The following is a 50,143-nucleotide window of genomic DNA, read 5'->3' on the forward strand; positions in this document are numbered from 1 at the left end:
GCCCGGTTACATTCCGAACCCGGAAGCTAAGCCTCATAGCGCCGATGGTACTGCAGGGGGGACCCTGTGGGAGAGTAGGACGCCGCCGAACAATCTTTGTGAAGAACCCCCGTCCGGGATCCGGATGGGGGTTCTTTGCGTTTCCGGCTATTTCCGCAATTTCGAAGCCGGCCCGCCTCTGTTCCTGTCGGTGGTCAGCGGCATGATGAGCGCCGTGACCAACAGTGCAGACCTGAACCCCGGTCAGATCCCTGGATACGAAGGCGGTCCTCTCGCCCACCTCCCCGAGCTTCTCGATGAGCCTCTGTTCTGGCTGGGCCACCTCTACTCATGCGTACAGAGCGAGGAGGCCGAGGAGCTCCTGTTCGGTGCGGACTACGAGGCCGCAGGGGGCTTTCACCGTCGGCTTCGCGGGCGCACGGAGTGGCCCGCCTTCTCCGTCCCGGTCGCGGCAGGCCGCCTGTACATCGTCTGCCGCAACCTCGAGGAAGACTCGGGCACCGACTTCCTCCTGCACCACCCTGACTGGGACAGGGCCGAACTGCTCGCCCAGGACGACGGCCACTTCATGGGTCCCGGCCTGTCATGGCCAGAGTTGATCTCAGCTGCCGACAACGGCCTGGCCGGCGGCTCCACCACCGACCCTGACAGTCGTCTGCTGCTTCTCCTGCCAGCCTTCGGAGACTCGACCGTTCCCACCTCGGCGGCCGCGCGCCTGGCGACAGCCCTACGCACCCGAACCCAGGTCGAGAACCCGGAAGAACTGGCGACAGCCCTGCTGGAGGGCCAGGGTCCCTGCGGCCCGACGCGGTGGACGGTGACGAGCACCGGCCAACGGATCAACGATGGCGGCCACTCGTTCCGCAATCCCGCCAACACCTTCGCCCTCTCGGCGGGCCGCCTGTCCAGGGTGTCGGCGGCATTGGCCCCCTGAGCCAAGGTGGACGGGGCAGGTGCGGACAGGCCTCAGTTGTCGCTGCCGGCCTGCCCCTGCGGCTGTGCCGCGGCCTGTGCGGGAGCAGCAGTCGGGCTCGGGCTCGCGCTCGGGGAAGCGTCGTCGGTGGGGGCGGCGGACGGCGAGGCCTGGGTGACGGCCTGGACGGCGACCGGGGCGGTGCCCCAGGCGGGGCGGCTGAGCCACTTCTCGCCGATGTTGGTGAGCCGGGCGACCGCTGTGCCGTCGGGGTGCATGGTGTAGAGGTCGGCGCCGGCGCCGGTGGGGGCCTGGACGAAGACGACGGACTTGCCGTCCGGCGCGAACGCGGCCGTCCCGTAGTAGGTGTCGGACGGTGCCGGGGTGAGCGCGATGATGGCGGTGCCGTCGGGGTGGACGCTGTAGATGCCGCCGCCCGGGGCGTAGTCGACGTCGGTCGGGTAGGTGGTGAAGAGGATCTGGCCGCCGTCGGGGGACCAGCTGGTCCGCTCGCCGGCGCGCAGGCCCCACGGGGTGAGCTGGCGCAGGTTGGTGCCGTTGGCGTCGACGACGTAGATCGCGCGGCTGTTGGCGGGCTGGCCGCTGGCGCTGGTGTGGTACTCGAAGGCGAGGTGCTTGCCGTCGGGGGACCAGCTGGGGTTGCTGACGGTGCCGGAGTACGGCTTGTCGTTGGTGAGGAAGGTGAGCCGCTGGACGTCGGTGCCGTCGGGGCGCATCAGGTACAGGTCCGAGTACTGGATCTGGTTGTTGGCGGCCGGGTCGAGGGCGCCCCAGGAGCGGCTGAACGCGAGCTGCTTGCCGTCCGGCGAGTAGGAGGGGGAGCGCTCGTCCTCGTTGGCGCAGTCGGCGGTGCCGCCGTCGCAGAGTCGGCCGATCTCGTGGGCGGTCTCGCCGGTGGAGGCGACGGTCCACAGGCGCGCGGCGCCGGTCTGAGAGTCGGTGCGGTCGAAGGCGATGGTGGTGCCGTCCGGGGACCAGTCCGGGCGGTCGTCGAGGAAGTGCTCGGGCGGCTGGGTGACCTGGCGCTCGCCGCTGCCGTCCGGGGCGAGGGCGACGATGGCGCTGGAGGTGCGGGCGGCGTCCACGAAGGCGCGGCTGACGATCTGCCCGTTGTGCGCGGTGACGGCCGGGGCCGCGGTGGCGGCGCTGACCGGGTCCGTCAGGGAGATGCCGGGCATGCCGGGGAAGGTCGGGGTGGCGGTGGGGGACTCCGGCCGGATCTCGGAGAGGGGGATGTCGCCGGGCTCGGCGCCGCAGCCGGTGAGGAGGGCGGCCACGAGCAGCAGGCCCGCACCGGCGCTCGCGCGGGTACGGGCCTTGCTGGTGGGGGGAGGCCCCGGGCGGTTGTTCCGCGTCATCTCCGTCTCCGACCTTTCCCGACCGATCCGACGTGTGCTCCGGTGCCGGCGGCGGTTCAGGACGGAACGGCCGGGCGCCTGGAAGGAGCTGTCACTGTGTCAGACGGGAGGGCGCGGGAGCCGGGCGACACGCGACGGAACGATTCCGCTCGGTCACTCGGAGTAGAGGGTGGCTCAGCCCCGGGCGGCGCGGCGCTCGGCCTTGGCGAGGGCCTCCGCCTCGTCCTCGGCCTCGGCGACCTCCAGGGTCGGTGCGGTGCCGCCGAGCTGGGCGGGCAGCCACCAGGTGTCGTCCGCGCCGGAGGGCTTGGCCGGGTACTCGCGCTGGGCCCGGTCGAGCATCTCGCTCATCGCGGCGCGGAGTCTGCGGGTGACCATGACGGGCTTGTCGTCCGGGCCGAGGCGAATCGGTTCGCCGATCATGATCGTCACCGGGACGTGCCGCTTGGTCAGGGTCTTCGGGCGGCCCTTGGTCCACAGTTGCTGGGTGCCCCACAGGACGACGGGCAGCAGCGGGGCGCCGGAGTCGGCGGCCATCCGGGCGGCGCCGGTCTTGAACTTCTTGAGCATGAACGAGCGGCTGATGGTCGCCTCGGGGAACACCCCGACGACCTCGCCGGCCTTGAGGGCGCGCACGGCGGCCTCGTACGCGGGCTGGCCGTCGGTGCGGTCGACCGGGATGTGCTTCATGCCGCGCATCAGCGGGCCCGAGATCCCGTGCTTGAAGACGTCGTCCTTGGCCATGAACCGGGTCTTGCGCTTGCCGCCCCGGTAGGCGCCGAGGCCGGCGAAGAGGAAGTCGAGGTAGCTGATGTGGTTGCTGACCAGGACCGCCCCGCCGGTGGCGGGGATGTGCTCGGCGCCCACGATCTTGACCCGCACGTCGAGCGCGCGGAAGGCGGTGAGGGCGGCGCCGATCACCGGCGGGTAGACGAACTCTGCCACGGTCAGTCCTGACTTCCACGGGTCGGGGCCCGGTACGGCGGGATGCCCGCGTCCTGGCGCGGGGGCCGACCGGAGCACGGCACGCCGCGGCGGTCACGGGTGATACACGGAGATGATCCCCCGAACGAGTGCCCGCTGTCACCTGAGCCGTGCGGTCAAGCGGATTTTCGCGGTGTGATGTCCGTGATGGGCGCCCGCGGGAACTTCTGCCGGACGGCCCCACGCGGGAGGCCCCGCTCGGGCCCGCTCAGACCCCGGGAGTGAGGCGGCCCCGGGCGCGGCGCACGACCGGGTAGAGCTCGCAGCCGAGGCAGTAGCCGAAGGCGGCGTTGAGGAAGGCGGCGGCCAGCGCGCAGGAGGTGGCGAGCAGGCCGAGCCACTCGACCCGCGTGAGGAAGCCGAGGGCGCCGATGGAGGCGAAGACCAGGCCGATGCCCTGGGCGAAGCGCAGCGGCCGCTCGTCCTCGGTGGTGGAGGGCGGGCCCAGGCGCGGCAGGACGAGGGCGCGGAACACCAGGCCGTACGGGGAGAGCCGGGGCCCGCCGCAGGCGGCGAGGGCGAACACGGCGGCCTGGGCGGCGAGCAGGAGGCTGCTGCCCGTGACCAGGGCGAGGACCAGGACGGCGCAGGTGAGGACGGCGGCGAAGCGGGGGCCGCGGGGGTCGGTCTGCACGGGGGCCTCCGGAGGGTCGCGGCGGGCGGAGGGTCCGTTCGGCGACGGCGGGGAGCGCCGCCGCTCGTACGGAGTCCGTCCGCGGATCGTACGGGGGCGCGGCCCGGCGGGTCGACCGGTCTTTCGCGGGCGGGGTCCCGTGCCTCAGACTGGAGGGATGCCCGGATGGATGGTGTGCGTCGTCGTGCTGACGGCGGCGACGGCCTTCGGGCTGGTTCGGGCCGGTCGCGACGGGAGGATGAGGGTGCCCACCACGGACGGGGCGGTACGGCTGTCGGAGGCGGAGCTGGGCGGGGCGCTCGGCGAGCGGGCGACGCTGGTGCAGTTCTCCACGGCCTTCTGCCAGCCCTGCCGGGCCACCCGGCGGGTGCTCGCCGAGGTCGCGGGGATGGTGGACGGGGTCGCGCACCTGGAGGTGGACGCCGAGGACCGCCTGGAGCTGGTCCGGCGGCTGGACGTGCGGCGTACCCCGACCGTGCTGGTGCTCGACGGGGAGGGCCTCGTGGTGCGTCGCGCGGCCGGGATGCCGCGCAAGGCGGACGTGATCGCGGCCCTCGGCCGGGCGCTCTGAGCCGACCCCCGGGGCGGGGCGGCCGTCCGCTGGGGCAGGATGGGCCCGGGGCGGGTGGTGCGGGCCGTGACGAAGGCCTCGCCGCGTAAGCTACTGGCGAGTAGTGACCGTCGGGATACCGGCGAGTATGCTGCTGGACAAGTTCCGGACCGGCACGGGAACCGCGCTGCCCCGGAGCGGGCGCGTGTGGAGTTCGCCCGCTCGCCCAGCCGCAGCCGCCGGACGAGACCAGTACAGGAGACAGGCCGTGAGCTTGAGGATCGTTGTCTGCGTGAAGTACGTGCCGGACGCGACGGGTGACCGTCGTTTCTCGGACGACCACACCACCGACCGGGAGGGCGTGGACGGCCTGCTGTCGGAGCTGGACGAGTACGGCGTGGAGCAGGCGCTGCGGATCGCGGAGGCGAACGAGGGCGCGGAGGTGACGGTGCTGACGGTCGGTCCGGACGATGCGAAGGACGCGTTGCGCAAGGCGCTGTCGATGGGTGCGGACAAGGCGGTGCACGTCAATGACGAGGACGTCCACGGCTCGGATGTGATCGGGACGTCGGCGATCCTGGCGAAGGCGCTGGAGAGCACGGGGTTCGATCTGGTGATCGGTGGGATGGCGTCGACGGACGGCACGATGGGGGTGCTGCCGGCGCTGCTGGCGGAGCGTCTGGGTGTGCCGCAGCTGACGCTGCTGTCGGAGGTGTCGGTGGAGGGCGGCGTGGTGCGGGGCCGTCGTGACGGTGACGCGGCGACCGAGCAGGTCGAGGCGTCCCTGCCGGCGGTGGTGTCGGTGACGGACCAGTCGGGCGAGGCCCGCTACCCCTCCTTCAAGGGGATCATGGCGGCGAAGAAGAAGCCGGTGCGGTCGCTGGATCTGGACGACCTGGGCATCGAGGCCGGCGAGGTCGGCCTCGCGGGCTCCTGGACGGCGGTCGAGTCCGTGGCGGCCCGCCCGGCGCGCACCGCGGGCACGGTCGTCAAGGACGAGGGTGAGGGCGGGAAGCAGCTCGCGGCCTACCTCGCCGACCAGAAGTTCATCTAGTCCCACCCCGTTCGCGCATCCAACGATCGATCAGGAGCAATGAATCATGGCTGAAATCCTGGTTCTGGTGGACCACGCCGACGGTGTGGTCCGCAAGCCGGCCCTGGAGCTGCTGACCCTGGCCCGCCGTCTCGGCGAGCCGTCCGCCGTGGTCCTCGGCGCGGGTGCCGCGGCCGCCGGCATCGCGGCGAAGGCCGGCGAGTACGGCGCGGCGAAGGTGTACGTGGCCGACGGCGCCGAGTTCACCGACCAACTGGTCGTCCCGAAGGTGGACGCGCTGGCCCAGATCGCCGGGGCCGCCGCCCCGGCCGCCGTGCTGGTGACCTCCTCCGGCGAGGGCAAGGAGGTCGCCGCCCGCGTCGCCCTGCGGATCGGCTCGGGCATCATCACCGACGCCATCGACCTGGAGGCCGGCGACGGCGGTCCGGTCGCCACCCAGTCGGTGTTCGCCGCCTCCTTCCAGGTGAAGTCCAAGGTCACCAAGGGCGCGCCCGTCATCACCGTGAAGCCGAACGCCGTCGCTCCGGAGGCCGCCCCGGCCGCCGGCGCCGTCGAGAACGTGTCGGTGGAGTTCACGGGCAACGCCGCCAAGGTCACCTCGCGCACCCCGCGCGTCTCCTCCGGCCGCCCCGAGCTGACCGAGGCCGCGATCGTGGTCTCCGGCGGCCGCGGCGTCGGCGAGGCCGCCGGCTTCGGCGTCGTCGAGGAGCTCGCGGACGCGCTCGGCGCGGCCGTCGGCGCCTCCCGCGCCGCCGTGGACGCGGGCTGGTACCCGCACAGCAGCCAGGTCGGCCAGACCGGCAAGCAGGTCTCCCCGCAGCTCTACATCGCGGCGGGCATCTCCGGCGCGATCCAGCACCGGGCCGGCATGCAGACCTCGAAGACCATCGTGGCCGTCAACAAGGACCCCGAGGCCCCGATCTTCGAGCTGGTGGACTACGGCGTGGTCGGCGACCTGTTCGCCGTGCTGCCGCAGCTGACCGCCGAGGTGAAGGCCCGCAAGGGCTGATCCGGCACGGCGCATGAGCGGAGGGCGTGGCACCCGGGTGACCGGGGCCACGCCCTCCGCCGTTCCCGTGGCGGCGGGCGCGCGCCGTAGAGTCGGGCGCGACGATTCGGGCGAGGGCGAGGACGGGCGCATGGCACTGCTGACGGCACTTCAGGGCGACCACGGCGACGCGGCGGACGCGCTGCGGATCGACGGGCGGGCGCTCTCCCGGGAGGCGCTGCTGGGCGCGGCCGCCGCCGTGGCCGGCCGGGTGGCCGGGGCGCCCGCGCTGGCCGTGCTCGCCCGGCCGACCGTGGAGACCGTCGTCGCCGTGGTCGGCGGCCTGCTGGCGGGCGTGCCCGTGGTGCCGCTGCCGCCGGACTCCGGCCCCAAGGAGCGCGCCCACATCCTGCGCGACTCGGGCGCGGCGCTGCTCGCGCACGCCGCGGGCGAGGAGGCGCCCGAGGGCGCGGAGCCGCTGCCCGTGGACGCGGCCGAGCGCTCCGCCGCGACGTACGCCGAGCCGCCCGCCGACGCGACCGGCTTCGTGCTCTACACCTCCGGCACCACCGGCGCGCCCAAGGGCGCGGTGATCCGGCGCGAGGCGATCGCGGCCGACCTCGACGCCCTGGCCGCCGCCTGGCGGTGGACGGCCGAGGACACGCTCGTCCACGGGCTGCCGCTGTTCCACGTCCACGGGCTGCTGCTCGGCGTGCTCGGCGCCCTGCGCACCGGCAGCCGGCTGGTGCACACCGGGCGGCCCACCCCGGCCGCGTACGCGCAGGCGGGCGGCAGCCTGTACTTCGGCGTGCCCACCGTCTGGTCGCGCCTGGCCGCCGACGCCGAGGCGGCCGGGCGCCTGGCCTCGGCCCGGCTGCTGGTCTCGGGCAGCGCGCCGCTGCCCGTCCCGGTGTTCGAGAGGCTGGCGGCGCTCACCGGGCACGCGCCCATCGAGCGCTACGGGATGACGGAGTCCCTGATCACGGTCAGCACCCGGGCGGACGGCGAGCGCCGGCCCGGCAGCGTCGGCCTTCCGGTGGAGGGCGTGCGCACCCGGCTGGTCGGCGAGGACGGCGCGCCGGTGCCGTACGACGGGGAGAGCGTGGGCGAGCTGCAGGTCGCGGGGCCGACGCTGTTCAGCGGGTACCTCAACCGGCCGGACGCGAACGCCGAGGCGTGGACGGCGGACGGCTGGTTCCGTACGGGGGACGTGGCGGTGATCGGGGAGGACGGCTTCCACCGGATCGTCGGCCGGGCCTCCGTGGACCTGATCAAGAGCGGCGGCTACCGGATCGGCGCCGGCGAGGTGGAGGCCGCGCTGCGCGACCACCCGGCCGTCGCCGACGCGGCGGTGATCGGCGCGCCGGACGAGGACCTCGGACAGGCCGTCGTCGCGTACGTCGTTCCGGACGGGTCCGTGACGGGGGACCAGCTGACGGCCTTCGTGGCGGAGCGGCTCTCGGTGCACAAGCGGCCCCGGCGGGTGGTGCTGGTGCCCGAACTCCCCAGGAACGCCCTGGGGAAGGTGCTCAAGAAGGAGCTGCTCGCCCAGGACGGCGGGCGCTGATCCCGGGCGTGTCGGGCGCCGCCGGATGACGGGCCCTCACCCTGATGCGCCGTCGGCGGCCGCCACCCGAGAACCCTTCCTTTGGCTCACTCCACTGCGCACGGTGAGCGGACGCGTGCCTACCGTGACACGCAGGCAGAGCCCCGCCGGGGCGACCGCCTGAGTCCGCAGTCGTTCCCGCAGCCGCTGACACGGCGGCAGATCGCAGCAGTGAGGAAGCCAGCACCATGACCACCGTCACCAACGGCGCGCCGGATGCCGCCGACGAGTCGACCGGGCGGCACACCGCCGGGACCACCCACCGATCCGCCCGCGGGCCCCGGACGTCGAGGGTCCGGCGGGCGATAGCCCTGGCGGCCGTGATCGTGGCGGGTACGGGCGTGATCGGCCTCGGCACGAGCGTGAGCCCCGCCGCCGCCGAGTCGGCCCCGGCGCACGCCGGGTGGGACGGCTCGCGGTACTGGTTCAAGAACAGCCAGGGCCAGTGGCGCTGGACCACCCACTACAACGTGTACGTCGCGCGCACCGGCGGGAAGTCCTCCTCGGCCGTTCGCTCCGGTGGCGGCATCACCCAGGGGTGGGACGGCTCGCGCTACTGGTTCAGGAACAGCCGCGGCGAGTGGCGCTGGACCTCGCACTACGACGTGTACCTCGCCCGGACCGGGGGCGGCTCGTCCTCCTCGGGCTCCTCCGGCTCCTCGGGGTCCTCGGGCGAGGTGGCCGAGGACCGGGACGTCGAGACGGCCGTGGAGTACGCGCTCGCCCAGCTCGGCAAGCCGTTCCGGACGGCGGGCAACGGGCCGGACGGGTACGACTGCTCGGGCCTGGTGCAGCAGTCCTTCCGGCGCGGCGGCATCGACCTGCCGCGCGTGGCCAACGACCAGTACGAGGCGACCACGCCGATCAGTGCCGGCCAGCTGCGGCGCGGTGACCTGCTGTTCTGGTCGCCCAACGGCACCAGGCGCGGGATCCAGCACGTGGCGATCTATCTCGGCGGCAACCAGTACGTCGAGGCCGCGCGGCCCGGGACGAACATCCGGATCTCGCGGATCAGCAGCGGCTACTACCCGGACTACATGGGCCGGCCGTAGCCGCGCCGCCCGTGGTCGTCCTCGCCCCGGCCCGTCTCAGACGTCCCCGGGCCGGGGCAGGGCGCCGCGGGCTCCGAGGGCCGTGACGGCGAAGGCGCCGGCGGCCACGGCCCCGGCCGCCGCCTCGGGCAGGACCTCGCCCCGGGCGAGGCCGGCGGCGAGGGCCCCGCAGAAGACGTCCCCGGCGCCGGTGGTGTCGACCACCCGGACGGCGGGGGCGGGCAGTTCCATCGGCGCGCCCCCGGCGGCGACCAGTGCGCCCTCCCCGCCGAGGGTGACCACCACCCCCTCTGCGCGCTCGGCCAGGGCCAGGGCCGCCGTCGTCGCGTCCCCGGCACCGGTGAGCTGCCGGGCCTCCACCGCGTTCACCACCAGCAGCGGGCGGCGTCCGTCCGGCCCCGGCTCGGGCAGGGCGCCCGCGGGGGCGGCGTTGTGCACCCAGCGGGTGGCGCGGCCCGCGGAGTCGGCGGGCGGCAGGGCGGCGGCGACGGCGCGCACGCACTCCTCGGGCACCTCGTTGCTCGTCAGGACCACGTCGACGGGCAGCAGGTGAAGGCGCGCCAGGGCGTCCCCGACGTCCTCGGGGGTGAGGTGGGCGTTGGCGCCGGGGAGGACGACGATGCTGTTCTCGCCCGCCGGGTCGACCAGGACGATCGCCTGGCCGGTGGGGGCGTCCGGATGCACGAGCACGGCGCCCGTCTCGACCTGTGCGCCGTGCAGGTCGGCGAGCGCCGCCCGGCCCTCCGCGTCGCGCCCGATTCTGGCGACCAGGTGCGTCGCCGCGCCGAGGCGGGCCGCCGCCACCGCCTGGTTGGCGCCCTTGCCGCCGAAGCCGTGGGCCGCGTCGGTCGCGAGCACGGTCTCGCCGGGGGCGGGGAGCACGGGGCAGCGCAGGATGCGGTCGGCGTTGACCGAGCCGACGACGATCACACGTCCGGCGGGAAGCAGCATCATCGTTCCTTCGTAGGCGCCGGGGTGCGGTCGGCGCAAGGCGGGGGCGCGGGCGGACGGGAGCGCGCCGGGGCGCGTGTGCGCGAGCGGTGGGGGCGGGGTGGAGCTTTGACGACGACCGGCCCCCATGTTCCCGCGCGGGCGTCTGGCCTGGGCACATGCCCCTGTCAAAGGGCGCGTCGCCGCCCTGCGGCGGGTGCGTCGGCGAGGCATGGGGAGCGGCGTGGCGCGGGTACCACCACGGGTGGCGCCGGTCGGTGGACCGCGCGCCGCCCGGTGCGAACGGCACCGGGGTGAACCGAGGGCAGGGGGCCTTGTGATCGTCTGGGTCAATGGCACATTCGGGGCGGGCAAGACGAGTGCCTGCCGCGAGCTGGTGGAACTGCTGCCCGGGAGCGTGCTCTTCGATCCCGAGCTGGTGGGCTTCGGCCTGCGTCGGATGCTCCCGGCCGACCGGCTGGCGACGGTGTCCGACTTCCAGGACCTCCCGGCCTGGCGCCGGCTGGTCCCCGAGACGGCCGCGGCGCTGCTGGGCGAGGTCGGCGGGCCGCTGATCGTCCCGATGACGCTGCTCAGGGAGGACTACCGCGACGAGATCTTCGGCGACCTCGCCCAGCACGGTGTGGCGGTGCACCACTTCGTACTGGACCCAGAAGAAACGATCCTGCGTGAACGCATTGCCCGAAGGGAGGAGTGTCCGGGCGATCCGGAGGCCGACGAACGGATCCGACGGTGGTGCCTGGACCACCTGCCCCGCTACCGCGCCGCCCGCCGCTGGCTCGTCCAGGACGCGCGGATGATCGACAGCGGGGCCCTCACCCCGCGCGAGACCGCGCACCGGATCGCCGAGCTCTACCGGGTCGGCGCCGCGCGCTGCCCGATCGTCCAGTCCCCGGAGTCGACCGGGGACACCGTGGCCTCCGCCGTGCTGTTCTTCGACGAGCAGGAGCGGGTGCTGCTCGTCGACCCGGTCTACAAGCCCGACTGGGACTTCCCCGGCGGCGTCGTCGAACGCGGCGAGGCCCCGACGGACGCCGCGCTGCGCGAGACCGCCGAGGAGCTCGGACTGCGCCTGGACCCCTCGCTGCTGCGGCTGCTCGCCGTCGACTGGGAGCCGCGCACCGGACCGCGCCGGGGCGGGCTGCGGCTGATGTACGACGGCGGGCTGCTGGACGAGGAGGGGCGGGAGAACCTGCTGCTCCAGCAGGAGGAGCTGCGCGGCTGGCGGTTCGTCACGCTGGACGAGGCGGCGGACCTGCTGCCGCCGAGCCGCTACCGGCGGCTGGCGGCCGCGCTGGACGCGCGGCGGTGCGGGGAGCTGCGCTACCTGGAGGCGGGGGCGCGGGTCGCGCTGGGGCTGGCGACGCGGACGGCGGACGCGGCGTGAGGGCGGGCGCGGGCTGACGGCGGGCGGCGCTCGTCGGGGCGGTGCGCCGTCGTGGTGGCGCGCCGTCGGCGGAGGCCGGGTCGGGGGCGGTCGGGTCGAGGGCGGTGCGCCGTCGTGCGCGGCGGGCGGCAGGATGGGAGGCATGCCGTTCACGCTGAGCCACCCCGCCGCCGTCCTGCCCCTGCTGCGCGCCGCCGGGGAGCGCGGGCCGCTGGTGGCCTCGGCGCTGGTGGCCGGGTCGATGGCGCCTGACGTGCCGTTCTTCGCCGAATCCCTGCTGCCCGGGGTCTACGGCCACGGCGGCCTCACCCACCGCTGGTGGGCGGTGCCCACGCTGGACGTGGCGATCGCCGGCGCGCTGGTGGCCGGCTGGCACGGGCTGCTGCGGGCGCCGCTGGTCGGACTGCTGCCCGAGGGGTGGGCCGGTGGCGCAGAGGCGCTGACGGTACGAACGGGGCGGCCGGGGCGGGCGGGCAGTGTCGGCTGGTTCGCGGCCTCGGCGGCGATCGGCGCCGCCACCCACGTGGGCTGGGACGCCTTCACCCACGGCGGCCGCCTCGGCACGCGGCTGCTGCCCGTGCTGGAGCGCCGGGTCGCCGGGGTGCCGCTCTACGAGGCGGCGCAGTACGGGAGTTCGGCGCTCGCGCTGGCGGCCATGGGCGGCTGGGCGGCGCGGGCCGTCCGGGCCGCGCCGCCCGTGACTCCTGCCCTGAGGCCCGGGCCCGGGGTGCGGCGGGCCGCCGTCGCGGCGCTGGGCGCGGCGACGGCGGCTGGGGTGGTGCACCGTCTCAGCCCGCTGCGCCGCAACCTCGTGCCCGAGGTCTGCTTCGGCGCCGGGGCCGGGCTCGCGGTCGGCGCCGTCGGGTACGCGGCGCTGGCCGTGGCCGCCCGCCGGTGGCGCGGCGGGCGGGCGCGGGGACGCAACCTGCCTCAGGCGGAGCGCAGTTCGGCGTAGCGGCGCAGGAACAGGGCCTCGGTGAGGGCCATCCGCTCCAGCTCCAGCGGGTCGACGCTCTCGTTGACGGCGTGGATCTGGGTGGTCGGCTCCTCGACGCCGATCAGCACGATCTCGGCGCTCGGGTAGAGCGTGCGCAGCGTGTTGCAGAGCGGGATCGAGCCGCCCTCGCCGGAGGCGACCATCGGGGTGCCGAAGGCCGTCTCCATGGCCTCGCCCATCGCCTCGTACGCCGGGCCGGTGGTGTCGGCGAGGAAGGGGGCGCCGTTGCCCTGGCGCTCGACGGTGAGGCGGGCGCCCAGAGGGGTGCGGGCCTCCAGGTGGGCGACCAGGGCCTCCTGGGCGGCGGCCGGGTCGGTGCCCGGCGGCACGCGCAGGCTGACCAGGGCCTTGGCGGCGGCCTGGACGGAGGAGGTGGCGCCGATCACCGGCGGGGCGTCGATGCCGAGGACGGTGATCGCGGGCCGGGCCCAGAGGCGGTCGGCCACGGTGCCGGTGCCGGTCAGGGCGACGCCGTCGAGGACCTTGGCGTCGGCGCGGAACTGCTCCTCCGGGTACTGCACGCCCTCCCAGGACCGGTCGGCGGCCAGGCCCTCCACGGCGACGTCGCCGTTGTCGTCGTGCAGCGAGGCGAGGATGCGCACCAGGGACTGCAGCGCGTCCGGGGCGGCGCCGCCGAAGGCGCCGGAGTGCAGGTTGCCGGCCAGGGTGGTGAGGCCGACCTCGATCGCCGTCATGCCGCGCAGGGAGGCGGTGACGGTGGGCAGGCCGGGGGCGAAGTTACCGGTGTCGCCGATGACGATGGCGTCGGCGGCGAGCAGTTCGGGGTGGGCCTCGGCGTAGCGCTCCAGGCCGCCGGTGCCCTGCTCCTCCGAGCCCTCGACGATGATCTTCAGGCTGACGGGGTAGGCGTCGCCGTACACCTGGCGCAGCGCCCGAAGGGCCGTCAGGTGCATCAGGATGTTGCCCTTGCAGTCGGCGGCTCCGCGCCCGTACCAGCGGCCGTCGCGCTCGGTCAGCCGGAAGGCGGGGCTGAGCCAGGCGGCCTCGTCGAGCGGGGGCTGCACGTCGTAGTGCGAGTAGAGCAGGACGGTCGGGGCGCCCTCGGGGCCGGGCAGTTCCGCGTAGACGGACTGGGTGCCGTCCGGGGTGTCGAGGATGCGGACGCCGGTGAGGCCCTCGGCGGCGAAGGCGTCGGCCACCCAGCGGGCGGCCTTCTCGCACTCCTCGACGGGGAACTGGCGCGGGTCGGCGACCGAGGGGAAGGCGACCAGTTCGGCGAGGTCGGTGCGGGCACGGTCCATCAGGGACCGGACGGCATCGGCCAGGGGCTGTGACATCGGTGCTCCGTGGGGGCGGGGCCGCCCGGAGGGGTGCGGGCGGGGCGATCGGTCGGGTACCCGCCGATCATAGGCGGAGGCGATCGGGCGGGTCAGGGTGCGGTGGGCTCCGCCGGGTCGGGCGGACGCATAGGATTGCTGGCCGTGACTGACTCCGGAAGCCCCGATTCCCTGAGCCCGCTCGACGACCGGGCCGGTACGCCCGGCGAGGCCGTTGCCGAGGCGGCCGTCGACGTGGCGGTCGAGCCCACTGCCGAGGACGCCGCCGAGTCCGAACGGCTGGGCGGGGTCTGGGACGTGGTGGTGGTCGGCGCGGGCCCGGCCGGGGCCTCGGCCGCGCACGCCGCCGCCGTCCAGGGCCGCCGGGTGCTGCTGCTCGACAAGGCCGAGCACCCCCGCTACAAGACCTGCGGCGGCGGCATCATCGGCCTCTCCCGGGACAGCCTGCCGCCGGACTTCAAGCTGCCGCTGCAGGACCGGATCTTCGCCGTCACCTTCGCCTACAAGGGCCGCTACACCCGCACCCGCCGCAACGAGCGGATGCTGTTCGGGCTCGTCAACCGGGACGAGTTCGACCTGCGCCTGGTGCAGGCGGCCGAGCAGGCGGGCGCGGTGCTCGCCACCGGAGTGACCGTCACGGGCGTGGAGCAGCGCGGCGGCGGCCACCGGACGGCGCTGGTGACGGCGGCGGACGGGCGCAGCTTCGAGGCGCGCGCGGTGGTCGGCGCGGACGGCAGTGCCAGCCGGATCGGCCGGCACGTCGGCGTCACCTTCGACCAGATCGATCTGGGCCTGGAGGCGGAGATCCCCGTGCCGCCGCAGGTCGCGGCCGACTGGGCGGGCCGCATCCACCTCGACTGGGGCCCGCTGCCCGGCAGTTACGGCTGGGTGTTCCCCAAGACGGAGAGCGGCAGCCTGACGGTGGGCGTCATCTCGGCGCGCGGCGACGGCGAGCGGACGAAGCAGTACCTGGCCGACTACATCCGGCGCCTGGGCCTGTCGGGCTTCACCCCGGCCGTCGAGTCCGGGCACCTGACGCGCTGCCGGGCCGAGGACTCGCCGCTGTCGCGCGGGCGGGTGCTGGTCGCGGGGGACGCGGCCGGGCTGCTGGAGCCGTGGACGCGCGAGGGCATCTCGTACGCGCTGCGCTCGGGCCGACTGGCCGGCGAGTGGGCGGTGAAGGTCGCGGAGGCGGGGGACGCGGAGTCGGTGCGGCGCGAGGCGCTGAACTACTCGTTCGCCGTCAAGGCCGGGCTGGGCGTGGAGATGCGGGCCGGCAAGCAGCTGCTCGGGGCCTTCGAGCGGCGGCCGTACCTGTTCCACGCGGCGGTGTGCCTGGTGCCGGCGGCCTGGCGGGCCTTCGCGCGGGCGACGCAGGGGCACACCACGTTCGCGCAGGTGCTGCGGCAGAACCGGGCGGCGCGGAAGCTGGCGGCGACGGCGGCGGCGCGCTGAGGCCGTCCGTACGCGTGGCGGTGCTGCCCCCGCCCGTCGGGTGACGGGCGGGGGCAACCGTCCTTCTGCCGGTGCTGCGTGTCGGTGCTGCGTGTCGGCGCTACGTGTCGGTGCTACGTGTCGGTGCTACTTGAGACCGGTGTCGATGGCGGACATCAGGCTGCCGGACGGGGTGTCGCCGGACATCTCCCAGATCATGCCGCCCAGCAGGCCCTTGGACCTGAGGTAGGCGGTCTTCCGGGCGATGGACCAGGCGTCGTCGAAGGTCCACCACTGGCCGCCGGCGCCCGTGTAGCCGTACGTGGACACGGACGTGGGGTCGTGGTAGACGGTCAGGTTGGGGACGCTGGTGAGCAGGTTGTTGTACCCGCGCGTCCCGGCCTCCTCGGCGAACTGGCCCGGGGCGGCGCCGTTCGCCGACTGCCAGGCGCCGTTCGCCCCGGCGCCTCCGGCCGCCACGCCCTGCCAGCCCCGGCCGTAGAACGGGAAGCCGATGGTGAGCTTGCGGGGGTTGACCCCGGCGGACAGGTAGGTCTGGACGGCGGAGTCCACGCTGAAGTGGAACGGGTAGGGGTCGTTCGGGTCCTGGTAGAGGTTGCTGGCCTGGCCGGTGCGGTTGGGCTCCCAGGAGTTGTCGCTGCCGGAGCCGTGGAAGTCGTAGCCCTGGATGTTGGCGACGTCCAGGCCGGTGAAGATCTTGGAGAGGTCCCAGCCGGCGGCGACCTTGGCCGGGTCGGCCGGGGTGAAGGCGGTGAGCAGCTTGTGCGAGCCGCCCAACGCGTCGAGCTGCTTGCGGAATTCGGCGATCAGGGCCGTCAGGTTGGCCTTGTCGTTGGGGCTCCAGTGGTTGCCCGCGTGGCCGTCTCCGGAGCCGGGCCACTCCCAGTCGAGGTCGATGCCGTCGAAGATCCCGGCGGCCGTGCCGTCGCCGCCGGCGCCGTTGTAGGCCGGCAGGTTGCCCTTGATCCAGGTGTCCACGCAGGACTTGACGAACTTCTGGCGGGAGGCGTCGGTGGCGGCCACGTCCGAGAAGAACTTGGAGTACGTCCAGCCGCCGAGGGAGACGACCACCTTGAGATTGGGGTACTTGGCCTTGAGCTTCTTCAACTGGTTGAAGTTGCCCCGGAGTTTGCCCCAGCCGTCGTCGGCCACGCCGTCCACCGACTGGTCGGCGCTCATGGGGCGGGCGTAGTCGGCGTCGGCGTCACCGGCGCCGGTGCCCTGGTCGGGGTCCTGGGGGTTGGAGGTGGTGCCCTTGGTGACGCCCGCGAGGCAGGTCAGGTTGGTCGGATCGATGTTCTCGAAGGCGTAGTTGATGATGTCGAGCTTGGCGGCGCTGCCCGAGGTGTCGAGGTTCTTGACGAAGTACTGGCGGCCGTAGATGCCCCACTGGACGAAGTAGCCCACGCGGGCGTACTTCCCGGCGCCCACGATGTCCCCGGTGGTGACGCTGAGCGGGGCGGAGGCGGGGGAGGTGTTGTCGGCGGGGTCGCGGGCCTGCACGGTGAACGTGTAGGCGGTGGACGGGGAGAGGCTGCCGATCTTCGCCGTCAGGGTGCTCCCGCCGACGGTCGCGACGAGGGCGCTGCCCTGGTACACGTCGTACGCGGCGACCCGGACGTTGTCCGTGGAGGCGTCCCAGGCGAGCGTGACGTCGGACGAACCGACCGCCGTGGCACGGAGGTTGGTCGGCGCGGTCGGCGGGACCTTGTCCGTGGACGGGTCGAAGGTGGAGGCCGTCACGGGCGCGCTCGGGGCGCTGGTGTTGCCGCGGGTGTCCTTGGCCCGGACGGTCAGGGTGTACGAGGTCGCCGGGGTGAGGCCGGTGACCACGGCGGAGGCGGTGGTGCTGGAGGCCACCACGGCGGAGCCGTTCAGGACGTCGTAGGAGGCGACCGGGAAGTCCCCGGCCTTGGCGGCGGGCCAGCTCAGGGAGAGCGTGTGCGCCGTCGACTCGGTGACGGTGGGGGCGCCCGGAGCGCCCGGCGGGACGTCCGGGGTGCCGTCGCACTTGTCGCCGTTGATGCGGCAGTTGAGCGGTGCGGAGACCGGGCCGTTGCCCACGAACCAGAAGCTGTACGGCTCGGTGGTGCTGTGGGCGTTGACGGTCGCGTTGTAGAAGGCGGCGACGGCGGTGACGTGGCTGCCGTTGACCGTCGCGGTGCCGTTGTAGGTGTTGCCGATGGTGACGCCGGTGGGTAGGTCGAACTCCAGCGTCCAGCCGCTCACGGCAGCGGCGTTGTCGTTGTGGACCACGTAAGTCCCCTGCCACCAGGAGCCGTTGTCGGCGGTGGCGAAGGTGGCGGTGAGCTTTCCGGCGGCGTCGGCGTTCGCGGGGGCGGCCAGCGCGGTCAGGACGGCGAGTGGGAGGAGCAGGACGGACAGCAGTGCGAGCAGTCTGCTGCGCAGGGGCGGTCGTCCCGCCCGGGATCGAGCGGACATGGTTCTCCCTGTGGCTGTGGGGGTTGAACAGGGGTGCGTAGAACCGGAGTTGTGGTGCGTGTGCGATCGTTGCCCGCGCCGTGGGGAGACGGGGGCATGGGCACTGTAGGAGGACTGGACCAATGCGTCAACAGGTCTGTACCACTGGGGAGTTGTCGCACGGAGAAGGTCCGGGCTCCCTGTCGGGAGTCCGGGCCTTCGCGCGGGTGCGTTCTCCGGCGCGTTCTCGGGTGCGTTTGCGGGTGTGCCTGCGGGTGGGCGCTCTACTGCTGCGCGACGATCGCCAGCGCCTCGATCTCGATCAGCACCTCCGGCCGGAACAGCGCCGCGACCTGCATCGCCGAACTCGCCGGGCGCCGGGAGGTGTCCACGTGCGCGTCCCGCGCCTCGCGCACGGCCTGGAGGTAGGCGATGTCCGTGACGAAGATCGTGAACTTCACGACGTCGTCGAACGTCGCCCCGGCCGCCTCCAGGCAGCGCCGCAGGTTCTCGAACACCTGCCGCGCCTGCGCGTGCGGATCGCCCGCACCGACGAGCGCGCCGGTCTCGTCGAAGGCGACCTGGCCGGAGATCTGCACCAACCGGCCGGAGCCGGTGACGACATGGGTGTACCCCGTACCGGGGGCGACTCCGGGCGGCTCGGCGATGTGGGTGAGATGAGAGGTGGTCATGCCGGTGATCGTGGGGCAGGAGGGACGGGAGCGCAACCGGTTTCGGCGTCAGTCCACGACCTCGGGGAGCTCGCGCAGGAACGGCCGGTCGGCGGGGCGGAGCCGGGAGGCCGGACCGGCGGAGCGCAGCACCACGTCCAGCGCGCCCTCGGGATCGGCGGCGTAACCACCGCTGGCCCAAGCCGCGTTGGCCTCGACAACGGCCCAGTGGCCCTCGTCCGTCAGGCCGACGTCCACCACCGCGGCGCTCGGCAGCGGGGCGCACTCCGCCGAGGCGGCCAGCACCTCGCGCGTGAACGCGAGTACCTCGCGGCTCTCGCGCTTCCCGCCGCCGAGCGGCGCGACGCGGAGGTCGCCGTTCACCGAGTAGAGCGAGGAGGCTTCCACCCTCCCGTCCAGGACGAACAGCCGGAACTCCTCGCCGAACCGCACGACCTCGCTCACCAGCACCGGCGTGTCCCCGGGCAGTACATCGGGCCCGGGCAGCGCGCTGCCGTGCGGATGGACGCGGGCGGGGAACAGCTTGTCCGCCGGAGGCTTGACGAAGGCGGGGCGCTTCAGCCGCCGCCGGGCCCTCGCCAACGTGGTGAAGGACACCTGCCGCCTGGTCAGTGCCAGCGGAAGCCGGGTCAGCCAGTCCGCCGCCGGCTCCAGCAGGCCGAGGCCGAGCTCCCGTCCGACGGCGTCGGCGAACAACGGGCCGCCGTACAGGTGCACCGGCTCGCCGACCAGCTCCCGGGGCGCCCGCCAGGACGTGGCCGTGCGCGCCCGCAGACCGCGCCGGCCGGCGGCCGTGCGCAGCTGGTGGCCCGTCTCGGTGACGCGCGGGGCGAGCAGGAGCACGCCCGGGGAGGTGGTGGTCATGCGGTCGATGCTGCCGTGGGGGCGGCGACGGGCGCCAGCGGGTTTCGGGCGGGCGGGGCGGGGGTGGTCTTGGTCGCGGGGCGGGCGGGGGAGGGTGGCTCTGGTCGTGGGGCCGGTGGGCGTGCCAGAGTCGTGCGGGCGCCGTGCGGGCACGCCGGGCGGCGCCAGCGGTCCGACCCACCCTCAGCCGGAAAGCAGGCCCACGCCGATGACTAGCGCAGCGCCCCTCGTCCACGTCAGCACCGCCGACGCCGTCACCACCCTCACCCTGGACTCGCCGCACAACCGCAACGCGCTCTCCAGCCGCCTGATGTCGGAGCTGCACGCCGGGCTGGCCGTCGCGGCCGCGAACCGGGACGTGCGGGCGGTCGTGCTCACCCACACCGGCAAGGTGTTCTGCGCGGGGGCGGACCTCTCCGAGGCGACCGGGGCGGACCCGACGGTCGGGCCGCGCGGGCTGGTGGAGCTGCAGAAGGCCGTCGTGGACTGCTCGAAGCCGGTGATCGCCGTCGTCGACGGGCACGCGCGGGCCGGCGGCCTCGGGCTGATCGGCGCGGCGGACCTCGCGATCGCCGGGCCGGCGGCCACCTTCGCCTTCACCGAGGTCCGGCTCGGCCTCGCGCCCGCCGTCATCTCGCTGCCGCTGCGGCCCAAGCTCGACCCGCGCGCGGCCTCGCGCTACTACCTGACCGGCGAGGTGTTCGACGCGGCGGAGGCCGCGCGGATCGGGCTGATCACGCGGGCCGTGGAGTCGGTGGCCGACGGGGAGGCCGGCGGGGAGGCCGGCGCGGCGGGGGTGCTGAAGGAGCTGCTGGACGCGCTGCGCCTGGGCTCGCCGCAGGGGCTCGCGGAGTCGAAGCGGCTGGCGAACGCCGAGGTGGTGCGCTCCTTCGCGCGGGACGCGGACGAGTTGGTGCAGCTGTCGGCGCGGCTGTTCGGGTCGGAGGAGGCGCAGGAGGGGATGCGGGCGTTCCTGGAGAAGCGGCCGGCGCGCTGGGTGCGCTGACCGCTCCGTCCGCCTGGTCCCCGTGCTTTCCGTGCCCCCGTGCTCTCGGTGTCGGTGAGGCCTCAGCCGATGGCGGCCTTGGCGCGCCAGAGGTCGAGGAGGGTGGTGTCGCCGTCGAGGTCGACGCGCGCGGGCGCGTCGGCGGGCAGGCGGTTCCACAGGAGCAGGTAGAGGTCGTGGGCCGGGCCGGTGAGGGTGAGGTCGGCGGGGCCGTCGGCGGTTTCGTCGGCGGTGGTGACGGCGACTGGGGCGGGGCTGATGGTCACGTGCCAGGGGCCGCCGTCGCCGGCGCCGTCGGTGGGCCGGATCAGGAGGGTGCGGGGCTGCTCGCTGTGCAGCCGGGAGCGGTGGCGGCGCAGGAAGCCGTGGAGCAGCTCGTCGATGCCGTCGAGGGCGAGGCCGGCCGGCACCTCGGGACCGAGCCGGCCTGCCGCCGCGTCGGCGTCGATGCGGTGGACGGTGGTCTCGTGCGCCTGGCGCCGCGTCCAGAAGGCGAGCGGGCTGGGCGCGGGCATGAACGTCCAGCACTCGATGTCGGCCGGGGCCTTCGCGAGGGTGTCCACCAGGGCGGCGTGGCCCTCGCGGTACCAGTCGAGCATCGCGGCGTCGGACGGCCTCGGGCCGAAGACCTCCTGCTCGCCCGCGTCGTCCAGCCGCTCCTGGAGGCCCCGGTCGAGGTAGGAGGCGGCCCAGCGGTGGATCTGGCCGGTGTGGAGCAGCAGGTCGGCCAGGCGCCAGTCGGGGCAGGTCGGGACGGGGGCGTCCAGCTCGGTGGCGGCGGCCGCGTCGGCCAGCAGGGCGCCCTCGCGGCGCAGGGCGTCGAGGTGTTCGGTGATCTTCACGGGGGGAGTCTGCCAGGGGAGGGGGTCGCGGGTCGCGGTTTTCGGACGGACGGGGGCGGGACCTGGGGCGGGACGGGGACTGAACGGGGGCGGCGCTCGGGCCGGTGTGATCTTCGCCGCCCGGCGGCGGGGCGAAGGCTACGGGCCGGTAGCGTGAGCGCATGCCGATAACCCGCTCCCTCCTCTCCGCCGTCCGGGCCGGTGGTCGCCGGGCCGCCGGGCGCCTCGTCCACCGGGGCTGGCGCTGGGTGCAGCGGACCGGCGCGGTGACCAACCGGAACCCCGGCCCGTACCGGTTCGGCGAGCTGGGGGACGGCACGACGCTCGCCTTCCCGCTCGGGGCGGTGTTCAACGAACGGTGGATCACCATCGGGCCGTTCTCGATCATCGGCGAGCGGGTCACGATCAGCGCGGGCTTCCTGCCCGGGCTCGACCTCGGGCCCGAGCCGATCGTGCGGATCGGCGGCGGCTGTGTGATCGGCCGGGACAGCCACATCGTCGGCCACCAGTCGATCGTGCTCGGCGACGACGTGTGGACCGGGCCGGGCGTCTACATCTCCGACCAGGCGCACGAGTACCGCGCCACCGACCTGCCGATCGGCAAGCAGTGGCCGCGCAACGAGCCGGTGGAGATCGGCGCGGGCAGCTGGATCGGCACCGGCGCGGTGATCCTTCCGGGGGCGCGGATCGGGCGCAACGTGGTCGTCGCGGCGGGGGCCGTGGTGCGCGGCGAGGTGCCCGACCACAGCGTGGTCGCCGGGGCGCCGGCCAAGGTCGTGCGGCAGTGGACGCAGGAGGAGGGCTGGCAGCCGCCGTTCCGTCACGAGCCTCCGCAGCCGGTGCCGGACGGGGTGACGGCGGAGCAGTTGCGCGCCCTGGTGGGGTGGGACCTGAGGCTGCCGGGGGAGCAGGGCTGAGTCCGGTTCCCTTGCGGGGCCCGGGAGTTCAGCGGGACGGCCGGAAGGTGACGACCGCGACCGTGCCGTCGGGCCGGAGGTCGAGGGCGTACGGGCCGGGCGCGGTGAGCAACGCGGCGTCGTAGCGGGCGAGTTCGACCTCGCCGAGGCGGGCGGTGCCCGCGAGGCAGACGAGCAACGCGCTGCCGTCCGTGGGGACTTGGACGTCGGCGGGCGCGGTGGCGATGTCGACGGACGCCTCGACCCGGCCGCGCCGCGTCATCACGTTGAAGTCGACCACCGGGCCGCCCAGTAGGCGGCAGTCCGTCGAGGCGTCGCCCGGGAAGGCGAAGGGACGGTACGGGGCGTCGACCCGCTGCTCGGCGCCGCCGACGGTGAGGACCATTCCGGCGCCCTCGACGAGGGTGATCACCCGGTCGATGCCGGGGAACACGGAGAACGGCCCGGCGGAGGCCACGTCCGCGAGGCTGACCCGCCAGTCGAAGGCGTCCAGCCCGGCCCCGGCCGGGAACCCGGCGACCTCCCTGGTCACCCCGCCGCCGTTGAGCCACGCGCTGGCCGGGCGCTCGCTCGCCCGCAGTACCTCGATGCGTCCGCTGGTCGTCATGGGGCCGCATCCTGCCACAGGGCGGGGCGGCGGATCACCGGTGGCGGGGGCGGAGGGCCGGAGGAGGGCAGGGGGCGAACAGATGTCAGCGAACAGATAACAGACGACAGATTTCAGCGAACAACTTTCAGCGAACGGATAACAGCTGACGAAAGATGCCAGCTGTTATCCGTTCGCTGAAATCTGTCATCTGTTACCTGTCATCTGTTCGCTGCTCGCCACCGTCGTTCCGCCCCCACCCCCGCTCACATGTCGCCTGGTCGACAGCGGCACCAGCGCGGCGGCCGAGGCCGCGACCGCGACGGTGGTCAGGGCCAGCGGCAGCCCGACGGCGTCGGCGAGGAACCCGATCACCACCGGCCCGATCAGCATCCCGCCGTACCCGAGGGTCGAGGCGAGCGCGACCCCCTGCGGGCCGCCCGCCACCCCGGCCTGGGCGATGGCGAGCGGGAAGAGGTTCGCCAGCCCGAGGCCCACCAGCACGAACCCGCCGATCGCCAGCGGCACCGCCGGCGCGAGCGCGGCGATCACCATCCCCGCCGCCGCGAGCACCCCGCCGAACAGCATCACCCGGTTCTGGCCGAGCCGGATGGACAGCCAGGTGCCGCCGACCCGCCCGGTTGTCATCGCGAAGGCGTACGCCGCGTACCCGACCGCCGCCGTCCCGGCGCTCGCGTGGACGTCGTCGGTGAGGTGCAGGGTGGTCCAGTCCGCGATCGCGCCCTCGCCGTACGCGGTGCACAGCGCCGTCAGCCCGAAGAGCAGCACCAGCAGCCGCACCCGCCCCGAAGAGGCCGAGCCCTGCTCCTTCGACCCGGCCCGCTCCGGCGCGATCATCGGGGCCGCCGGGCTGCGCAGCAGCGCGACGCCCGCGACCGCCGTCACCGCCAGCCCCAGCAGTCCGCTGCACGCCAGCGCCCAGGCGGCGCTGAGGTGCCCGGCGAGCAGCCCGCCCAGCCCCGCGCCGAGCAGCCCGCCGAGGCTGTAGCCCGCGTGGAAGCTCGGCATGACGGGCCGGCGCAGTTGCGCCACGAGGTCGACGGCGGCGCTGTTCATCGCGACGTTGGCGCCGCCGTACCCGACGCCGAAGAGCAGCAGCACCGCGCCGAGCGCCGCCACCGAGTGGGCGTGCGCGGGCAGCGGGACGGCGAGGCTGAGCAGGGTGAGCGAGCCGACCGTCACCGGGCGCGAGCCGTATCGTAGGCAGAGCCGTCCGATGAGGGGCATGGTCAGGACGGCGCCGATGGACAGGCAGAGCAGGGCGAGCCCGAGGGCGCTGTGCGAGGCGCTGACCTGGCTGCGGACGTCGGGGATGCGGACGACCCAGGCGGCGAAGAGGAACCCGTCGACGGCGAAGATCGCGGTGAGCGCGAGACGTGCCGTGCTCCAGGGGCTGTCCGTGGCGGGGGTCGGACTGAGAGACTGGTGGGAGGGCCTGGTGGGTCGGGGAAACGATCGAATTTTGTTTCGAAGCGGCACAAAGTCACAATAGGGTCGTGCAGCTCTCACCTTCAAGCCCCCGGCCCGGCACCGCGACCGGCCCCGACGCCCAGCGCGACGCCCACCGCCGTGCGGCCCCGGACCGCGGTCGGACGCTGCTCGGCCCCGCGCTCTCCCTCATCCACACCGGCCAGACGCCGACCCGCTCGGCGCTCACCCGCGCCCTGGACGTCACCCGGGCCACCGCCGGCGCCGTCACCGCAGAGCTGGAGGCGCTGGGCCTGATCACCGTCGACTCCCGCCCGGCCGGCGGGGGCCGGGGTCGCCCCTCGCACCGGCTGGCGATCGACCCCGAGGGCCCGGTCGTCGTCGCCGGGCAGATCCACGCGGACGGGCTGAGCGCCACCCTCGCCGGCCTCGGCGGGCTGCTCGACCCGCCCGTCCACCTGCCGCTGCCCGCCGCCACGGACCCCGTGCGGATGCTGCGCGCCGTCGCCGAGGCGGGCGCCGAACTCGCCCGCGCCACCAACCGCCGCTGCCTCGGCGCGGCCCTCGCCCTGGCCAACCCCGTCACCGAGCCGGACGGCACGGCGCTCGCCGCCCTGCACTTCGCCTGGCCCAGCGGCACGCCGGTCGCGGACCTGTACGACGTCGAGGTCCGCCGCGCCGACCACGGCCCGAACGCGCTGAACCCGCTGCCCACCGCCCTCGCCAACGACGCCAACCTGGCCGCGCTCGCCGAGTACCGCCACGGCGCGGGTCGCGGCGCCCGGCACCTGCTGCTCGTCACCTCCGGGCACCGCGGCGTCGGCGGCGCGCTGGTGATCGACGGGCGGCTGCACACCGGCAGTGCGGGCCTGGCGCTCGAGGTCGGCCACCTCACCGTGGACCCGCAGGGCCGCCCCTGCATGTGCGGCAACCGGGGCTGCCTCAACTCCGAGACCGACCCGGACGCGCTGTTCGCCGCCGCCGGGCTCACCCCCGAACCGGGCCGCCCGCTGCTCGACCAGGCCCGCGAGCTCTGCCGGGCCGCCGCCACCGACGACCGGGCGCGTGCGGCCGTCGAGCACGTCATCGACCGGCTGGGCCTCGGCCTGGCCGGCGTCGCCAACATCCTCAACCCCGACCGCGTCGTCCTCAGCGGCCTCCACCTCGACCTGCTGGAGGCCGCGCCCGAGCGGCTGCGCGCGGTCGTCGCCGAGCGCTGCCTGTGGGGGCGCAGCGGCCGGGTGCCGATCGTCGGCGCGGAACTGGCCCACGGCGCCCTGGCCGGCGCGGCCGAACTGGGCTGGCGCCCGTACCTGGCGGACCCGCAGTCGGTGCAGGTCTAAGGCTCCTCCGGGTTTGCCCCAGAGGCGATAAGCGGAAGCTGGATCACCGAAAACGGTCACTTATCGTGACTCTCGTACACTCGTAGTGAGCAGTGGGGGGAGTCGACGAGGGAGAGTGACCATGAGCACGCAGCCGGGTGGCCAGCACGGGACGGACGGCGCCGCGGTCGGCCTGGAGCCGACCATCGACGTCGACCGTTCCGACCCGCAGTACCGGGCCTGGCTCAAGGAGGCCGTGCGCAAGGTCCACGCGGACGCCAACCGCTCCGCCGACACCCACCTGCTGCGCTTCCCGCTGCCGCCCGAGTGGGGCATCGACCTCTACCTGAAGGACGAGTCCACCCACCCGACCGGCTCGCTCAAGCACCGCCTCGCCCGCTCGCTCTTCCTCTACGGGCTCTGCAACGGCTGGATCCGGCCGGGCAAGCCGGTGATCGAGGCCTCCAGCGGGTCGACCGCCGTCTCCGAGGCGTACTTCGCGCAGCTCATCGGGGTGCCGTTCATCGCCGTCATGGCCAAGAGCACCAGCCAGGCCAAGATCGACCTCATCGAGTTCCACGGCGGCGAGTGCCACCTGGTGGAGCGCTCCTGCGAGGTCTACGAGGCGTCCGCGCGGCTCGCCGAGGAGACCGGCGGGCACTACATGGACCAGTTCACGTACGCCGAGCGGGCCACCGACTGGCGGGGCAACAACAACATCGCCGAGTCCGTCTTCGCCCAGCTGCGCCTGGAGCCGCACCCCGAGCCGGCCTGGATCGTGGCCACCGCCGGGACGGGCGGCACCTCGGCGACCATCGCCCGGTACGTGCACTACATGCAGTACGACACCCGGATCTGCGTGGCGGACCCGGAGAACTCCTGTTTCTTCGAGGGCTGGGTGCACCACGACCCGGAGGCGGTCTGCGAGAGCGGCTCGCGGATCGAGGGCATCGGCCGGCCACGGATGGAGCCGAGCTTCGTGCCCGGGGCCGTCGACCGGATGATGAAGGTCCCCGACGCGGCCTCGATCGCGGCGGTGCGGGTGCTGGAGCGGGCGCTCGGAAAGAAGGCGGGCGCCTCGACGGGCACGGGCCTGTGGGGCGCGCTGCGGATCGTCGCCGAGATGCGGGCGCAGGGGCGTACGGGCAGCGTGGTCAGCCTGATCTGCGACCCGGGGGACCGCTACCTCGACAAGTACTACTCGGACGACTGGCTGGCCGGCGAGCGGATCGACATCGCTCCGTACCGGGCGGCGCTGGAGTCCTTCCTGGCGGGCGGGGCCTGGTCGGGCTGACGGCGAAGAGCTGACTAGTCACAACGAACGACGAACAAGTAACAGCGAACAACTGACAGCGAACAGATCACAGCTGGCAGATGATGAAATCTGTCATCCGTTCGCTGTCAGCTGTTCCCTGTCGGCTGTCACTCGTTCGCTCGCCCGGCCCTCGCCGCCCGCCGGATCACGACGCGCCCCGCCTCGAGGTCGACGCCCGTCCGCTTCGGCGCCCCGTCGTGCTCGTCGTCCCGCAGCACCAGCTCGATGCGGCGCTGCTCCAACTGCACGCGCTTGCCCGGGTAGAGCAGCGCGTGCATCTCCTCCGTCGCCGTCGCGCCCGCCCCACGCCGGCCGCCCGCCTCGGGGCGGGCGCGCAGGCGGCGCGCCACGCCGGCGAGGAAGAACACCACCACCAGCCCGGCCGGCAGCAGCAGTCCGCCCGCGGCCCCCGTCAGAAGCATGCCCATGCCCGCTCCAACGCGCCTGCGGTACAACCGGGTTCCCGCCGCCCGGCCCGCAGCGTGCTCAGGGCAGCGGGACGACCGGCAGGTCCTCCGGCACGAGCAGCTGCAGCTCCTCCGTGGACGGGTCGGCCAGGTGCGCGATCCGGACGGCGTGCCGCTCGACCATCGTCTCGAACACCTGCCGCGCCGTACGCCCGTTGCCGAAGTTGGGGCCCCGCTCCAGCCGCCCGAAGTGGCCGAGCAGCGCCAGCTCCGCCTCCTCCGTGAGCGCGTACTCGTGCTCGGCGCACTGCGCCCTGGCGATCTCCAGCAGCTCGTCCGCCGTGTAGTCGGGGAAGCTGATGGTCCGTGAGAAACGCGACGAGACACCGGGGTTGGCGGAGAGGAAGCGCTCCATCTCGGCGGTGTACCCGGCCACGATGACGACCACCTCGTCCCGGTGGTCCTCCATCAGCTTGACCAGGGTGTCGATCGCCTCCCGCCCGAAGTCCCGGGCGCCGTCCTCGGGCGCGAGCGCGTACGCCTCGTCGATGAAGAGGACCCCGCCGCGCGCCCGGTCGAAGGCGGCGGCGGTGCGGATCGCGGTGGAGCCGATGTGCTCGCCGACGAGGTCGACCCGGGCGACCTCGACCAGGTGCCCGCGCTGGAGTACCCCGAGCGAGGCGAGGATCTCCCCGTACAGCCGGGCGACGGTGGTCTTGCCCGTGCCGGGGGCGCCGGTGAAGACCAGGTGCCGACGCAGCGAGGGCGCCTTGAGCCCGGCCTGCCGGCGCCGCCGCCCGACGGAGATCAGGTCGATCAGGGTGCGCACCTCCTGCTTGACCGTGGCGAGCCCGACGAGGGTGTCCAGTTCGGCGAGCGCCTCCTCGGCCGGTCGGCAGTCGGGGATCGGCGCGATCGCCGCAGTGGCCGACACCGAAGGCGCGGAGGCGGCCAACGGCGGCGCGGCGGCCGTGAGTTGGGCCGTGCGCGGCGTCGGCAGGTCGGCGGATCCCGCCGCCGCGACATCGTCCGAGGTGCACCCCTGCGCGATCGGCCCCGGCTCGGAGAACTCGAACCCGGCCCGCTCGTTCTGCTCGGCCCGGCACCGGGTGAGCTGCGTGCGGCACCCGTCGATGATGTGGAACCCGAACCCCTTGCCGTGCGAGACCCGGCACTCCTCGAAGGTGCCCCGCCCCTGCGCCGAGACGTACACCCCGGCGTCGGTGCTGGCCCGCACCGTGCAGTCGCGCAGCACCGGGTCGGCGCCCTTGGTGACGATCACGCCGGTGGCCACGTCGGAGATCTCGCAGTCGGTGAGCAGCCCGCCGCTGCCGTGGTCGCGGAACCAGAGCCCGGTGCCCGCCTCCTGCACCCGACAGCCGGTGAGGTTGACGCTGGCGCCGCCGCTGACGGAGACGGCCGAGCTGCGGATGCGGCTGAACGAGCAGCCGTCGGCGCTGGCGGCGGAGTCCCGGTCGAGGACGAACAGCGCGTCGGGCAGGTCGTGCAGCGAGCAGTCGGTGAGGGTGAGCCGCGCGCCGTCGCTGACCCACAGCGCCGGGTACTCGCCGGTGGAGCCGTGGATCTGGCAGGACTCGGCGACGGCCTCGGTGCCCTGGTCCCAGACGGACAGCGCCCCGCGCCCGAAGTCCCGCACGGTGCTGTTGGCGAGCGTGAGCCGGGCACGTCCGCGCAGGTCGGCGGCGTTCTCGGGCACGTCGTGCACCCGGCAGCCGGTGAGGGAGAGCACGGCCTCGCCGTCCAGGGTCAGCCCGTTGCCGGTGACGCGGTGGATCTCGCAGTCGATCAGCCGCCCGCCCGCCTGCGCCTCGGCCTGCACGCCGCTGCCGCGGATCTCGTAGATCTCGCAGCCGGTCAGTTCGGCGGCGCTGCCCGGGTCGGAGAGCAGCACGCCGGCGCCCGAGGCGTGGTGGAGGCGGCAGCGGTCGAGGACGGCGGTGGCCCCGCCGAGGACGGCGAGCCCGGCCTGTCCGGCGGCGGCGACCTCGCAGTCCTCGAAGGCGGCGGCGGTGCCCTCGCCGCGCAGTCGCAGGCCCAGGCCGGTCGGGTTGGCGACGACGCAGCCGCGCAGGGTCGGCCGGGCGCCGCCGGTGATCTCGACGCCGGTGGCGGAGCGGGTCTCGATCCGGCAGCCGCTGAGCGAGGGCGTGGCCTCGGCCCCGGTGACGAGGACGGCCGGGGCGGAGCTGTCGCCGGCCTCGATGACGAGGTCGCGGACGGTCGCGGCGGCGGTGACGGTCAGCGCGACCCCGCCGGCCGGCTCGATCCGTACGGTGCCCGGGCCCTGCGCGGGCAGGACCGTCACCGCCTTGTCGAGCACCACGTTCTCCCGGAAGGTGCCCGGCCGGACGGTCACGGTGTCGCCCGGCTCGGCGGCCGCCAGCGCCTCCGCGAGGGTGTCGTACTCGCCCGCGCGGCGACGCCAGCGGGATGCGCTGTCCTGGGTGACCCTGACCCTGTGCTCAGCCATGACGGTCTGTCGTCCCCACCTTCGTCGTGCCGGCGATCAACGGGCCGTACGCGCGGGCCGTCCGCCCACCGTAGCGCGCCCGCGTGAGTGCTCCGCCCGCCCGCCGTCGCGCGCACACGCCCCGCACGCTCGGCGGCCACAGGTCCTGACCGGTTGTTCCAACGAGCGCGCACGCCCCCGGTTCCGTACGGGCGGCGGCACCTGGGGCACGGCGGGGCCTCAGCGCCCGTCGGCGGGCCAGTGCGCCCCGTCCTCCAGCACCTCGACGTCGTCGCCCAGGCGCAGGGTGCCGAGCACGTCGCCCTCGACGCCGGCGGGCCGCTCGGGGATCAGGTTCTGCCCGAACGCCGCCTTGCGCATCAGCCGGTGGTGCTTGGCCAGGGTGCGCAGCGGCTCCTTGCCTCCGCGCTCGCCGGTCTCGGGGTCGGTGGTGGTGATGACGCAGCGGCCGCAGGGCTTGGCGACCTTGAAGGTCAGCTCGCCGATCCGCACGCGCCGCCAGCCGTCCTCGGCCCACGGCTCGGTGCCGGAGACGACGACGCTGGGGCGGAAGCGGGTCATCGGCAGCGGCTGGTACTCGTCCGGGTGCTCGGCGGCGATCAGCTCGTTGAGCCGCTCCAGCGAGGCGGTGGTGGTGAGCAGCAGCGGGTAGCCGTCCGCCATGGAGACGGTCTCGCCGGGCTCGCTGTACTCGGGCTCGATCGCCCGGGCGCGCGGGTTCTCCAGGTACATCAGCCGGTAGTCGCCGAGGTGCTCGGCGATCCAGATCTGCGCCTCCTTGGCGGCCTCGACGGCGGGGAAGAAGTCCCCCCAGACCTCGACCTCGGAGGCGGGGTCGCCGACGGCCTGGGCGGGGGCGGGGATCTCGATCCGGGAGCCGTCGGGGGCGGTGAGGGCCAGGCCGTCGGGCAGCAGGGAGGGGCGGATCTGGCCGAGCGCGGTGTCCTCGCGCTGGCTGACGAAGCGTCCGGCGGAGTCGGCGAGCATCCAGCGACGGTCTCCGGCCAGGCCCCAGGGCTGGACCTCGGCGGTGTCGGGGCTCAGGCGGTACATCGACTTGACGGGGTAGACGTGGAGTCCGGTGAGCTGCATCCCCCCATCCTGCCAGGCCGCCTTCCGGCAACCGGAGGGCGGCCGCCCGCTACCGGCCCCGCATACGCGCACGGACCGCCCGGTCGCCTTGGCGGCGTACCGGGCGGTCCGTGGATGACCCGTTTCTCCGTTCGCCCGGCAAACAGGGGGATCGCCGGGTGGTGCTCAGGTGGTGCGGGCGCGGACCGCTCGCGGGCGGTCCGGGGCTCAGTAGCCCTGGGCCTGCTGGTAGCCGCCGCTCTGGAACTGGCCGTGCTCGCCGTACGGGTTGGGCCGCTGCGGCTGCATCTGGCGCACCGGCGCCATGGCCGGGCGCAGCTGGCCGCCGCCGAGGCCCTGGTCGCCCTGGCCGGGGAAGCCGGGGCCGGCCGGGTTCGGTCCGCCGAAGGACTGCGGGCCGCCGAAGCCCTGCGGCTGGCCGGGCTGGCCGAAACCGCCCGGGCCGCCGGCGGGCTGCGCGCCGAAGGTCTGCTGGCCGGCCTGGCCGCCGACGAAGGTGTTCTGGCCGCCGAAGCTCTGCCCGCCGGTCGGCTGGTAGCTGCCGTTGCCCTGCGGGAAGCCGGGCGCGGCGGGCTGCGGCCGCTGGTACTGCTGCTGGCCGCCGTACCCGGGGACGGGCGGCTGCGGCGCGGCGGCGTAGGCGGACTGCGCGGGGATGTACGCGGTGGCCGGGCCGGAGGCGGAGGGGGCGCTGCTCGGGCCGGGGCCCAGGGCGAGGCGCGCGGGGGGCAGCGCGGGGAGGTTGCTGCCGGGGGTGTCGTACCCGGTGCCGTACCGGTTGTCGTAGGAGCCGGGGGCGCTCCCGTAACCGGTGGACAGCGCCGGCGGCAGGGCGGCCGGCACGTTGATGGGCGCGATCTGGGGGACGCCGCGCTCAGCCACGAGGCTGTCGTAGATCGGCGTGCCGGAGGAGAAGGACGGAGAGGGGTAGCCGACTCCGTCGTAGGAGCGGGGCGAGGTCATGGGGCATACGGTAAGCCCACAATGCGCCTGCTGAGGAGAGCGGGAGGGGGAGCAGTTCGAGTGTTTACACAGTCTTCGCTCGCACAAAGGTTTCGAAAGTGGGAAGAACGGACAAACTGGCGATCGGTTCCGGACAACTCCCGGGCGCCGTCAGTGATCGAACAGCATCCGAACCGCACCGCCTGAAGCCCTTGGGGTGACGGGCCGGTGGCCGGCCGGGGGTCCGCCGGAGAAACTTTTGCGGACGGGGCGTGCGCCGGCGCATTCGAGCCCCCGCCGATGGTCCGGCGGGGGCTCGTGAATGTTTCGGGGATAAGGTCCCCGTCAGCGCGCGCCTGGCCTTCGCCTCCGCGCGCCGGGGGGCGCGCGGACCGGCTCCGGGGGCGTCAGCTGGACTGCAGCGCCTGGGTCTGCGCGGGCAGGCCGGGCCGGGCGGAGAGCTCCGTGGTGCAGAACGAGCAGCGGCTGGCCGCGGCCGGGATCGAGCTGAGGCACTCGGGGCACTCGGTCTTGGCCGGCGGCACCGGCTTGTCCCGGTCCATGCGGGCCTGCAGCTTGCCGACCGGAACGACCACGGCGAAGTAGATCACCGCGGCGACCAGGACGAAGCTGATCAGCGCGTTGACGAAGACGCCGTACGGGAAGGGGGTGCCCCCCACGTCGAAGGTCTTCTGGGAGAAGTCGCCGACGGCCCCGGAGGCGACGCCGATGAGCGGGGTGAGGAAGGCGGTGACGAAGCCGGTGACCACGGCGGTGAAGGCCGCGCCGATCACGATGCCGACTGCGAGGTCCACCACGTTTCCGCGCAGCAGGAAGCTGCGGAATCCCTTGAACACCGGGTGACTCCAAATCCGTACGGGGGAGGGGAGATGGGGTGGCCGGAAGGCGAGCCCCGGCCGGACATCCTGCCGAGGCGGCCGGGCCCGGGTCCAACCGCGTTCACCCGATCCGCGTACCCCGACTTCCGCCGTGCGGGCGGAGGCCGGTCCCCGCCCGGGCCCTTTGCGTACCGGTCGATCAGCGTCGGGGCCGTCCGGGTAACTCGTGGGTGTGAGCCGGTACTTGGCGCGGCGCTCGGGCGTGTCGCCGGAGGCGCCGAGGCGCGGCAAGGCGCCAGGAGGGGCGCACAGAGGTCGCAACCGGCGCACGACAGCGGTCGATCGGCGCACGCCTGGTGTACGAACGCTGGCGATCGGGCCACCACCAGGTTGCGCGAAGGGGATGTAACGCGCGTTGACCTGTGCCAAGGTCTCTCCATGCCCGACCATACGGCGGCCGATCCGGCCGGAACCCGCCCCCGCGTGCTGCACCTGATCAGTGACCAACGCCGCGCCGGCGCCCAGAACTTCGCCCGTGACCTCCACCGGGAACTGCGCCGTCGCGGACAGGCCTCCGCGCTGTGCGCCCTCGCACCACAGCCCGCGGGCCGGCCCGCCGTCGACGCCCACCCCGGCCGGCGCACCGACCTCTCCGAGGACTCCCCGTCCGACCCGTCACCGGAAGCCTCATCCGAGGCCGGGACCGAGGCCGGGACCGGAGCCGAATCCGACACCGGCCCCGCCGCCCTGCGCGCCGCCGTCCTCGGCGCGGGCCGCCTGCGCCCCGGCACGCTGCGCGCCCTGCGCAGCGCCGCCCGCTCCGCCGACGTCGTCCTCGCCCACGGATCCGACACCCTCGCCGCCTGCGCCCTCGCCCTGGCCGGAACCCGCACCCCCTTCGTCTACGTCAGCGTCGGCCACCCCCGCTACTGGACGGCCAACCGCCTGCGCCGCGCCCGCGGCGGCACGCTGATGCACCGCGCCGCCGCCGTCACCACCCTCACCGACGAGGCCCGCGCCGTCCTCGAGGAGCAGTTCCACCTGCCCGACGGCAAGGTGCACGTCATCCCCAACTCCCGCGCCGCCGAGAGCTACCCGCCCGCCGACGGCCGCGACGACCGCCGCGCCGCCCGGCACGAGCTCGGCCTGCCTGCCGACGTCCTGCTGGTCGCCTGGATCGGCGCCATAGCCCCCGAGAAGCGACTCGACCTCGCCCTCGACGTGCTCGACCGCCTCCCCGACGTACGCCTCGCCGTCGCCGGGGACGGCCCGCTGCGCGACGTCCTCGCCCGCCACCCCGCCGCCGCCCGCGCCCACTTCCTCGGCGCCCTGCCCGACCCGGCCCCGCTCTACCGCGCCGCCGACGCGCTGCTGCTCACCAGCGACAGCGAGGGCGTGCCCGGCGCGCTGATCGAGGCCGCCCTCGCCGGCGTCCCCGCCGTGGCCACCGACGTCGGCTGGGTGCGCGAGGTCGTCCGCGACGGTGCCACCGGCGCGCTCGTCGCCCCCGGGGACCCACTGGCCCTCGCCGAGGCGCTCGGCAAGGTGCTCGCCTGCAACCGCGCCGGCCTCGGCGCCGCCGCCCGGGCGCACGCGCTGGAGCACTTCGAGCTCGGCGCGGTCGTGGACGCCTGGCAGCGGCTGGTCACCGAGGTGTGGGAGGACAGCACGGCCTCATGACGAGGGCCCGGATCCTCCGCTCGGCCCCCTTGGGCCGAACGGGCGAATCCGGGCCCGGCCGGACCGGGCCGACTCGCCGGTAACGGGTCGTCACCAGCACACTGCCCCGTGTGAACTCGAAGCTGCTGCGCTCCGCCGCCCTGCTCGCCCTCGCCGCCGGGATCGCCGCGTCCCCCGTCCAGGCCGGCGCGGCCGCTCACCAACATCCCGTCGAGGGCGCCCAGTTCGTCAAGCTCGACCACCCGCAGCCGGTGCGCGAGAGCGCCCGCACCGAGGCCGTCGAGTTCTTCTGGTACGACTGCAGCCACTCCCAGCAGCTCGAGCAGCCCCTCCAGGGCTGGGCGGAGCGCCACCGCGCCGACGTCGCGCTGCGCCGCGTCCCCGCCATCTGGCAGGGCAGCCCGGACGAGGACACCCAGCGCGCCCACGCCCGGCTGTTCTACGCGCTCGACCGCCTCGGCCTGGTCGACCGGCTGCAGGCCTCCGCCTTCCGCTCCATCCACACCGACCGCGCCGACCTCACCACCGAGACCGCCGCCACCGACTGGGCCGTGCGCCACGGCGTCGACGCCCAGCGCTTCCGCCAGGCCTACCGCTCGGCCGAGGTGAGCCGCTCGGTGGACGAGGCCGCCTCCGAGTTCGTCCGCTACGGCGTCAACGAACTGCCCACCGTCGTCGTCCAGGGCGAGTACCGCACCTCGCCGACCAGGGCGGGCGGCGTGGAGGCGATGCCCGAGGTGCTCGACTACCTGGTGCAGCAGGAGCAACTGCGCACCCACTAGAGCGGGTCAGTCGCGGCGCAGCACGTACGTGACGAAGCCCAGGACGCCCCGGTACCCGTGCAGCCAGGCCCTGCGGTGGCTGTCCGCGGCCTCCCGGGCGGCCGCCGCCTCCGGGTCGTCGGGGTGGTCCAGCGCCCACTCGGCCAGCGATCCCGTCCAGGCGAACTCGTAGGCGTCCCACTCCTGTTGGGTGCTGACGTGCCCGTCCACGGGGGTCCAGCCCTCGGCGGCCAGCCGGTCCGTGGTGGCGGCCAGGCTCGCGTACTCCTCCCGGGCGGCGCCCAGCGCCTCCAGCGCGGCCCGGGGCGGCTCGTGCTCCCAGAAGCCCTCGCCCAGCACCAACCTCCCGCCGGGGGCCAGGAGTTCGCGCGCCGCCGCCAGCGTCGGGGCCAGGCCGCCGAGGGCGTGGGTGGAGCCGACGCACAGCACCACGTCGAAGGGCTCGTGGGAGCCGAACTCCCGGGCGTCCTGGTGGTGCAGGCCGATGCGGTGCACCACGCCCAGCGCCGTCGCCCGCTCCCGGGCGAGGACCAGCGCCTCCACGTCCACGTCCACCCCGACCGCCCGCCAGAGCGGGTTCGCCGCCAACGCCCGTACCAGCCAGGCGCCTTCGCCGCAGCCGAGGTCCAGCAGCCGGCCCTGCCCGGCGCCGGCCGTGGCGCGCTCCAGCAGCCGGGCCACCGACTCGTCCGCCAGCGGCGCCGCGACCGGGTGGCGGGTGTGCGCGATGCGGGAGATCCGTTGACGGTCCATCCGAGCAGTATGGATCGGCTCGGCGCGGCGCGTCCCGGAAATCAAGGAGCCAGGGGATCAAGCGCCTGGGAAACCAAGGGGCCTGGGCATCGGGGGACCCGGGGGTCAGCGGTCCTGGGCCCGCGAGGGCGCCGGGTAGGTGCGGCCCTTCCAGGCCGCGCCCCGGCCGCGCCAGTGCTGCACCGCCGAGTCCACCGTCATCAGCAGGTACAGCCCGGCCGTGAACGGCAGCAGCAGCGCCGCGGGAACGGGCTGCCCGTAGTACCGGACCATCGGCGCGAACGTGCCCGCCATCAGCGCCCAGGCCGCCCCGCCCGCCGCCGCCACCACGGGCGCCCCCGCCGCCAGCCCGGCGGCCAGCGCCACCGGCGGCACCAGGTACACCAGCGCCAGCCCCGCCACCGTGCCGAGCAGCAGCAGCGGGGAGTGCCGCAGTTGGGCGTACGCGCTGCGCGAGACCATCCGCCACAGCTGCTCCAGCCGCGGGTACGGGCGGACGCTGTCCACCTGCTCCGCCAGGCCCAGCCACGTCCGCCCGCCCGAGGACTTCACCGCCCGCGCCAGCGACACGTCGTCGATCACCGCGCCCCGGATCGCCGCCACCCCGCCCGCCCGCTCCAGCGCCTCGCGCCGCACCAGCGAGCAGCCGCCCGCCGCGGCCGCCGTCCGGGCGCCGGGGCGGTTGCTGCGGCGGAACGGGTAGAGCTGCGCGAAGAAGTACACGAACGCCGGGACGATCAGCCGCTCCCAGCGCGTCTCCACCCGCAGCCGGGCCATCTGCGAGACCAGGTCCAGGCCGTTCGTCTCGGCGGAGGCCACCAACTCGGCCAGGGAGTCCGGGCCGTGGGCGATGTCGGCGTCCGTCAGCAGCAGGTAGTCGGCCTCCGCCCCGGCCAGCTCCACGCCGTGGCGCAGCGCCCACAGCTTGCCCGTCCAGCCCGGCGGCAGCGGGGGAGGGGTGGTGACGGTGAGGTCCAGCCCGCCGACCGCGCGCAGCTCCGCGGCCAGCGCGCCCGTGCCGTCCGAGCTGTGGTCGTCCACCAGGATCACCCGCGCCGCGCCCGGGTACCGCTGCGCCAGCAGCGAGGGCAGGCTCGACGGCAGCACCCCCGCCTCGTCCCGGGCCGGCACCACGATCGCCGCCCGGGGCCAGCTCTCCGGCGGGCGGCGCGGCGGCAGTCGGACGTCCGTGCGCCAGAACAGACCGTGGCAGCAGGCCAGCCAGAGCCAGACGAGCAGGGAGGAGACGGCGATCCACAGCAGGACGGTCACCTGGGCAGTCTGCCGCAGAACCGGCCCGGAGAGGCGGATCGACTAGAGTCTTGACCCGTGAAGATCGCACTGATGGATTCCGGAATCGGCCTCCTGGCCGCCGCCGCCGCCCTTCGGAAGCTGCGCCCGGACGTCGATCTGGTGCTCTCCTCCGACCCCGCCTCGATGCCCTGGGGGCCGCGCACGAGCGAGGAGATCACGGAGCTGGCCCTGGGCTGCGCACGGGCCGCCGCGGCCGAGCGGCCGGACGCGCTGATCGTGGCCTGCAACACGGCCTCCGTCCACGCGCTGGACGCCCTGCGGGCCGAGCTCGAACCGGCGATCCCCGTGATCGGGACGGTCCCGGCGATCAAGCCCGCCGCCGCCCGCGGCGGCCGCGTCGCGATCTGGGCGACCCCGGCCACCACCGGCAGCGCCTACCAGCGGGGCCTGATCCGGGAGTTCGGCGGCTCCGCCGAGGTCACCGAGGTCGCCTGCCCGGGCCTGGCCGACGCCATCGAGCACGGGGACGAGGAGGCGATCACGGCGGCCGTCGCCGACGCGGCCTCCCGCACCCCGGCCGGGACCGACGAACTGGTGCTCGGCTGCACCCACTACGAACTGGTGGACGACCGCGTCCGCGAGGCCCTCGCGTCGGCCGCCTTCCGCGGCTCCTTCCACGGCTCCGCCGACGCCGTCGCCGCCCAGGTGCTGCGCCGCGCCGGCGCCGAGGCCGCCGCCCGGTCCGGCTCGGCCACCCTCACCGTCCTCCACGCGGGCGCCCCCACGACGCTCCCCGCGGCCGCCGCCCTCTACCCCCAGGGCCGCGCGCTCACGGCCGCGCTGACCCGATAGGCGTTCGGGCCGGCTGAGCGCCCGTGCCGGCTGAGCACGTGGGAGGCCGGCCCCCGCCGGCCTCCCACGTGACACCGGCCGTCAGGCCACGGCCTGCCCGCGCCAGCGGCGGTACGCCGGCTCCAGCCCGGACAGGATGGTGTCGAACCGGCGCGTGGTGGTCGCCGAGTCGACCTGGAGACGGCTGATCTGCAGCGGGTTGGAGGGCAGCCGCGGGCCGAGGCGGTGGTCCGAGAGGAACCCGAGCCGGTAGCCGAGCTCCTGCAAAACGGTTTCCGCACGCGGATCATGGCCGCCGTCCGGATAGGCGAACGCGGTCGGCGGCTCGCCCAGCCAGCGGGTGAGGGCCTCGTGCGCGCCCGTGATCTCCGCCCGCACCGTCGCGTCGTCGCACCGGCCCAGGCACGGGTGCCCCTGGGTGTGGTTGCCGATGGCGACCCCGCCGTCCCGCAGGGCCAGGAGGTCCTCGGGGGTGAGCTGCTCCTGGCCCGGCGGCCGCCGGTCGGCGCTGGCCCGCAGTTCGTGCAGGCTGCGCCGCCGGTCCGGGTCGGGCATGGCCTTGAGCCGGGGGAGCAGCTGGGACGGGTGCCCGCAGTCGAGCGAGCGGGCGCGGCCGCCGTGGCGGGCGAGGAAGTCGGCCTCGTGCCACCAGAACGGCCGCTCGGTGCCGATGAGTTCGGAGATGACGAAGGCGGTGGCCGGGATGCCCCGGGCGTCGAGTTCGGGCAGGGCGTGGGTGAGGACGCTCCGGTCGGCGTCGTCGAAGGTGACCAGCACGCTGCGCGGCGGCAGCGGCCGCCGCTCGGTGACGGCCTGGAGGACGGCGTCGAGCGCGACCGGGGTGGCCAGTCGGCGCAGCCGGTCGAGCTGGGCGCCGAACGTCCGGTGGTCGGTGACCCCGTGGTACGCGAGGACGGCCAGGCGCTGGGCGGCCCGGGCCCGGAAGAGCGGCTGGACGGGGGCGAACCGCAGCCATTCGCCCCGTGCGTCCTGCTGCTCCGCCGTCCCGGACGGGAGCCGGGCGGCTCCGTCGTGGACGGCGCCCGCGTGGTGACCGCCCCCGTGGCGGTCGGCCTCGCAGGCGCCCGCCGCCGGAGGCGGCAGTGCGCGGACGTTGGGTGGGAGCCCGGTCGGGGCTCGGGAGATCGACGTCGTGGACTGGGACTGCGGCACGGTTCCCCCTCGGTCGCCGAGCGGCGTGGCGGTACCGCCGGGGGACGGAGCCCGACCCCCGGCCCCAGGGGGCGGCGGTTCCGCCCCCTGGGAATTCCGGTTCGCGGTGGGGGTGTACAGGGGGTGTACAACCGTCCCGCGAGCGGCTCCCGGATCACTCGATGCCCATGAGACCGCTGCACCGGGTGGATGGTTGTACCGGGGGGATGGGGATTTTCCGTGGAGGAATGTGGAGCCGGAAAGCGACCGCCCGCGCGGTTTCGGCGGGTGGCGCAGGGTGGCCGTTTCCTCACGTTCCGCGGGCTGCCTCCGCCGCCGTGCCGGGGTACCTTGGGCTCATGGCAGATGCGGACCGTGATCCCCTCCACCTGCACGGCGCGACCCGGCTGGCCCGCGCGTGCAGCGGCGGCGCGCTGGTCACGCACCAGATTCCGTTGGCGCTGGTCGGGCTGGCCTGCCTGGCCCTGGGCATCGTCGTGGCCGTGATCGTTCCGGACAGTGACGGCCCGGCCTGGGCGATGGCGGTGGCCGGGTGCCTGGCGGCCGGGGTGCTGCTGCTCGGCAGGATCGCCTTCGGACTGCTGCGCGACCGCCGCCGGGCGGCGCTCTGACGGTCCCGGTCGGTACCGATCGGGGTTCGATCGATCTCCTCGCGTTGTCGGTGCGATGTCCTCGCGTTGTCGGTGCGACAACGATCGAAATTGGTCAGGGCGACTGAATTCCCTACCATCGCGCAATCCTCTTCGCTCTTCTTTCACCAATTCCCGGCGACTGCTTCATCTCCGCTCTCCTCGGAATGCGTCCGCCGGTCCCGCGGCACGCCGTAGGCTGCCGCCCATGGCCATCCCTCCCTTCCTCGCCGAACTCCGCGCGGTCGTCGGCAACCGCCCGCTCTGGCTGAGCGCCGTCGTCGCCGTCGTCCGGGACGACGAGGGCCGGGTGCTGCTCGCCCGCCGCGCCGACGACGGGCGCTGGGCCTGCGTCGGCGGCATCCTCGACCCCGGCGAGCAGCCGGCGGACGGCGTGGTGCGCGAGTGCCTGGAGGAGACCGGCGTGGAGGTGGTGCCCGAGCTGCTCGCCTCGACGAGCGTCACGCCCGAGGTGACGTACCCCAACGGCGACGTGACGCAGTACCTGGTGCTGACCTTCCGCTGCCGGGCGGTCGGCGGCGAGGCCCGGGTGAACGACGACGAGTCGCTGGAGGTCGGCTGGTTCCCGCTGGACGGGCTGCCGCCGATGATCGAGGCCGAGCACCAGCGGCTGCGCGACGCCCTGGAGTGCACCGGCCCGGCCTTCTTCAGCCTCGGCGGCGCCGCGCGCCCCTGAGCACCCCCGCCGGCCCTTCCGCTCAGCTCTTCCGCTGCCGGTAGGCCTCTTCGGCCGCGTCCAGTACGGCCGCGAGGTCCCCGCCGGCCGTCGCCGTGGCCGTGGCGGCCACCGCCCCCTCGACGAAGGGCGCGTTGGCGAACCGTACGGGGAAGGGCAGCCCGTGCTCGTCCGCCCGGGCCAGCAGCGCCCGGACGGTGGTGACGGCGCCGCCGAGGTCGGCGAGCACGACCACGCCGTGGCCCTGGTCGACCCGCCGGGTCGCGGAGGCCACCAGCACCGCGCTGATGCCCGGCCCGTCCGACGGGTCCCCGCCGGTGGCGGCGATCGGGGCGGGGGAGTCGGATCCGGCCAGGGCGAGCGCCAGGGCGCGTACGGCGGTGGCCAGTTCCCGGCTGTGCGAGACCAGGACGATCCCGACCCGCCCGTGCGCCCCCGCCCGGGCCGGGGTCGGCCGGGGCAGCGTGGCGGGCGGGGTCCGGGGCGCCGGCGGGTGGGCCGAGGGGGCGTCGGAGATGGGGATGACGTCGGCGCGGGTGGCTTCCCGGCGGCTCATCGGCTGCTCCCTTGGGCGCTCGCGGTCGTGTGGGGTCGTGGTGCGGTCGGAAACGATCGGAAACCGTCTGGAGGAGTCCGAAGGCTTCGGAGGACGGGGGCGGCCGCGGGAGTCGTCCCAGGGGTCCGGAGGGCTCCGGCGGCCCGCCGCCGCGCGCCCTGGCGCCACTCTGGCAGTTGCCGGGGCCCGCCGCCGGTCGGGACACGCCCCGCCCCGGCCGCGGGCCCCGCCACCCTCCCGGGGGAGACCTCGTGAACCCGCTGACCGGGCCGCCGACCTGTGATTAGGCTGGCCCCGGAATGCCGTCGGGAGGAGATCGACCAGTGACAGCCAACAGCGGGACGGACGTGCAGGCGGGCGGGGCGCAGCAGGAGCTCGCGCCCAGCGGGAAGCCGAAGGTGGACTTCACCGGCGCGGAGTGGCTGTGCAGCAGCCAGGGCGTCGGGGACGTCCAGATCGCGTTCGTCGACGGGTACATCGGGATGCGGGACGGCCGTCAGGAGGACGGGCCCGTGCTGGTCTTCACGCCGGCCGAGTGGCGGGCGTTCGTGCTGGGCGCCCGGGACGGCGAGTTCGACCTCACCTGACCCCGCGTCGGCCGCTCCGGTCCGAGGGTGCCAGGCACCCCGGATCGGAGCGGTTCCGTCCGGAACGGGCTCGATCCGGCCAGAGCTGCTCCGGGTCGGTCAGAGCTGGTTCGAGTCGGGTCCGATTCGCGAAGGATTCCGGGCACGAACATCACAACTGATGATCTATTGAACGTGCCCCGTCAGAATTTCTGTTGACTGTTAGACAAACGCAGCTCAGAGTATGAGCACAGGCAGACGCCGTGCCCACCGCCCCCACGCGGCCAGACACGGCGCCTGCTGTGCGGCCCGGCAGCTATGCCAGGCCATCCTCCCAGTCATCCCCTGCGCACCGGGGTGCGTCGGCCGGTCCCGGCCCACGAGGGGCCGGCAGTCGCCGGGAGGCTGGCGCCGATGCCGAGAGCGACTCGGCGGACGGCACCCAACGCTCGGGACCCGCACGCCCCCACGCGGCGGCGTCCCGAGCAGATCCACGGGAGCGACGGGCCGGGGCCCCGCGGATCTGGCTTGTGATGCATGGAACTGTTGGCTTGTGTGTGGTGCCGGTGCTGACGACGAAGCTGGGTGCTCGGCGGTTCGGCACGACAGGTGCACAGTGAGGGATACGCGGGTAGGGCCGCGTTGCGACATGCCGTCCCCCCGGAGGGTGAAACCCAGAACGGCTGTCGTGCAGAACCGAACGTAGCCCGGACGGTTGCTCAGAGTCAACATTGGTCTCTGAGCGTCGATCTCCCGCCTGCTCCCGGGCGGGTCCGGAAGATGCCCCACCCACCCCGCGAGCCTGGTGTGCCGGGCACGTACGATGGTCCCATGTCTTTTCTCCGCCGTCGCTCCGGACAGCCCGCCGGCCCGGACTTCGACGTGCTCGCGATGGACCCGGGCGACTGGCCCGGTGACTTCGGTGCGGCCATGATGACCGGCCCGGACGGCTCCTGCCAGGGAATTTTCCTGCGCTACGACCTGTTCGGCGGCAGAGGCCCGGCGATGTTCATCGGCAACCTCCCCGAGGGATCGCCCGCCCGGGACACCGGCGACACCGTGCCCTTCGAAGTGCGGCAGCTGCTCGCGGCGCTGGAGAACGAGGAGTCGGTCGACTTCGTCTCGGCCGAGGACTTCCCGGTCATGCTCGGGGACGACCTGCTCATCGTGAAGAAGGTCAAGGTCAGCGAGGAGCGCGTGTTCTGCGCCCAGTTCGGCCGCAGCGACGGCGTCCAGGTGACGATCGCCTCCTGGGACCGACCGATTTCGGACGACCTGTATCAGCTGCTGAAGCCGCTCCCGGCGGACATGTTCCAGCAGGGCTGATCCCGGCGGCCGGAGCCCCTCCGGGCGGCGCCGTCGGGCCCCCGCCCAGGGGCCGGACGCTGCTTGACGGTATCGATCAACGGTTCGTACAGTCGCGAACATGCCGTGCCGTCTCCCGTTGCTGACCCGCCGTCGGCACCTCGACCTGCGACGCACCGCCAGCGCGGCGTGTCCGGGTCGCTGAGGGGGATTCGTCCCCGTGGCGGCGGGCGGTCGACCGGGTTCCGGACGATGCGCCGCGACCGGGGGCGGGCCGTGCGCCGGCCGCTCTCCGGGGCCGCCGGCCCCATGCGCGCCCGTCCGACGTGTCCGTCCCGCGTGCCGCTCCGCACTCCGTACGACGACCAGGCCCCGAGGGGCCGGCCGTGCGGGCCGAGCCCACGCCGCCGCCCGGAGGCACCAGCATCATGACGACCATCGCCGCCACCGACCACTCACGCGCCGACCGCCCGGACGACGAACGTCCGGACGACGACCGCCCGGACGACGAACGTCCGGACGACGACCGTCCGACGGACGATCGTTCCTCCGACGAACGGTCGGCGCCGGACCGCCCGGTCCGCGCGGCTCGTGCGGGCCGCACCCGAAACGATCGCACGCGCAACGATCGGACCCGCACCGATCGTTCGGCGGACGATCGTTCGGCCGGTGAACGCTCCGCCGAGGCCGGCTCCGCGCCCGACCGGGAGGCCGTCGAGGCCGCGCTGGCCCGCCTCCCCCGGGTGGTCGACCTGCTCGCCGCCCGCGCCGAGGAGCACGACCGCGACGCCACCTTCCCGTACCAGGGCATCGAGGCCGTCCACGAGGCCGGACTGCTCACCCTGACCGTCTCCCCGCGCTACGGCGGGGCGGGCGGCACGCTCGCCGACACCGTCCGGGTCCTCGCGCGGCTCGGCCGGGGTGACGCCTCCGTCGCCGTGGTCACCGCCTTCACCCTGCTCCAGCACGCCGAGCAGGCCCGCCACCCCGGCTGGCCCGCGGCCGGGTACCGGCGGCTGCTCACCGAGTCCCGGCGGGGCCCCGCCCTGGTCAACACCCTGCACGCCGAGCCCGGCGAGCGGGAGGCGGGAGCCCCGCCCGGGACGGTGGCCCGCCCGGACGGCGAGGGCGGCTGGCTGCTGAGCGGCCGCAAGACGTACTGCACCGGCGCGGAGGCCCTCGCCTGGATGGCCGTCACCGCCCGGACGGACGAACCCGAGCCCAGGACCGGCACGTTCCTCGTGCGCGGCGAGAGCGAGGGCCTGGAGATCGACCCCGTCTGGGACCAGCTCGGCCTGCGCGCCAGCGCCAGCCACGACGTGGTGCTCGAGGAGGTCCGGGTGCCCGCCGACCTGGCCCTCGGCCTCGCCGCCCCCGCTGCGCGCAGCGCCGACGAGAACGGGGCCCGGCTCTCCCGCGCCTGGCACGACCTGGCCCTCGCCGCCGTCGCGATCGGCGTCGCCCGCGCCGCCGAGGACTGGCTGATTCGTTTCCTCAACCAGCGGACCCCGGCCAATCTGACCGAACCGCTGGGCACCCTGCCCCGCTACCGCTGCGCCCTCGGCGAGATCGAGGCCCACCTGATCGGCGCCGAGGAACTGGTGGAGGGCCTGGCCCCCCGGGTGGACCGGGGCGAGGAGGACGCCGTCGCCCGGACGGGCCCCGCGCACCTGCTCGCCGTCCGCGCCGCCACCACCGCCGTCCAGCAGGCCGTCGCGCTCACCGGCAACCCCGGCCTGAGCCGGCGTCACCCCCTGGAGCGCTACCTGAGGGACGTGCTCAGCAGCCGGGTGCACCTGGCCCCCGAGGAGGCCGTCCTGGACGCCGCCGGCCGGGTCGCCCTCGAACGGGGCGCCCGGCCGTGAGGCTGGCTGGCGGTCGGTCGGCTCAGCGGGTGCCGACCGCCGCGCGGACGGCCCGGCGGGCGAGCGCGGCGTCGTCGTAGAGGCGGCGGATCATGATCCGCTGCTCCTCGCCGGCGCCCGGCACGTCGTACAGCCGGATCTCCCGCATCAGCACGAGCACCAGGTTCACGAGGAACGCGTCCCGCGCCATCGTGCCGCCGCTCTGGGCGAGTTGGCTGATCTGGCGGCGGGCCGCGGTGTCGCCGGAGAGCACGCTCCACAGCACCGCCAGGTCGTAGCCCGGCAGGTACCAGCCGGCCTGCTCCCAGTCGACCAGCACCGGCCCGGAGGGCGCCAGCAGCATGTTGCTGAGCAGGGCGTCGCCGTGGCACAGCTGCATCGGCGTGTGGCCGAGGCCGTGCAGCAGGCCGCGAAGGTCGCCCGCGTCCCGGTCGGTCAGCTGGCCGACCGAGTGGTAGCGCGAGATCTCCAACTGGTAGTCCAGGCGCGGCTGGAAGACGTCGCTCGGCGGCCGCCACAGGTTCAGCGTCCGCACCGCGCCGAGCAGGGCCCGCACCTCGCCCGGGGTGGGCGCGTTGACCGGGTGGCGCTCGCGGGCGGCCGGGCGCCCGGGCACGCGCTCCATGACGAGCACGCAGCGGTCGTGGTCGGCCGCGACCAGCCGGGGCAGCCGCACCGGCGGGCGGTGCCGGACGAACGCCCGGTAGACCGCGACCTCGTGGTGGAAGTCGGCCACGAGCTGCTCGAAGTACTCACTGCGCACCGCCTGCGGCGCCAGGCACTTGGCGACCACGGGCGCCCGCCCGATGGTGCCCGCCACCAGGATGTGGCGGCTGCCCTCGCGCAGGACCTGGCGCGGCGTGAACGCGGGACATATCCGCGCGACGCTCGCCAGCGCGGCCCGTACGGCCGGGGTCTGCAGGGCGGAGGGGTCGATCCGGTCGGGCCCGAGGGGGGCGCCCGGCCGGATCGGGCGGCGCATCACCTGGCTGTCGGCCTGGCGGGCGAGCGGGAGGCGCTGGCCGGGCGCCAGGGGGGCCTCGGGGCCGCGCAGCCCCAGCGCCGTACGGCCGGTGGGGACGACTCGGGCCTCGGTGGACCGGCCCTCGACGCCGCGCGGGGCGACCGGCCGGACGCCCGGCGGCACCTGCTTGGGGCCCGGGCGGCCGGCGGCCGCGGTGGGGGGGCGCAGTGCGGCGCGGGGCGCGGTGGGCGTCGGGGTCGTCGCTGAGGAGTGCATGGGGTGAGGGTGGTCCCTTCCGGTCCGGCTGCGGCCCCGCGGTGCGGGGGAGGGCCGGTGCCGCGCGCTCCTGGGGGGTTGCGCGCGGCGGCCCTGCTCTTGGGCGGACCGGGTGGTGCGCGGGCGCCGGGCACGGACGCGGGGTCAGGAACCCCTGTTCGGCTGTCGACCGGCCGTCCGCACCCTGGGGAATGCGGTCGGCCGGAGAGCCGTGGCCGTGCCCGGCGCTCCCGCGCCACCCGGCCGCGCCACCCCCTCGGGTGAGGACCGGGGGCGTCCCGTGCCACGGTCGGGGGACAGCCCCGACGCCGGTGGGACGCCGCCCGACCCGGAGGCGAGGTGGCGCACCCCTACAACACACCCGCGGTGCACTGGCTTAGTAGTCTGGCGGGCCCTGGCGAACCGTGGCGAATGCTCGCCCGGCACTTGCCGGACGCTCTAGCCTCGAAGTGCCGAGGAAACCTGGGGGCTTCACTTGAGCAGGGAACCCAACACCCGACTGGCCGATCTGTTCGTCCTGACCGGATGGTCCAAGGGCGAGCTGGCGCGGCTGGTCAACCGTCGGGGTGCCGCGCTGGGGCAGCAGCAGCTGTCCACCGACACGTCGAGGGTACGGCGTTGGATCGAGCAGGGGGAGATCCCCCGCGATCCGGTGCCGAGGGTGCTGGCGGCCGTGTTCACGGAGCGGCTCGGTCGTGTCGTCACCACTGAGGACCTCGGTCTGGAACGACACCGGCCCACCAGGTCCCCAGGGGCGTCAGCCTCCGCAGCAGTCCCGTGGTCGCCGGATCGAACAGCCGCGGTCCTCACCGAGTTCACGGGAATGGACCTCATGCTGAACCGACGTGGATTGGTGGGTGCGGGCGCCGCGCTCACGGCCGGGGTGGTCATCGCCGACTCGCTCAAGGGCTGGCTGGGCGGGGACGCCGTCGCGTACGCGGCTGCCGCGCCCGGGCCCCGACAGGTGGTCACCGGGGGCGGGACGCGCCCCGTGGTGGACGTGTACGAGGCGGGCCCGATCGGGCCCGACGAGGTGGAGTCGCTGGAGCAGTCGGTGCAGGTGTTCCGCGCCTGGGACGCGGCGCGCGGCGGCGGCCTTCAGAGAAAGGCGGTGGTCGGCCAACTGAACGAGGTGGGCGGCCTGTTGACGCACCGTCACAGCAGTGACGTGGAGCAGCGGTTGTGGCTGGTCGCGGCCAACCTCGCGGTGCTGGCCGGCTGGATGTCGCACGACGTGGGCCTGGAGCCCACGGCCCAGCGGTACTTCACGATCGCGGCGGACGCGGCCAGGGAGGCGGACGACCGCCCGCGCGCGGGGGAGGCGATCTCCCGCGCCGCGCGGCAGATGGTCCACCTGGGCCGGGCGGACGACGCGATCGAGCTGATGGCGGCGGCGAACTCGACGGGCGGGCGGCTGCTGCCCCGGACGCGCGCCATGTTCAACACCGTCGAGGCCTGGGCGCACGCCTCGGTCGGGCACGCCCAGGACACCCACCGGCTGCTGGGCGAGGCCGAGGCGCTGTTCGCCGACGAGGCCACGGAGCCGGCGCCGACCTGGATGCAGGTGTTCGACGAGGCCGAACTGCGCGGCATGCAGGCCCTGGTGCTGCGCACGCTGGCCGAGTACGACGCCTCGGCGGCCCCGTCGGCCCGGCGGCACGCGGAGCGGGTGATCGCCCTGCGCGAGGGGACGGGGCAGCTGCGCTCGGCGCTGTTCGACCGGATCACCCTGGCGTCGGTGCACTGGATGACCGGGGAGCCGGAGGCGGCGGCGGAGCAGACGCGGACGGCGCTGAAGGGGATCGGCCAGAACTCCTCGCACCGGACGTGGGACAGGCTGCGGGAGATGTACCGGCTGACGGCGCGCTACCGGGGGCTCGCGGTGGTGGACGAGCTGCGGGCGGACCTGGGGCGCCAGTTGCGGACCGCGGACTCCAAGAACCGGCCGAGGTCGGCGGGGAGCGCCTGAGGGCCGAGCCTCGGGCGGCCGGTCCGGGGGCCGGCTGAGAGGAGAGGGTTCAGTCGAGCGGGGCCGGCCGCAGGAGCATGCGCAGCGCGGTGACGGTGCCGTCCGGGCCGAGGACGGGCTCGCCCGCGCACTCGACCCCGTCGTGCCGGCCGCCGACCCGCCGGACGCGGACCGTTCCGGCGGAGGGGCGGCCGTGCACGAGGGCGTCGGTCATCATGCGGCGCAGCAGCGGCCGGTCCGCCTCGGGGAGGCGGTCGGGCAGGCGGTCGAGGCTGAGCGGGGCCGTGCCCGGGTCGCAGCCGAGGAGGAGGTAGGTCTCGGCGTTCCAGCGGACCTCGTCGGTGAGGAGGTCCCACTCGGCGGAGCCGATGCCGATGCCGCTCTCCTCGGCGTGCGCGGGGCGGCGTGCGCGTTCCGGCTTCACGGGCGCCCTCACCGGCCTAATGGCATGGTCATGACGGGTCCATCGGTCGGGTCCGGTCCGCCGGGTGCGGGCCGTGGGAGTAGTGGGACGACTGTCGCACAGCGTCCTCACCCGTGCGGGTGATTTGGACAGAACGCACGCAAAGTTCCCATGGCATATGCCACTGTGGCGGCGGCCTCCGTTGCCCTGTGTGCGGATGGGTGCGCGAGGCGGTAACCTTCGGTGATTCCGGCGCCCGGGCGCCCACCGCAGTACCGACCAGAGACCCCGGCGACGGAAATCCCGTTGCCACTACGACCGCCGCAACGGATGCTGACCTCATGTTCGAGCCAGTGATAGCACCTAGTGCCAGCCTCCTCGGCCTCCTTCAGCGAGGCCGCGGTGACGGGCAGCTCCACGCGCTGGCCGCCGACCGCACCGAGGCCATCGCCGCCCTTGAGGAGTGCGTCACCAGAGATCCGCGAGCCGACTGGCAGGTCGAGGGGCGCTCCCTCTATTACGCCCGCCTCTACATGGAGCTGGAGGCCCCCCTCGACGGGATCGAGGACCACCTCCACTCCGCCGAGGACCTGGTCAGCGACGACGAGTGCCGCACCGGCCTCGCCCTGTCCGTCCTGGGCCACCTCGCCGCGTACGGCCGGCGCGACGCGCTGCTGATGCTGCGCGAGTACGCCGCCACGGGCGCCAACTGGGCCTGGGCGCTGGACGAGCTCGCCCTGCGGGACGACGACCGGGGCCTGCTGCTGCTCGGCACCGCCGTGCTGGACCACTTCGCGCCCGGTCCCGAGGGGGACGCCGAGCTGCGCGAGTTCATCCGCAACGCCTACGAGCCCCGGCCGTGGCGCCTCTGGGCCGCCTACCACCCGCGGGTCGCGGCCGCCTCCGAGCAGTCGCCCTTCGACCTCTGGCAGCGCCAGCTCAACCGCAGCGGCGTCACCCCGGGCTGGTCCACCGCCGACGTCCTGGCCTGGGCCGACCAGGGGGACCTCGGTGCCCTCGGCGCCGGAGCCTTCCTGGGCCGCACCGCCTCGTCACAGACGGAGGAGGACCCGGACGGGCCCGACGCCGTGGACCGGCGCGCCGCCGCGGCCGCCCGCTGCCTGACCGCCGTCGTGCGGCCCGAGGACCGTCCGCTGCTGCTGGAGGCGGCCGAGGGCGGACTGCCCGGAGCCCGCAGAGCCGCGCTGCGCCACCTCGTCGACCAGCACGATCCCGCCGCGATCGGGCTGATCGAGGCCGCCGCCGCCGACGTGGACGACCGCGTGGTGCGGGCCGCCCTGGAACTGCTCGGCCGGATGCGCGGCCCGGAGGTGCTGGCGCACGCCCGCCGCTGGGCCGACCCGGTCGGCGGCGCGGCTGACAGCGCGCTCGGCGAGGCCGCCGTGCGCCTGCTCGCCGACGCCGGCGAGCCCGACGACGCGTCGCTGGTCGTCGCCGGCCTGCGCCGATGGGTGTCGGTGCGGGGCGTGAGCGGCTGCGGGCTCGGGTCCCTGGTGGACGGTGCGGGGCGGCTGGCCGCCGCCGACGCCGTGCCCGTCCTGCGCCACATCTACGGGGAGGCCGCCTCCTCGGAACTGCGGGGCCGCGCCGCCCGGGCGCTGGCCGCCACCGACGTGCACTTCCCGGAGGGGCCCGCCGTCGAGTGCCTCTGGGACTGCGAGGAGTCCACGCGCGAGCTCGCCGCGCGCCACGTCGCCACCACGGGCGACGCGCGTGTGCTGGAGCGATTGCGCAGGCTCGCCGCCGACCCGGCCGAGGAGGCCGAGGTCCACGCCGCCGTCCGGGGCAGGCTGACCGCCGCCGCCCGTGAGTTCCGGCGTTAGGCACCTTCCACAGACACAGCGGTGGGGGGGGGGGGGGGGCGGGGCCCCCCCCCCCCCCCGCACGGGGGGGGGGGGGGGGGGGCCCCGGCAAAGTACCCCCCCCCCCCCGCGGGGCCGCCCCCCCCCCCCCCCCCCCCCCCCC

44 protein-coding genes, 1 rRNA gene and 1 pseudogene are annotated in these 50,143 nt (G+C 74.7%); 24 read left to right on the plus strand and 22 right to left on the minus strand.

The features are described from left to right. A 5S ribosomal RNA gene (rrf, locus tag ACIRRS_RS35930) occupies positions 1 to 91 on the plus strand; the annotation flags it as partial. Positions 92 to 966: 875 nt separating this feature from the next. Here the strand turns inward: rrf and ACIRRS_RS35935 are convergent. The 3 genes from ACIRRS_RS35935 to ACIRRS_RS35945 form a co-directional block, all read right to left on the minus strand. After that, positions 967 to 2,292 (minus strand): TolB family protein, encoded by a 1,326-nt coding sequence (locus tag ACIRRS_RS35935; protein ID WP_402980393.1) that lies wholly within the window; start codon positions 2,290 to 2,292, stop codon positions 967 to 969. A gap of 174 nt (positions 2,293 to 2,466) precedes the next feature. Next, positions 2,467 to 3,237 (minus strand): lysophospholipid acyltransferase family protein, encoded by a 771-nt coding sequence (locus tag ACIRRS_RS35940; protein ID WP_402980396.1) that lies wholly within the window; start codon positions 3,235 to 3,237, stop codon positions 2,467 to 2,469. A 247-nt stretch (positions 3,238 to 3,484) separates the two neighbouring features. After that, positions 3,485 to 3,910: a DUF4395 domain-containing protein gene (locus ACIRRS_RS35945; protein WP_402980399.1), complete on the minus strand. Its 426-nt coding sequence runs from the start codon at positions 3,908 to 3,910 to the stop codon at positions 3,485 to 3,487. A 157-nt stretch (positions 3,911 to 4,067) separates the two neighbouring features. Here ACIRRS_RS35945 and ACIRRS_RS35950 point away from each other — a divergent pair, with 157 nt between their 5' ends. The 5 genes from ACIRRS_RS35950 to ACIRRS_RS35970 all read left to right on the plus strand — a co-directional run bounded on the left by ACIRRS_RS35950 (position 4,068) and on the right by ACIRRS_RS35970 (position 9,160). Continuing rightward, positions 4,068 to 4,481, plus strand: coding sequence for a TlpA family protein disulfide reductase (locus ACIRRS_RS35950; protein ID WP_402980402.1), 414 nt, complete (start codon positions 4,068 to 4,070; stop codon positions 4,479 to 4,481). A gap of 247 nt (positions 4,482 to 4,728) precedes the next feature. Then, on the plus strand, positions 4,729 to 5,514 hold the full coding sequence (locus ACIRRS_RS35955; RefSeq protein WP_402965508.1) for an electron transfer flavoprotein subunit beta/FixA family protein: 786 nt from the start codon (positions 4,729 to 4,731) through the stop codon (positions 5,512 to 5,514). A 46-nt stretch (positions 5,515 to 5,560) separates the two neighbouring features. Next, a complete protein-coding gene (locus ACIRRS_RS35960; RefSeq protein ID WP_402980405.1) occupies positions 5,561 to 6,523 on the plus strand; it encodes an electron transfer flavoprotein subunit alpha/FixB family protein in 963 nt (320 codons plus the stop codon). A gap of 130 nt (positions 6,524 to 6,653) precedes the next feature. Further along, on the plus strand, positions 6,654 to 8,069 hold the full coding sequence (locus ACIRRS_RS35965) for an acyl-CoA synthetase (protein WP_402980408.1): 1,416 nt from the start codon (positions 6,654 to 6,656) through the stop codon (positions 8,067 to 8,069). Between the two features lie 227 nt (positions 8,070 to 8,296). Then, positions 8,297 to 9,160: a C40 family peptidase gene (locus ACIRRS_RS35970; protein WP_402980411.1), complete on the plus strand. Its 864-nt coding sequence runs from the start codon at positions 8,297 to 8,299 to the stop codon at positions 9,158 to 9,160. Positions 9,161 to 9,196: 36 nt separating this feature from the next. Here ACIRRS_RS35970 and ACIRRS_RS35975 read toward each other — a convergent pair whose 3' ends face one another. Further along, the gene (locus ACIRRS_RS35975; protein WP_402980414.1) at positions 9,197 to 10,114 is read right to left on the minus strand and encodes a ribokinase; all 918 of its coding nucleotides are present in this window, start codon (positions 10,112 to 10,114) and stop codon (positions 9,197 to 9,199) included. Positions 10,115 to 10,427: 313 nt separating this feature from the next. Between ACIRRS_RS35975 and ACIRRS_RS35980 the strand changes: the two genes are divergently transcribed. Then, positions 10,428 to 11,498: an NUDIX domain-containing protein gene (locus ACIRRS_RS35980; protein ID WP_402980417.1), complete on the plus strand. Its 1,071-nt coding sequence runs from the start codon at positions 10,428 to 10,430 to the stop codon at positions 11,496 to 11,498. 142 nt (positions 11,499 to 11,640) lie between these two features. Continuing rightward, a complete protein-coding gene (locus tag ACIRRS_RS35985; RefSeq protein ID WP_402980420.1) occupies positions 11,641 to 12,453 on the plus strand; it encodes a DUF4184 family protein in 813 nt (270 codons plus the stop codon). Here ACIRRS_RS35985 and ACIRRS_RS35990 read toward each other — a convergent pair. Continuing rightward, positions 12,429 to 13,793, minus strand: a complete 1,365-nt coding sequence (locus tag ACIRRS_RS35990) for a dipeptidase (RefSeq protein WP_402980423.1) — start codon at positions 13,791 to 13,793, stop codon at positions 12,429 to 12,431. The genes ACIRRS_RS35985 and ACIRRS_RS35990 overlap by 25 nt on opposite strands. Before the next feature lie 234 nt (positions 13,794 to 14,027). Here ACIRRS_RS35990 and ACIRRS_RS35995 point away from each other — a divergent pair, with 234 nt between their 5' ends. Then, a complete protein-coding gene (locus ACIRRS_RS35995) occupies positions 14,028 to 15,248 on the plus strand; it encodes a geranylgeranyl reductase family protein (RefSeq protein ID WP_402980508.1) in 1,221 nt (406 codons plus the stop codon). A gap of 126 nt (positions 15,249 to 15,374) precedes the next feature. On the opposite strand, the gene ACIRRS_RS36000 is transcribed toward ACIRRS_RS35995, so the two are convergent. From ACIRRS_RS36000 to ACIRRS_RS36010, 3 genes are all read right to left on the minus strand, one after another. Next, positions 15,375 to 17,690: a glycosyl hydrolase family 18 protein gene (locus ACIRRS_RS36000; protein ID WP_402980426.1), complete on the minus strand. Its 2,316-nt coding sequence runs from the start codon at positions 17,688 to 17,690 to the stop codon at positions 15,375 to 15,377. A 263-nt stretch (positions 17,691 to 17,953) separates the two neighbouring features. Beyond that, the gene (locus ACIRRS_RS36005; protein WP_402980429.1) at positions 17,954 to 18,361 is read right to left on the minus strand and encodes a RidA family protein; all 408 of its coding nucleotides are present in this window, start codon (positions 18,359 to 18,361) and stop codon (positions 17,954 to 17,956) included. A gap of 48 nt (positions 18,362 to 18,409) precedes the next feature. Next, a complete protein-coding gene (locus tag ACIRRS_RS36010; protein WP_402980432.1) occupies positions 18,410 to 19,225 on the minus strand; it encodes an ATP-grasp domain-containing protein in 816 nt (271 codons plus the stop codon). 208 nt (positions 19,226 to 19,433) lie between these two features. Here ACIRRS_RS36010 and ACIRRS_RS36015 point away from each other — a divergent pair, with 208 nt between their 5' ends. Beyond that, a complete protein-coding gene (locus ACIRRS_RS36015) occupies positions 19,434 to 20,231 on the plus strand; it encodes an enoyl-CoA hydratase family protein (RefSeq protein ID WP_402980435.1) in 798 nt (265 codons plus the stop codon). Between the two features lie 62 nt (positions 20,232 to 20,293). Here the strand turns inward: ACIRRS_RS36015 and ACIRRS_RS36020 are convergent, their stop codons facing one another. Beyond that, on the minus strand, positions 20,294 to 21,073 hold the full coding sequence (locus tag ACIRRS_RS36020) for a maleylpyruvate isomerase family mycothiol-dependent enzyme (protein WP_402980438.1): 780 nt from the start codon (positions 21,071 to 21,073) through the stop codon (positions 20,294 to 20,296). A gap of 161 nt (positions 21,074 to 21,234) precedes the next feature. Between ACIRRS_RS36020 and ACIRRS_RS36025 the strand changes: the two genes are divergently transcribed. Further along, positions 21,235 to 21,990, plus strand: a complete 756-nt coding sequence (locus ACIRRS_RS36025) for an acyltransferase (protein ID WP_402980441.1) — start codon at positions 21,235 to 21,237, stop codon at positions 21,988 to 21,990. A gap of 28 nt (positions 21,991 to 22,018) precedes the next feature. Here the strand turns inward: ACIRRS_RS36025 and ACIRRS_RS36030 are convergent, their stop codons facing one another. Further along, positions 22,019 to 22,597 (minus strand): HutD family protein, encoded by a 579-nt coding sequence (locus ACIRRS_RS36030; protein ID WP_402980444.1) that lies wholly within the window; start codon positions 22,595 to 22,597, stop codon positions 22,019 to 22,021. Positions 22,598 to 22,783: 186 nt separating this feature from the next. Continuing rightward, complete coding sequence (locus tag ACIRRS_RS36035) at positions 22,784 to 24,076, minus strand: MFS transporter (protein ID WP_402980446.1); 1,293 nt, start codon at positions 24,074 to 24,076, stop codon at positions 22,784 to 22,786. Positions 24,077 to 24,192: 116 nt separating this feature from the next. Between ACIRRS_RS36035 and ACIRRS_RS36040 the strand changes: the two genes are divergently transcribed. Both ACIRRS_RS36040 and ACIRRS_RS36045 read left to right on the plus strand, forming a co-directional pair. Continuing rightward, a complete protein-coding gene (locus ACIRRS_RS36040) occupies positions 24,193 to 25,368 on the plus strand; it encodes an ROK family protein (RefSeq protein WP_402980511.1) in 1,176 nt (391 codons plus the stop codon). A 121-nt stretch (positions 25,369 to 25,489) separates the two neighbouring features. Continuing rightward, entirely contained in the window at positions 25,490 to 26,641 is a 1,152-nt protein-coding gene (locus ACIRRS_RS36045) for a PLP-dependent cysteine synthase family protein (protein ID WP_402980449.1), read from the plus strand. Positions 26,642 to 26,769: 128 nt separating this feature from the next. Here the strand turns inward: ACIRRS_RS36045 and ACIRRS_RS36050 are convergent, their stop codons facing one another. The 5 genes and pseudogenes from ACIRRS_RS36050 to mscL all read right to left on the minus strand — a co-directional run bounded on the left by ACIRRS_RS36050 (position 26,770) and on the right by mscL (position 32,451). Beyond that, positions 26,770 to 27,090, minus strand: coding sequence for a DUF6191 domain-containing protein (locus ACIRRS_RS36050; protein ID WP_402980451.1), 321 nt, complete (start codon positions 27,088 to 27,090; stop codon positions 26,770 to 26,772). Positions 27,091 to 27,148: 58 nt separating this feature from the next. Next, positions 27,149 to 29,560: a right-handed parallel beta-helix repeat-containing protein gene (locus ACIRRS_RS36055; RefSeq protein ID WP_402980454.1), complete on the minus strand. Its 2,412-nt coding sequence runs from the start codon at positions 29,558 to 29,560 to the stop codon at positions 27,149 to 27,151. A gap of 219 nt (positions 29,561 to 29,779) precedes the next feature. Beyond that, the gene (locus tag ACIRRS_RS36060) at positions 29,780 to 30,652 is read right to left on the minus strand and encodes an MOSC domain-containing protein (RefSeq protein ID WP_402980457.1); all 873 of its coding nucleotides are present in this window, start codon (positions 30,650 to 30,652) and stop codon (positions 29,780 to 29,782) included. A gap of 528 nt (positions 30,653 to 31,180) precedes the next feature. Beyond that, positions 31,181 to 31,615, minus strand: a pseudogene (locus ACIRRS_RS36065) (DUF6643 family protein); the annotation flags it as partial. Between the two features lie 386 nt (positions 31,616 to 32,001). Further along, the gene (mscL, locus tag ACIRRS_RS36070; RefSeq protein ID WP_402980460.1) at positions 32,002 to 32,451 is read right to left on the minus strand and encodes a large conductance mechanosensitive channel protein MscL; all 450 of its coding nucleotides are present in this window, start codon (positions 32,449 to 32,451) and stop codon (positions 32,002 to 32,004) included. A 420-nt stretch (positions 32,452 to 32,871) separates the two neighbouring features. Here mscL and ACIRRS_RS36075 point away from each other — a divergent pair, with 420 nt between their 5' ends. Further along, complete coding sequence (locus ACIRRS_RS36075) at positions 32,872 to 34,113, plus strand: glycosyltransferase family 4 protein (protein ID WP_402980463.1); 1,242 nt, start codon at positions 32,872 to 32,874, stop codon at positions 34,111 to 34,113. A 110-nt stretch (positions 34,114 to 34,223) separates the two neighbouring features. Continuing rightward, positions 34,224 to 34,895: a thiol:disulfide interchange protein DsbA/DsbL gene (locus ACIRRS_RS36080; protein WP_402980466.1), complete on the plus strand. Its 672-nt coding sequence runs from the start codon at positions 34,224 to 34,226 to the stop codon at positions 34,893 to 34,895. Between the two features lie 6 nt (positions 34,896 to 34,901). Here ACIRRS_RS36080 and ACIRRS_RS36085 read toward each other — a convergent pair whose 3' ends face one another. Beyond that, positions 34,902 to 35,648, minus strand: coding sequence for an SAM-dependent methyltransferase (locus ACIRRS_RS36085; RefSeq protein WP_402980469.1), 747 nt, complete (start codon positions 35,646 to 35,648; stop codon positions 34,902 to 34,904). 105 nt (positions 35,649 to 35,753) lie between these two features. Beyond that, positions 35,754 to 36,920, minus strand: a complete 1,167-nt coding sequence (locus tag ACIRRS_RS36090) for a glycosyltransferase (RefSeq protein ID WP_402980472.1) — start codon at positions 36,918 to 36,920, stop codon at positions 35,754 to 35,756. Positions 36,921 to 36,977: 57 nt separating this feature from the next. Here ACIRRS_RS36090 and ACIRRS_RS36095 point away from each other — a divergent pair, with 57 nt between their 5' ends. Beyond that, positions 36,978 to 37,754: a glutamate racemase gene (locus ACIRRS_RS36095; RefSeq protein ID WP_402980475.1), complete on the plus strand. Its 777-nt coding sequence runs from the start codon at positions 36,978 to 36,980 to the stop codon at positions 37,752 to 37,754. A gap of 81 nt (positions 37,755 to 37,835) precedes the next feature. Here ACIRRS_RS36095 and ACIRRS_RS36100 read toward each other — a convergent pair whose 3' ends face one another. Then, positions 37,836 to 38,927: a polysaccharide deacetylase family protein gene (locus ACIRRS_RS36100; RefSeq protein WP_402980478.1), complete on the minus strand. Its 1,092-nt coding sequence runs from the start codon at positions 38,925 to 38,927 to the stop codon at positions 37,836 to 37,838. Positions 38,928 to 39,265: 338 nt separating this feature from the next. Here ACIRRS_RS36100 and ACIRRS_RS36105 point away from each other — a divergent pair, with 338 nt between their 5' ends. Then, entirely contained in the window at positions 39,266 to 39,538 is a 273-nt protein-coding gene (locus ACIRRS_RS36105) for a hypothetical protein (protein ID WP_402980481.1), read from the plus strand. A gap of 226 nt (positions 39,539 to 39,764) precedes the next feature. Beyond that, complete coding sequence (locus ACIRRS_RS36110) at positions 39,765 to 40,253, plus strand: NUDIX hydrolase (protein ID WP_402980484.1); 489 nt, start codon at positions 39,765 to 39,767, stop codon at positions 40,251 to 40,253. Between the two features lie 22 nt (positions 40,254 to 40,275). Here the strand turns inward: ACIRRS_RS36110 and ACIRRS_RS36115 are convergent, their stop codons facing one another. Continuing rightward, complete coding sequence (locus ACIRRS_RS36115; RefSeq protein WP_402980487.1) at positions 40,276 to 40,809, minus strand: PTS-dependent dihydroxyacetone kinase phosphotransferase subunit DhaM; 534 nt, start codon at positions 40,807 to 40,809, stop codon at positions 40,276 to 40,278. Positions 40,810 to 41,156: 347 nt separating this feature from the next. Between ACIRRS_RS36115 and ACIRRS_RS36120 the strand changes: the two genes are divergently transcribed. From ACIRRS_RS36120 to ACIRRS_RS36135, 4 genes are all read left to right on the plus strand, one after another. Then, positions 41,157 to 41,396: a DUF397 domain-containing protein gene (locus ACIRRS_RS36120; RefSeq protein WP_402980512.1), complete on the plus strand. Its 240-nt coding sequence runs from the start codon at positions 41,157 to 41,159 to the stop codon at positions 41,394 to 41,396. Between the two features lie 810 nt (positions 41,397 to 42,206). Further along, complete coding sequence (locus ACIRRS_RS36125) at positions 42,207 to 42,701, plus strand: hypothetical protein (protein ID WP_402980490.1); 495 nt, start codon at positions 42,207 to 42,209, stop codon at positions 42,699 to 42,701. Between the two features lie 100 nt (positions 42,702 to 42,801). Then, a complete protein-coding gene (locus ACIRRS_RS36130; RefSeq protein WP_350526312.1) occupies positions 42,802 to 42,885 on the plus strand; it encodes a putative leader peptide in 84 nt (27 codons plus the stop codon). Between the two features lie 223 nt (positions 42,886 to 43,108). Continuing rightward, positions 43,109 to 44,545, plus strand: a complete 1,437-nt coding sequence (locus ACIRRS_RS36135; protein ID WP_402980493.1) for an acyl-CoA dehydrogenase family protein — start codon at positions 43,109 to 43,111, stop codon at positions 44,543 to 44,545. A 22-nt stretch (positions 44,546 to 44,567) separates the two neighbouring features. Here the strand turns inward: ACIRRS_RS36135 and ACIRRS_RS36140 are convergent, their stop codons facing one another. Next, positions 44,568 to 45,785 (minus strand): phosphotransferase, encoded by a 1,218-nt coding sequence (locus tag ACIRRS_RS36140; protein WP_402980496.1) that lies wholly within the window; start codon positions 45,783 to 45,785, stop codon positions 44,568 to 44,570. 475 nt (positions 45,786 to 46,260) lie between these two features. On the opposite strand from ACIRRS_RS36140, the gene ACIRRS_RS36145 reads away from it, so the two are divergent. After that, positions 46,261 to 47,754 (plus strand): hypothetical protein, encoded by a 1,494-nt coding sequence (locus tag ACIRRS_RS36145; RefSeq protein WP_402980499.1) that lies wholly within the window; start codon positions 46,261 to 46,263, stop codon positions 47,752 to 47,754. A 49-nt stretch (positions 47,755 to 47,803) separates the two neighbouring features. On the opposite strand, the gene ACIRRS_RS36150 is transcribed toward ACIRRS_RS36145, so the two are convergent. Next, positions 47,804 to 48,178, minus strand: a complete 375-nt coding sequence (locus ACIRRS_RS36150) for a hypothetical protein (protein WP_402980502.1) — start codon at positions 48,176 to 48,178, stop codon at positions 47,804 to 47,806. Positions 48,179 to 48,498: 320 nt separating this feature from the next. Between ACIRRS_RS36150 and ACIRRS_RS36155 the strand changes: the two genes are divergently transcribed. Further along, positions 48,499 to 50,001: a HEAT repeat domain-containing protein gene (locus ACIRRS_RS36155; protein WP_402980505.1), complete on the plus strand. Its 1,503-nt coding sequence runs from the start codon at positions 48,499 to 48,501 to the stop codon at positions 49,999 to 50,001. The last annotated feature ends 142 nt before the right edge of the window (positions 50,002 to 50,143 follow it).

The sequence above is a fragment of the Kitasatospora sp. NPDC101183 genome, assembly GCF_044767945.1.
GTDB lineage: Bacteria > Actinomycetota > Actinomycetes > Streptomycetales > Streptomycetaceae > Kitasatospora.

Bases quoted from the DNA above. Each gene is read 5' to 3' on its own strand.
- ACIRRS_RS35935 (WP_402980393.1), bottom strand. From the start codon at position 2,292: ATGACGCGGAACAACCGCCCGGGGCCTCCCCCCACCAGCAAGGCCCGT.
- ACIRRS_RS35950 (WP_402980402.1), top strand. From the start codon at position 4,068: ATGCCCGGATGGATGGTGTGCGTCGTCGTGCTGACGGCGGCGACGGCC.
- ACIRRS_RS35960 (WP_402980405.1), top strand. From the start codon at position 5,561: ATGGCTGAAATCCTGGTTCTGGTGGACCACGCCGACGGTGTGGTCCGC.
- ACIRRS_RS35965 (WP_402980408.1), top strand. From the start codon at position 6,654: ATGGCACTGCTGACGGCACTTCAGGGCGACCACGGCGACGCGGCGGAC.
- ACIRRS_RS35970 (WP_402980411.1), top strand. From the start codon at position 8,297: ATGACCACCGTCACCAACGGCGCGCCGGATGCCGCCGACGAGTCGACC.
- ACIRRS_RS35975 (WP_402980414.1), bottom strand. From the start codon at position 10,114: ATGATGCTGCTTCCCGCCGGACGTGTGATCGTCGTCGGCTCGGTCAAC.
- ACIRRS_RS35985 (WP_402980420.1), top strand. From the start codon at position 11,641: ATGCCGTTCACGCTGAGCCACCCCGCCGCCGTCCTGCCCCTGCTGCGC.
- ACIRRS_RS35990 (WP_402980423.1), bottom strand. From the start codon at position 13,793: ATGTCACAGCCCCTGGCCGATGCCGTCCGGTCCCTGATGGACCGTGCC.
- ACIRRS_RS36000 (WP_402980426.1), bottom strand. From the start codon at position 17,690: ATGTCCGCTCGATCCCGGGCGGGACGACCGCCCCTGCGCAGCAGACTG.
- ACIRRS_RS36005 (WP_402980429.1), bottom strand. From the start codon at position 18,361: ATGACCACCTCTCATCTCACCCACATCGCCGAGCCGCCCGGAGTCGCC.
- ACIRRS_RS36010 (WP_402980432.1), bottom strand. From the start codon at position 19,225: ATGACCACCACCTCCCCGGGCGTGCTCCTGCTCGCCCCGCGCGTCACC.
- ACIRRS_RS36015 (WP_402980435.1), top strand. From the start codon at position 19,434: ATGACTAGCGCAGCGCCCCTCGTCCACGTCAGCACCGCCGACGCCGTC.
- ACIRRS_RS36025 (WP_402980441.1), top strand. From the start codon at position 21,235: ATGCCGATAACCCGCTCCCTCCTCTCCGCCGTCCGGGCCGGTGGTCGC.
- ACIRRS_RS36030 (WP_402980444.1), bottom strand. From the start codon at position 22,597: ATGACGACCAGCGGACGCATCGAGGTACTGCGGGCGAGCGAGCGCCCG.
- ACIRRS_RS36045 (WP_402980449.1), top strand. From the start codon at position 25,490: ATGAGCACGCAGCCGGGTGGCCAGCACGGGACGGACGGCGCCGCGGTC.
- ACIRRS_RS36050 (WP_402980451.1), bottom strand. From the start codon at position 27,090: ATGGGCATGCTTCTGACGGGGGCCGCGGGCGGACTGCTGCTGCCGGCC.
- ACIRRS_RS36055 (WP_402980454.1), bottom strand. From the start codon at position 29,560: ATGGCTGAGCACAGGGTCAGGGTCACCCAGGACAGCGCATCCCGCTGG.
- ACIRRS_RS36060 (WP_402980457.1), bottom strand. From the start codon at position 30,652: ATGCAGCTCACCGGACTCCACGTCTACCCCGTCAAGTCGATGTACCGC.
- ACIRRS_RS36075 (WP_402980463.1), top strand. From the start codon at position 32,872: ATGCCCGACCATACGGCGGCCGATCCGGCCGGAACCCGCCCCCGCGTG.
- ACIRRS_RS36085 (WP_402980469.1), bottom strand. From the start codon at position 35,648: ATGGACCGTCAACGGATCTCCCGCATCGCGCACACCCGCCACCCGGTC.
- ACIRRS_RS36105 (WP_402980481.1), top strand. From the start codon at position 39,266: ATGGCAGATGCGGACCGTGATCCCCTCCACCTGCACGGCGCGACCCGG.
- ACIRRS_RS36110 (WP_402980484.1), top strand. From the start codon at position 39,765: ATGGCCATCCCTCCCTTCCTCGCCGAACTCCGCGCGGTCGTCGGCAAC.
- ACIRRS_RS36115 (WP_402980487.1), bottom strand. From the start codon at position 40,809: ATGAGCCGCCGGGAAGCCACCCGCGCCGACGTCATCCCCATCTCCGAC.
- ACIRRS_RS36125 (WP_402980490.1), top strand. From the start codon at position 42,207: ATGTCTTTTCTCCGCCGTCGCTCCGGACAGCCCGCCGGCCCGGACTTC.
- ACIRRS_RS36130 (WP_350526312.1), top strand. From the start codon at position 42,802: ATGCCGTGCCGTCTCCCGTTGCTGACCCGCCGTCGGCACCTCGACCTG.
- ACIRRS_RS36135 (WP_402980493.1), top strand. From the start codon at position 43,109: ATGACGACCATCGCCGCCACCGACCACTCACGCGCCGACCGCCCGGAC.
- ACIRRS_RS36140 (WP_402980496.1), bottom strand. From the start codon at position 45,785: ATGCACTCCTCAGCGACGACCCCGACGCCCACCGCGCCCCGCGCCGCA.
- ACIRRS_RS36155 (WP_402980505.1), top strand. From the start codon at position 48,499: ATGTTCGAGCCAGTGATAGCACCTAGTGCCAGCCTCCTCGGCCTCCTT.